The 51,953-nt window shown below is 56.0% G+C and carries 48 protein-coding genes and 1 tRNA gene; 18 read left to right on the top strand and 31 right to left on the bottom strand.

The annotated features are described in order from the left end of the window. Positions 1–190 precede the first annotated feature (190 nt). Positions 191–1,414: an AI-2E family transporter gene (locus tag NR195_RS12225; RefSeq protein WP_033756854.1), complete on the bottom strand. Its 1,224-nt coding sequence runs from the start codon at positions 1,412–1,414 to the stop codon at positions 191–193. Positions 1,415–1,765: 351 nt separating this feature from the next. Between NR195_RS12225 and NR195_RS12220 the strand changes: the two genes are divergently transcribed. Then, positions 1,766–2,095 (top strand): hypothetical protein, encoded by a 330-nt coding sequence (locus NR195_RS12220; protein WP_045140688.1) that lies wholly within the window; start codon positions 1,766–1,768, stop codon positions 2,093–2,095. Positions 2,096–2,108: 13 nt separating this feature from the next. Here the strand turns inward: NR195_RS12220 and NR195_RS12215 are convergent, their stop codons facing one another. Beyond that, a complete protein-coding gene (locus NR195_RS12215) occupies positions 2,109–5,870 on the bottom strand; it encodes an NAD(P)-binding protein (RefSeq protein ID WP_256844559.1) in 3,762 nt (1,253 codons plus the stop codon). Positions 5,871–6,470: 600 nt separating this feature from the next. Here NR195_RS12215 and NR195_RS12210 point away from each other — a divergent pair. Continuing rightward, positions 6,471–7,163, top strand: a complete 693-nt coding sequence (locus NR195_RS12210) for a DUF421 domain-containing protein (protein WP_010259010.1) — start codon at positions 6,471–6,473, stop codon at positions 7,161–7,163. On the opposite strand, the gene NR195_RS12205 is transcribed toward NR195_RS12210, so the two are convergent. Beyond that, complete coding sequence (locus NR195_RS12205) at positions 7,160–7,912, bottom strand: GNAT family N-acetyltransferase (RefSeq protein WP_010671262.1); 753 nt, start codon at positions 7,910–7,912, stop codon at positions 7,160–7,162. The genes NR195_RS12210 and NR195_RS12205 overlap by 4 nt on opposite strands. A 188-nt stretch (positions 7,913–8,100) precedes the next feature. Here NR195_RS12205 and NR195_RS12200 point away from each other — a divergent pair, with 188 nt between their 5' ends. Further along, the gene (locus tag NR195_RS12200; protein ID WP_122889111.1) at positions 8,101–8,307 is read left to right on the top strand and encodes a hypothetical protein; all 207 of its coding nucleotides are present in this window, start codon (positions 8,101–8,103) and stop codon (positions 8,305–8,307) included. Positions 8,308–8,371: 64 nt separating this feature from the next. Here NR195_RS12200 and NR195_RS12195 read toward each other — a convergent pair whose 3' ends face one another. After that, complete coding sequence (locus NR195_RS12195) at positions 8,372–9,565, bottom strand: zinc-dependent alcohol dehydrogenase (protein ID WP_045140685.1); 1,194 nt, start codon at positions 9,563–9,565, stop codon at positions 8,372–8,374. A gap of 150 nt (positions 9,566–9,715) precedes the next feature. Then, positions 9,716–10,306 carry a hypothetical protein gene (locus NR195_RS12190; protein WP_163640627.1) on the bottom strand — a complete coding sequence of 197 codons (591 nt, stop codon included), beginning with the start codon at positions 10,304–10,306 and terminating at the stop codon, positions 9,716–9,718. A gap of 364 nt (positions 10,307–10,670) precedes the next feature. Between NR195_RS12190 and NR195_RS12185 the strand changes: the two genes are divergently transcribed. From NR195_RS12185 to NR195_RS12170, 4 genes are all read left to right on the top strand, one after another. Next, positions 10,671–11,957 carry an HAAAP family serine/threonine permease gene (locus NR195_RS12185; protein WP_010671264.1) on the top strand — a complete coding sequence of 429 codons (1,287 nt, stop codon included), beginning with the start codon at positions 10,671–10,673 and terminating at the stop codon, positions 11,955–11,957. Between the two features lie 241 nt (positions 11,958–12,198). Next, positions 12,199–13,296, top strand: a complete 1,098-nt coding sequence (locus NR195_RS12180) for an ABC transporter substrate-binding protein (RefSeq protein WP_033756865.1) — start codon at positions 12,199–12,201, stop codon at positions 13,294–13,296. A gap of 278 nt (positions 13,297–13,574) precedes the next feature. Then, positions 13,575–14,039, top strand: a complete 465-nt coding sequence (locus NR195_RS12175) for an RcnB family protein (RefSeq protein ID WP_010671265.1) — start codon at positions 13,575–13,577, stop codon at positions 14,037–14,039. Between the two features lie 102 nt (positions 14,040–14,141). Continuing rightward, positions 14,142–14,978 (top strand): Cof-type HAD-IIB family hydrolase, encoded by an 837-nt coding sequence (locus NR195_RS12170; protein ID WP_256844561.1) that lies wholly within the window; start codon positions 14,142–14,144, stop codon positions 14,976–14,978. 165 nt (positions 14,979–15,143) lie between these two features. On the opposite strand, the gene NR195_RS12165 is transcribed toward NR195_RS12170, so the two are convergent. Next, a complete protein-coding gene (locus tag NR195_RS12165) occupies positions 15,144–16,292 on the bottom strand; it encodes an iron-containing alcohol dehydrogenase (RefSeq protein ID WP_256844558.1) in 1,149 nt (382 codons plus the stop codon). Between the two features lie 291 nt (positions 16,293–16,583). Here NR195_RS12165 and gntT point away from each other — a divergent pair, with 291 nt between their 5' ends. Next, complete coding sequence (gntT, locus tag NR195_RS12160) at positions 16,584–17,900, top strand: gluconate transporter (protein ID WP_010258995.1); 1,317 nt, start codon at positions 16,584–16,586, stop codon at positions 17,898–17,900. A gap of 198 nt (positions 17,901–18,098) precedes the next feature. On the opposite strand, the gene NR195_RS12155 is transcribed toward gntT, so the two are convergent. Beyond that, a complete protein-coding gene (locus tag NR195_RS12155; protein ID WP_010258994.1) occupies positions 18,099–18,344 on the bottom strand; it encodes a hypothetical protein in 246 nt (81 codons plus the stop codon). 1,297 nt (positions 18,345–19,641) lie between these two features. Here NR195_RS12155 and cspE point away from each other — a divergent pair. Together cspE and NR195_RS12145 are read left to right on the top strand one after the other, a co-directional pair. After that, complete coding sequence (gene cspE / locus NR195_RS12150) at positions 19,642–19,851, top strand: transcription antiterminator/RNA stability regulator CspE (RefSeq protein WP_006118399.1); 210 nt, start codon at positions 19,642–19,644, stop codon at positions 19,849–19,851. Between the two features lie 226 nt (positions 19,852–20,077). Further along, positions 20,078–20,509 (top strand): GNAT family N-acetyltransferase, encoded by a 432-nt coding sequence (locus NR195_RS12145; RefSeq protein WP_010258992.1) that lies wholly within the window; start codon positions 20,078–20,080, stop codon positions 20,507–20,509. Here the strand turns inward: NR195_RS12145 and NR195_RS12140 are convergent. Beyond that, a complete protein-coding gene (locus tag NR195_RS12140; RefSeq protein ID WP_033771120.1) occupies positions 20,487–21,842 on the bottom strand; it encodes a PLP-dependent aminotransferase family protein in 1,356 nt (451 codons plus the stop codon). The genes NR195_RS12145 and NR195_RS12140 overlap by 23 nt on opposite strands. Before the next feature lie 120 nt (positions 21,843–21,962). On the opposite strand from NR195_RS12140, the gene NR195_RS12135 reads away from it, so the two are divergent. From NR195_RS12135 to tatE, 6 genes are all read left to right on the top strand, one after another. Then, positions 21,963–22,931 carry an ABC transporter substrate-binding protein gene (locus tag NR195_RS12135; RefSeq protein ID WP_033756873.1) on the top strand — a complete coding sequence of 323 codons (969 nt, stop codon included), beginning with the start codon at positions 21,963–21,965 and terminating at the stop codon, positions 22,929–22,931. Next, the gene (locus NR195_RS12130) at positions 22,931–23,719 is read left to right on the top strand and encodes a deaminated glutathione amidase (protein WP_033771122.1); all 789 of its coding nucleotides are present in this window, start codon (positions 22,931–22,933) and stop codon (positions 23,717–23,719) included. The genes NR195_RS12135 and NR195_RS12130 overlap by 1 nt, the downstream gene beginning before the upstream one ends. A gap of 22 nt (positions 23,720–23,741) precedes the next feature. After that, a complete protein-coding gene (locus NR195_RS12125; protein ID WP_061704241.1) occupies positions 23,742–24,629 on the top strand; it encodes an ABC transporter substrate-binding protein in 888 nt (295 codons plus the stop codon). Further along, positions 24,626–25,570, top strand: coding sequence for an amino acid ABC transporter permease (locus NR195_RS12120; protein ID WP_187510935.1), 945 nt, complete (start codon positions 24,626–24,628; stop codon positions 25,568–25,570). The genes NR195_RS12125 and NR195_RS12120 overlap by 4 nt, the downstream gene beginning before the upstream one ends. Further along, positions 25,567–26,337 (top strand): amino acid ABC transporter ATP-binding protein, encoded by a 771-nt coding sequence (locus NR195_RS12115; RefSeq protein ID WP_010258981.1) that lies wholly within the window; start codon positions 25,567–25,569, stop codon positions 26,335–26,337. Before NR195_RS12120 ends, NR195_RS12115 begins: the two co-directional genes overlap by 4 nt. 92 nt (positions 26,338–26,429) lie before the next feature. Continuing rightward, positions 26,430–26,633 carry a twin-arginine translocase subunit TatE gene (tatE, locus tag NR195_RS12110; protein ID WP_010671272.1) on the top strand — a complete coding sequence of 68 codons (204 nt, stop codon included), beginning with the start codon at positions 26,430–26,432 and terminating at the stop codon, positions 26,631–26,633. Positions 26,634–26,746: 113 nt separating this feature from the next. Here tatE and lipA read toward each other — a convergent pair whose 3' ends face one another. The 13 genes from lipA to leuS all read right to left on the bottom strand — a co-directional run bounded on the left by lipA (position 26,747) and on the right by leuS (position 40,242). After that, entirely contained in the window at positions 26,747–27,712 is a 966-nt protein-coding gene (gene lipA, locus NR195_RS12105) for a lipoyl synthase (RefSeq protein ID WP_010258979.1), read from the bottom strand. Between the two features lie 169 nt (positions 27,713–27,881). After that, entirely contained in the window at positions 27,882–28,541 is a 660-nt protein-coding gene (gene lipB, locus NR195_RS12100; RefSeq protein ID WP_029519432.1) for a lipoyl(octanoyl) transferase LipB, read from the bottom strand. An 80-nt stretch (positions 28,542–28,621) separates the two neighbouring features. Continuing rightward, positions 28,622–28,885 carry a DUF493 family protein YbeD gene (gene ybeD / locus NR195_RS12095; RefSeq protein WP_003854030.1) on the bottom strand — a complete coding sequence of 88 codons (264 nt, stop codon included), beginning with the start codon at positions 28,883–28,885 and terminating at the stop codon, positions 28,622–28,624. Positions 28,886–28,985: 100 nt separating this feature from the next. Continuing rightward, positions 28,986–30,197 carry a D-alanyl-D-alanine carboxypeptidase DacA gene (gene dacA / locus NR195_RS12090; RefSeq protein WP_010258977.1) on the bottom strand — a complete coding sequence of 404 codons (1,212 nt, stop codon included), beginning with the start codon at positions 30,195–30,197 and terminating at the stop codon, positions 28,986–28,988. A 131-nt stretch (positions 30,198–30,328) separates the two neighbouring features. Beyond that, a complete protein-coding gene (rlpA, locus tag NR195_RS12085; RefSeq protein ID WP_256844557.1) occupies positions 30,329–31,426 on the bottom strand; it encodes an endolytic peptidoglycan transglycosylase RlpA in 1,098 nt (365 codons plus the stop codon). 10 nt (positions 31,427–31,436) lie between these two features. Beyond that, the gene (gene mrdB / locus NR195_RS12080) at positions 31,437–32,549 is read right to left on the bottom strand and encodes a peptidoglycan glycosyltransferase MrdB (protein WP_010258973.1); all 1,113 of its coding nucleotides are present in this window, start codon (positions 32,547–32,549) and stop codon (positions 31,437–31,439) included. 8 nt (positions 32,550–32,557) lie between these two features. Continuing rightward, positions 32,558–34,462 (bottom strand): peptidoglycan DD-transpeptidase MrdA, encoded by a 1,905-nt coding sequence (gene mrdA / locus NR195_RS12075; protein ID WP_010258971.1) that lies wholly within the window; start codon positions 34,460–34,462, stop codon positions 32,558–32,560. Positions 34,463–34,496: 34 nt separating this feature from the next. Beyond that, positions 34,497–34,967, bottom strand: a complete 471-nt coding sequence (gene rlmH, locus NR195_RS12070; RefSeq protein WP_010258969.1) for a 23S rRNA (pseudouridine(1915)-N(3))-methyltransferase RlmH — start codon at positions 34,965–34,967, stop codon at positions 34,497–34,499. Positions 34,968–34,970: 3 nt separating this feature from the next. Continuing rightward, on the bottom strand, positions 34,971–35,288 hold the full coding sequence (rsfS, locus tag NR195_RS12065; protein ID WP_010258968.1) for a ribosome silencing factor: 318 nt from the start codon (positions 35,286–35,288) through the stop codon (positions 34,971–34,973). Between the two features lie 92 nt (positions 35,289–35,380). Then, on the bottom strand, positions 35,381–36,025 hold the full coding sequence (nadD, locus tag NR195_RS12060; protein ID WP_256844556.1) for a nicotinate-nucleotide adenylyltransferase: 645 nt from the start codon (positions 36,023–36,025) through the stop codon (positions 35,381–35,383). Beyond that, positions 36,018–37,049 (bottom strand): DNA polymerase III subunit delta, encoded by a 1,032-nt coding sequence (gene holA / locus NR195_RS12055; RefSeq protein WP_154209650.1) that lies wholly within the window; start codon positions 37,047–37,049, stop codon positions 36,018–36,020. Before holA ends, nadD begins: the two co-directional genes overlap by 8 nt. After that, positions 37,046–37,645 (bottom strand): LPS assembly lipoprotein LptE, encoded by a 600-nt coding sequence (gene lptE, locus NR195_RS12050; protein WP_010258965.1) that lies wholly within the window; start codon positions 37,643–37,645, stop codon positions 37,046–37,048. Before lptE ends, holA begins: the two co-directional genes overlap by 4 nt. A 14-nt stretch (positions 37,646–37,659) precedes the next feature. Then, positions 37,660–40,242: a leucine--tRNA ligase gene (gene leuS / locus NR195_RS12045; RefSeq protein ID WP_256844555.1), complete on the bottom strand. Its 2,583-nt coding sequence runs from the start codon at positions 40,240–40,242 to the stop codon at positions 37,660–37,662. Between the two features lie 222 nt (positions 40,243–40,464). Here leuS and NR195_RS12040 point away from each other — a divergent pair, with 222 nt between their 5' ends. Then, entirely contained in the window at positions 40,465–40,947 is a 483-nt protein-coding gene (locus NR195_RS12040) for a zinc ribbon-containing protein (protein WP_010258963.1), read from the top strand. Between the two features lie 58 nt (positions 40,948–41,005). On the opposite strand, the gene NR195_RS12035 is transcribed toward NR195_RS12040, so the two are convergent. The 9 genes from NR195_RS12035 to miaB all read right to left on the bottom strand — a co-directional run bounded on the left by NR195_RS12035 (position 41,006) and on the right by miaB (position 50,424). Beyond that, complete coding sequence (locus tag NR195_RS12035; protein ID WP_010258962.1) at positions 41,006–41,731, bottom strand: amino acid ABC transporter ATP-binding protein; 726 nt, start codon at positions 41,729–41,731, stop codon at positions 41,006–41,008. Beyond that, the gene (gltK, locus tag NR195_RS12030; RefSeq protein ID WP_010258961.1) at positions 41,732–42,409 is read right to left on the bottom strand and encodes a glutamate/aspartate ABC transporter permease GltK; all 678 of its coding nucleotides are present in this window, start codon (positions 42,407–42,409) and stop codon (positions 41,732–41,734) included. After that, the gene (locus tag NR195_RS12025) at positions 42,409–43,149 is read right to left on the bottom strand and encodes an amino acid ABC transporter permease (protein ID WP_010258960.1); all 741 of its coding nucleotides are present in this window, start codon (positions 43,147–43,149) and stop codon (positions 42,409–42,411) included. Before NR195_RS12025 ends, gltK begins: the two co-directional genes overlap by 1 nt. Before the next feature lie 280 nt (positions 43,150–43,429). Further along, complete coding sequence (locus NR195_RS12020; RefSeq protein ID WP_010258958.1) at positions 43,430–44,326, bottom strand: amino acid ABC transporter substrate-binding protein; 897 nt, start codon at positions 44,324–44,326, stop codon at positions 43,430–43,432. A 440-nt stretch (positions 44,327–44,766) separates the two neighbouring features. Continuing rightward, positions 44,767–46,290 (bottom strand): apolipoprotein N-acyltransferase, encoded by a 1,524-nt coding sequence (gene lnt, locus NR195_RS12015; RefSeq protein ID WP_064689945.1) that lies wholly within the window; start codon positions 46,288–46,290, stop codon positions 44,767–44,769. A 4-nt stretch (positions 46,291–46,294) separates the two neighbouring features. Then, positions 46,295–47,176: a CNNM family magnesium/cobalt transport protein CorC gene (gene corC, locus NR195_RS12010; RefSeq protein ID WP_008925004.1), complete on the bottom strand. Its 882-nt coding sequence runs from the start codon at positions 47,174–47,176 to the stop codon at positions 46,295–46,297. An 82-nt stretch (positions 47,177–47,258) separates the two neighbouring features. Continuing rightward, positions 47,259–47,732 (bottom strand): rRNA maturation RNase YbeY, encoded by a 474-nt coding sequence (ybeY, locus tag NR195_RS12005; protein ID WP_256844554.1) that lies wholly within the window; start codon positions 47,730–47,732, stop codon positions 47,259–47,261. Next, complete coding sequence (locus tag NR195_RS12000; RefSeq protein WP_010258952.1) at positions 47,729–48,790, bottom strand: PhoH family protein; 1,062 nt, start codon at positions 48,788–48,790, stop codon at positions 47,729–47,731. Before NR195_RS12000 ends, ybeY begins: the two co-directional genes overlap by 4 nt. Positions 48,791–48,999: 209 nt before the next feature. Continuing rightward, positions 49,000–50,424 (bottom strand): tRNA (N6-isopentenyl adenosine(37)-C2)-methylthiotransferase MiaB, encoded by a 1,425-nt coding sequence (gene miaB / locus NR195_RS11995; protein WP_256844553.1) that lies wholly within the window; start codon positions 50,422–50,424, stop codon positions 49,000–49,002. A 172-nt stretch (positions 50,425–50,596) separates the two neighbouring features. On the opposite strand from miaB, the gene ubiF reads away from it, so the two are divergent. Further along, positions 50,597–51,769 (top strand): 3-demethoxyubiquinol 3-hydroxylase, encoded by a 1,173-nt coding sequence (ubiF, locus tag NR195_RS11990; protein ID WP_256844552.1) that lies wholly within the window; start codon positions 50,597–50,599, stop codon positions 51,767–51,769. Positions 51,770–51,876: 107 nt separating this feature from the next. On the opposite strand, the gene NR195_RS11985 is transcribed toward ubiF, so the two are convergent. After that, a tRNA-Gln gene (locus tag NR195_RS11985) sits at positions 51,877–51,951 on the bottom strand. Positions 51,952–51,953: the final 2 nt, after the last annotated feature.

Genomic DNA, 51,953 nt, shown 5'->3' with positions numbered 1-51,953 from the left:
CGCTTCCCGGCGTGGACTTCTGGCCCGCCGTCACGCCTCAGCGCTGCGGATAGCCCTTTCAGCAGCAGAGGCGCTCATGCCTTCACTCTCGTGCCCTTTTTAACAATACTCACCAGACTGCGTTATCCCCTGTCGCTTAACTGACTGGCATTACCCACCGAAAGGTGGATTTTTTTATGGCTGACGCGGATTAGGCTTTCTTTTCCGCTGTTTCTTTCTCCGAGGCGGCTAACGCAGAGACTTTCCTTTCCGTCTCTGCAGCCGCATCGGCGGAGGCCGCCGCCGCTTCAGCCGCAGCCTCTGCCGCGGTATCGGACTGTTTCTTACCTTCTTCGATAAACTCTTCGTCGATGGCTTCGATGTTTTCGCGGTTATCGCGTCCGGAGAGCAGGTTCCAGCAGGCGATAAACAGAGCGGCAATCACCGGACCGATTACAAAACCGTTGATGCCGTAAATCTCCATGCCGCCCAGCGTGGCGATCAGAATCAGATAGTCAGGCATTTTGGTGTCTTTGCCGACCAGTAGCGGACGCAGGATGTTATCAACCAGTCCGACAATCACTACGAAGAAGCCCACCAGGAACAGCCCTTTCCACAGTGCACCAGTGGCGAAGAAGAAGATCGCCGCAGGCACCCAGATAATGGCGGAACCGACTGCCGGAATAAGAGAGAGGAAGGCCATCAGTGCGCCCCACAGCAGGCTGCCGTCTATACCGGTAAACCAGAATGCCAGCCCACCGAGAATACCCTGAACAATACCGACCACCACCGTGCCTTTCACCGTCGCGCGCGCCACGGCCGCAAACTTCACCATCAGGTGATGCTTCACGTAGGTTGAGAGCGGCAGCGCTTCCAGGATCAGATGCACCAGATAGGAGCCATCTTTCAGCAGGAAGAACAGCAGATAAAGCATCACGCCAAAGCCGACGGTGAAGCTGAACGTCCCTTTACCGATGATAAAGGCGCTGCCTGCCACATACTGACCGCCCTTAAGGGCAAACGAGGAGAGCTTCTGCTGAATCTGTTCGGCGTTATCCAGGTTATTTTCAGCCAGATAATGTTTTGCCCAGCGCGGCAGATGCTGCAACAGATCGGCGAAGACCGCCGGGAACTGCGCCGAATTGGTCTGCAGTTTGTGATAGACCGCGTTGGTTTCGACCACCAGCGATGAGGCGATAATAGCCAGCGGCGTGAACACAATCAGACAGATACAGAGCAGGGTAATCAACGCGGCCAGGCCATTGCGTTCGCCCATTCGGACCCGCAGATACGTTTTCAGCGGATGGAAAATCACCGCCAGAATCGCCGCCCATAAAATCGGCGAGAAATAGGGCGAAAGCACCTCGAAAAAACCGAGGGTGGCAATAGCCAGAATCAAAATGAAAAACCCGATGTTCAATCCTTTAAAACGCATGGAAAAACCTCATCTCGAACAACTCTGATAAACCCGACGCGCGAATTTTCTGTGTCTGGCTTTGCTTATGCGGCTGCCTCGTCACTGATTATCGGTCAGGCTTTGCTTTTTAAACGCTGCTGATGACAGCATCATGCTGGCTAACTCTTTGAAAGGTCTGGCAGAAGTGATGAACGGGCAATGTGCGTTCGCTGCGTGACTTCCTATAGGTAACACGCTGCAACTGACAGCAGCGCGCTGAATCCTACATTAGCGTAGCGGTTTCGACCATTATTGGTAGGTCAGAGACTCATGATCCCGGGGGATGCTGCCGATAACAGTATTAACTGGATAAAAAACAGGCAATGAAAAATGAGTAAACAGAGCGTCTTAATCGTGCTGCTGACGCTGGTATTAACCGGCTGCGCCACCAAGCAGTATCCGCAGGCATCCGCGGTCACCCCGGAAGAGACGGCGATGCTGAATTGCAGCGCGCTGGATCAGGAGCTGGTGAAAGCGCACAGCGTGCAGAGTGATATTGAGCAGACCGGCCAGTTCGATGCACTGACCGTGCTGGGCTTTGTCGGGGATTTCGGGCTGGGCAATGGCATTGCGAAATACAATGCCAGCCAGAAGGCGGAGCGGCGACTGACGCAGTTACAGTCGCTGAAAGCCGCGAAGTGCAGCCAGCGGCTTTCGTAGCGACTGCGCCGGGTCAGCCGAGCGTCCGTTCGCTGACATGCTGCAGCCGGACATTTTCGGCGGCGCGTTTACCGGCAAGGAAGGCGTGATCCGAGTTGTAATATTCCCACTCGCTGTAGCGGCCTGACAGATGAATGTCCTGGGTCAGCAGCCACTGGCGGATCAGCGCCACGTTATCGCTGCGCGCATGGTCATAGACCACGTAGGCGTAGGGCATATCGACCTCTGAGGCACAGAGCAGCGGATCGTCCGCGGTGATCATGCCAACTCTGATGCAATCCTGACGGCAGCGCTCAATCAGCGCATCCCCCGCCAGCGGCAGCGGATTGGCCGCGTTATAGGTGATTTCGCAGGTTAAGCCGAAACCGCCCGGCGGGTTGCAGTGCGGACTCGCATTGCCCTGCACAAAGATGCGGTGAAACAGCGTATCGCCAGGATAGTAAATCCAGTGCTTTTCGGTCAGGTCAGCGCGGCCAATTCCCAGATTAACGCAACGCACCGAGACAAACTGCAGCTGCTGCGCCGCCCGTTGCACACTCTCCGGCACTTCATCGCCCATCAGTTTAATCAGCTCCGGCAGCGGCATGGTGCTGATTAATTGCTCATAACGGTAGTGGCGACCATCCGCCAGCAGCGCGACGTGCGCCTGCGGGTAGAGGCGGGTCAGGGTGGCGTCCGTTTCCAGCGTACATTTCAGGTGCGGCAAAAAGCCGGACATCAGCGCCTGGAAGCCACCGCGCAGCGGATAGCCGAAACGGGCATTGGGGCCAACCGGTTTCGCCAGCGGTTGCAGTGCGCCATCAATGATCTGCGCCAGATCGGGCAGCGGTACGCGTCCGCCCAGCCATGAAGTTTCCATGTCGGTCAGCGGCACCTTCCACAGTTTCTGGTTGTAGGGCAGGGCAAAGTGACGCGCGATGCCTTTGCCCCAGGTGCGCATAATGAAGTGCTGGAAATCCTCTTCGCCTTCCACCACGCCTGTGCTGCTGCCCTCATCGGGGATCGCGCCATCTGCGCAGCAGTCCCGCCGTGCCCGCGCCCGATCCAGTGGCACCGCGGCGGCGGCCGTTTCGCCATAACGCGCCTCGATAGCGCCCAGCACGCACTCTTTTACCACCTCGACCGGCAAGCCGTGCAGCGCGGACTGGAAGGGATAGCGGGTATAAACGCCGTCGCTGTAGACCCAGGCTTCACGCGCCTGCCAGTGCAGGTTGTCGCCCAGCAACATCTCATACAGCTGCAAGACGTACGGGTCCTGCGAGAACATAATGTGACCGGCATAGTCGAAGGTAAAACCCTGATCGTCAATCGAGCGGCACCAGCCGCCAGGCGTGGCATTTTTCTCCAGCAACACTGCGCCTTCGCCATAGTGATAACCTGCGCTCAGCCCGGTTGGCCCGGCTCCGATAATCAGGCAGGGCACGGCTTCACTCTCCAGCATCAATGGGGTTAACGGCGTGATATTCGCCTGCGCGCTGCCCTGGCTGACCGAACTTAGTGCGGGCTGACGCTGCGTCAGCGCCTGCTGGATCAGTCCATGAATCTGTTCAGCGGTGCGATCCCATGAGGTGGCATCGACCTTTGCCTGCATCCGTCCCGCCAGCGCCAGCCGTTCTGCGGCACCAATCGCCATCGCCTGTTCACAGGCGGCAATAAATTCCGCGTGGCTCTCTGCCACCGCGACTTCCTCTGCGTAATGCCGCGCAACGTCAATAATCGCGGTACTGACAATCGGCAGCTGCGCCGCCATATACTCCAGCACCTTAGTCGGTGAGATGTAGCGCGTCGAGGCATTGATGGCAAACGGCATCAGACAGACATCCCAGCCCGCCAGAAACTGCGGCAGCGCCTGATAGGGCTGCTGGCCGAGCCAGTGAATATTGTCGCGCTGCGGCAGGCTGGCGGGATCAATTTTTACCACCGGCCCGACCATAATGATCTGCCATTCGGGGTGGCTGTCCGCCAGCGCCGCAATCAGCGGCAGGTCTATGCGCTCATCCAGCACGCCGTAATAGCCAAGACGCTGTGCCGGAATTGCATCCTGCATCGGATGTCGATTGCTGCGATCGCGCGCCTGCTCAAAATGAATAGCATCGACGCTGCTGGGAAAGCAGTAAACCTGAGCATGTTTGTCACGCTTCGCTTCATAGAGGCTGGTGCCGCCGGTAAAGACCAGATCGGCGCGGGTCATCAGCGCGGATTCGCGCTGCTGCAGCTGGCGCGGTGCATTCTGAAAAGCGGAAAGCTCATCCATGCAGTCGTAAATCACCAGTGAGGGATCAAAAGGGGTCAGCAACGGCAGCGCCATCGGCGTATAGAACCAGATCAGCGGCTGTTCATCTTCCTCCAGCAGCGGCGTCAGCAGCAGCAGCAGCGAGGCGATCTGGCTGTCGTGAAAACCAGGCGCGTCGCTGTCGGTATGCGGCTGGATCACCGTGATGTTAGCGGCAGGCGAGCTCTGATGCAGACCCTGTGGCCCCGCCTGCCAGACCGGCTCTTCGACAAACAGCACGCGATAGTGCTGTGCCAGTCGTGTCAGTAGCTGCTGCGGACGCTGAAAAACAAATCCCCAGCGTAAATGGCTGAAAACAATGAGAACAGGTGGTTTCATAGGGTGCTCCTGACAGGGGTGTTTTAAGGAGTGGATGTGCTGCAAAAAGCGCTGCGCCTGACGTAATGCGTCGGCATAAGGCTGCTGTAGCTGGCGGGCATAGGGATCGGCCCCCAGCAGATCGAGATCCCACAAACCGCTGCGGGTCCAGAAAGTCGTCTCCTCCCATAAGGGACGATCGAGGATCGGATAGAGGCAGATGCCGTGCAGCTCAACGCCTGCCAGTTGCGCCTGCGCAACCTGCGCGGCGATCTCAAGGATCCAGCTTCCGCGTCCGCTGCCGACGTGGCTGGTTTCCGCCAGCAGCAGTGGCCGCTGATAACGCTGCCAGACCTGCTGCAGCATCCGATGCAGCGGCAGGCGTCGGCTGTCGCCCAGATGCCAGTAAAGCCGCCGGTTTGATCCCTGCTCCCACTGATTGTCGTGGTAGTAATTCACGCCAATCAGATCGAGATAGCGTGGGGCGCCGCCCAGTTCCGGGTTGCGCCTGCCGCTCAGCATGTCCCACGCCTGATACTGGGTGTCACACATCTCACGTGCCAGCACGTCGCTGGCCGGATCGGCGGGATCGGGCACGATATGGATCAGTGGATCACAGTGCAGCAGACGCGCTCGCGGATCGGCCAGCCAGATGGCATCACAGGCTGCCAGCGTAGCGCGCACCAGCTGCTGCTTGGCGGCATCCGCCCGATCCGCCTCAGGGATCGCCTCACAGGTGAACAGCCCAACCGAGATGCCCCAGCTGACAAAGGAGATCTCATTCATCGGAGAGTAGACCGGCGCCTGCTGATACCAGGGGGCCAGGAAGCGGGCCAGTGCGCCACAGAAGGCGGCGAAACGGCTGACAAAGTCGTGGTCAAACAGGCTGACGCCAGCGGGCCAGCCGTAGTGGCAGATTGTCCAGCTCAGCTGAATGCCCTGCTGCTCTGCGGCCTGCATCCGGGCCGCGACCGTCGAGAAGTCATAGCGGCCATCGTGCTCACATAACCGCCAGCCGACGCTTTCGCGCACTGTGCGAATGGAAAAGGGGGCCAGCGCGGCATAATCTTCTGCTGCACGCGCCTGATGCTGGTTAAGATCGTTCATCGACAGCGCAAGGCCGGCAGGATTGATATGATCGGCACCTTCGTAGCCGGCCTGCCAGAAACTGGAAAAGGGCGTCATGGCATCTCCCGAAAAAAAGCAACACGCTTCCCGCTGACGAGCCGTCGTGAAACGGGTCAGGGCGTCAGGGTATGCATTGCAGACTGATCGATCTGACCACTCTGAACGGACGGGCGATCCATGCCATAAGCCACAGACACTGAGTTGCAGGCATCAGGGCCTGTCGCGGTGTGGACGAGTGAGATAGCAGGTATAGGCCAGTGACGCTATCGGCAGAAAAAGGCTGGCTTCTCTGGATGTTGAAAGGATTTGCGGAAGCCTTACTGGAAAGTATAGGCAGTAAGGTTTGGTTCGCAATTTATTGAAGTAAAAGAAAAAAGCGCAGCGGTAAAAATTATCCAGCCAGAAACAGGAAGTTTTAGCATGCGGTTTTGCGAACGGCCCGATAAGCGTAGCGTGAATAGTGTCAGCGCCATTTTCAGCTTTGTTAACCTTTTCCTCAACATGCAGAGAGGTCAGACTCGCCCACTTTCGCGTTACAGCTTCGCTTGCCTTTTGGCGGGCTGGCGACAAGATTTACTTATCACTGGCCTGAATCAGCGGGTCATCAACGGGTGATGCGACGATGCGCGCCCCCTAAAACAGGATGTTTTACAGACTATGTTCTCATTCGACTGGCACCGTTTCTTACTTAACGATCAACCGGCCACCTTTTTGTTTGAGGTGGTGGTACGGGTCATGATCGCTTATCTGGTGGTGTTCACCTTTCTGAAAGTCTCAGGACGACGCGGCGTGCGCCAGCTGTCGCTGTTCGAACTGGTGGTGATCCTGACGCTGGGTTCCGCGTCCGGTGATGTGACATTTTACGATGATGTGCCGGTGCTGCCGGTCATTATGGTGTTTGTAGTCTTGCTGGCGCTCTACCGCTTCACGACCTGGCTGACGGCGCACAGCCCGCGCTTTTCACGGCTTATTCAGGGCGACGTGATTACCCTGATTAAAGAGGGATTGTATGTGCTGGAGAGTCTGGATCGTCTGAATATTTCCGAAGATGAGTTTTATATGGAGTTACGGCAGAGTGGTGTGGAGCATCTGGGGCAGATCCGGCTGGCGCTGGTGGAGGTCGATGGTCAGCTCAGCCTCTATTTCTACGATGACGATGAGATGCGCGCCGGGTTAAGCGTACTGCCTCCTGAGCACCGGCAGGATTACAGCACTGTGCCGGTCAGCGCGCTCTATGCCTGCACCCATTGCGGCCAGACGCAGATCATTGAGGCTGAGCAGCAGGCTGTCTGCCCGCGCTGTCAGCGACAGCGCTGGTCCGCGGCACTGACCGTGCGCCGGCTGCATTAATCGCCAGCATCCGCTCCGCGTTCAGGACTTGTCGCGTTTGCATCAGCCGGGTTAACGTCGGCGAAGCAGGCGCTGAGCGGGCGCTTTTGCTGTCCCCCGGCAGCGAAATTATCCGCACTTAGCCAGGCACTCAGGGCGCGCTGAACATCTGGCCATTCACGGTCAATAATTGATAGCCAGTCGGTATCGCGATTACGCTGTTTACGCGTCATAACCTGACGAAAACGGCCCTCAAAGCGGAACCCCAGCCGTTCTGCTGCGCGTCGTGATGCGATATTGGTTGAATCACAGCGCCACGCCACTCGGCGATAGCCGAGCGAGAAAGCCTGTTGCAGCAGCAGATAAATCGCCTCGCTGCCGATGACACTGCGCTGCATCAGCGGCGACCAGGTGACGTGACCGATTTCAACAGTGCCGTGTCCCGGCTCAATGCTGGCGAAGCAGACCACGCCGCAGGGCTGCTGATTTGGCGAGCAGACCGTGAAGGACACCAGGGCCGCATCCGCCACTTTATCCGCAATCCAGTGCTGCATCTGCGGCAGAGAGGCGGGCCGCTCTGCGCTCAGCCAGGTCCAGTCGCGATCATCCGGTGCCAGCATAAATGCCTGCAATAGCGGTTCTGCATGATCGATGCTTAGCGGCAGGAGAAGGCAGTGCTGACCCGTGAGTGGCATACAGGGTGGTCTGGTGACCGGTTGCCAGTCGGGCAGAGCCTCACCGACCGGCTGATCAAACTGATTGAGGTTCAATAGCATTCTCCTGAAAGAAAACGGACGGTTAGCCGGGAAACTTATGATGCCGGGCTGACGGACTATCCTGAACCGCGGTTAAACCCGTCGCAGCTTGTTCCCGCTTACCACATAACTTTGCCTGTTACTGACAGAAAATGAAAACCCTTCGGGCAGCATAGCGGCACCGTTACCAAAGAGGTGTGCGTATGAAAGTGAGGCTGGCCAGTGCATTACTGTTTTTGCTGTTATCGTTTGGCGCGTTTTCACAACAGGTGATCAGCGAAAGTCATCCCCATTCACGCAGTGCGCGATGGCTGGAGCAGAGCAGTCAGGTTGATACGGCGGATTCGCCGGATGAACATCTGCTGGAGAGGCGGGAGTGGCGAAGCAGCCTGCAACGCAAGCCGTTCTGAGATGAGATCCCCGGCGGAAAACAGCCGGGGAGCCAGGGTTAAGCGTTTCAGACCCATTGTGAAATTATATTGTGGCCTGTGTCGCTGCCATGCCAGGCACCAGAATCACCTTGCGGCACTCCTCTTCGCGTTTGGCGAAAATATCGTAGCCACGCGCAGCATCTTCCAGCGGCAGATGGTGGGTCACAATCTCTTCCGGCGTCAGATGACCCTGTTCGATCAGCTTCAGCAGGTCGGGCAGATAAGCGTGTACGTGGGTCTGTCCCATCTTAAAGGTCAGCCCTTTGTCAAAGGCGTCACCAAACAGGAAGCCGTGAATAAATCCGGCATAGACGCCCGGCACGCTGACGATACCGCCACGCCTTACTGCGGCAATACACTGACGCAACGCTTTACCGCTGCTGCCTTCCAGTTTGAGATTGGTGAGCACGGTTTCGGTCATGCTGCCTTTTGCCTCGAATCCTACTGCATCAATTACCGCATCCACACCGCGATTGCCGGTGCTGTGTTCGATAATCCAGCCGGCCGGGTCATCGATCTCATCGAAGTTAATCGGGATAACACCGTAGCGCTCGCGGGCAAAGTTTAAGCGGTAGTTGTTGTGGTCGATCATGTAGATCTGTTCGGCACCCTGCTGTCGGGCGCAGGCGGCACTGAGCAGGCCAACCGGTCCGGCACCGAAAATCGCCAGGCTGGAGCCGGGTTTCACCTCGGCGTTTTTCACCGCCTGCCACGCGGTGGGCAGAATGTCTGACAGGAACAGCACTTTCTCATCCGACAGTACCGACGGCACTTTAAACGGGCCGGTATTGGCTTTCGGCACCCGGACATATTCCGCCTGTCCACCAGGCACACCGCCATAGAGTTTGCTGAAACCAAACAGGGCTGCGGGCGGCGTGATGTTTTTCCGGTTCAGGATGGCACCCCGTCCGCTGTTGGTATTTTCACAGGCAGCATACTGGCTCATCAGGCAGAAAAAACAGTCGCCACAGGCGATAACAAACGGGATCACCACCCGATCGCCTTTGGCCACGGCGGTCACTGCGCTGCCTGTCTCAACCACTTCGCCCATAAACTCATGACCAAAGATATCTCCGTGCCCGGTACCGGGGATTTTGCCGCGGTAAAGGTGCAGGTCTGAACCGCAAATAGCGGTGGCGGTCACACGCAGAATAATGTCATCTGCGGCTTCCAGACCGGGATCGGGAACGTTATCGACGCTGACTTTATGGGGGCCGTGATAAGTTAATGCTTTCATCTGTTCATCTCCTGATGATTAGGGGACGGCGGCCAGACCAGAAGGCGTGGCCACGCACGGGAAAGACTCAGGAAACCTGAAATCGAAACCTGCCTGAAGTGTAGTAATCCTTTAAGGAGTAAGCAGAGCGGTGCAGCAGGCTGGTCAGTTTCAGCCGGGCTGACAGGGCGGCTGAACCTGCGTTGTGGCGACCGTTACGGCTCGGGTTTCGGGTTGCCAGAGAGCGAGGTCGGCAAACGCACGACGATAAACCGTGTCGATTTGTGCCGGAACCTGTTCGATGTAGTGCCAGGCATGCTCACGCGTTTCACCGGTGAGTTGCTGCAGATAGTGCCGCGCGTCGTCCAGCGTCGGGATCTGGCCTTCGACACCCGCCATGCGGGCAGGCAGACCGGTCCAGATCAGACCTTCTATGCCTTTGGTCTTAGCCCACTCTGCCAGTGGTCCCGCTGAGGTCGCTGTCACCGTCATCATCCCGATGCCATCGATGCGGCTGTCCGGAATGGCTTCACGGAGGCGCAATGCGCGGCAGGCGCTCTCAAGTGAGGCGGTATTCAGCCAGGCCCAGTACACCGGCACCGGGCTGGCGTTAAGGCAGATCGCGGTCGACAGCTCGCCGCCGTCAGCGATGCGCACAAACTCAATCGGTAGCTCAGGACCATCATGATGCCACTGACTGGCCACCGGCAGTGCGCCAGCTTTCCAGATTAACGATCCCCATCCGAGGCAGGCAATTTTCATTCTCTTCTCCAGTGCACCTGTCGGCGTGATCGCGACAGAATCTGTTTAAGCGTAGCCCGTTGCGCTGAACCGTTACAGGGATCACCTTTTTAGGGGCGGTAAAACTGCCACAAAGATGGCATGATCGCCGCGCAGTCACTTTGCACAACCTGACGGTTTTTTCAGCAATCCATGCGTGTTTATCTGCACGGCTTGAACTTTTATCGTCAGGTAGTGTAAAAAGTGGCGCACGCAATCGATTACCTATGCACGGGCGGGTCAGCATCACGTTGACTGATCCGGTTGCAGCTGAGGCGCAGAGTGGGGCGGACATTTGCCTGCCTGACGGCTCAGGTTACTGGCGGCTTTTAAAACGGAAGATCTGATGAAAACCACGCAAACTGGCACGCTGGGCGCGCTTGAGAGTGACGTCGATACGGGATGGCGTAAAACCGACACCATGTGGATGCTGGGTTTATACGGCACGGCGATTGGGGCGGGTGTGCTGTTCCTGCCTATCAATGCTGGCGTCGGCGGGCTGATCCCGCTGATCATCATGGCGATACTGGCGTTTCCGCTGACCTTTTTTGCGCACCGCGCCCTGACCCGATTCGTTCTCTCCGGTAAAAATCCGGCCGGGGATATCACCGAGGTGGTCGAGGAGCATTTTGGTGTTGGTGCGGGCAAGCTGATTACGCTGCTCTATTTCTTCGCTATCTACCCGATTCTGCTGATGTACAGCGTAGCGATCACCAACACGGTTGAGAGCCTGATGGTGAATCAGCTCGGCCTGGTGCCGCCACCGCGTGTGCTGCTGTCGCTGCTGCTGATTGTCGGACTGATGACCATTGTGCGTTTCGGCGAGAAGATGATTGTCAAAGCGATGAGCGTGCTGGTTTATCCCTTTGTGGCGGTGCTGATGCTGATGGCCTGCTATCTGATCCCGCACTGGCACGGCGCTGTGCTTTCGACCCTGAACGTTCAGCCCGCGGGCAGCAGCCTGTGGATGACGCTGTGGCTGGCGATTCCGGTGATGGTCTTCTCGTTTAATCACTCGCCGATTATCTCCTCATTCGCGCTGGCAAAGCGGGAAGAGTATGGCGATGCCGCAGAGAAAAAGTGTTCGCGCATTCTGGCCTGCTCGCACCTGATGATGGTGGTGACGGTGATGTTCTTTGTCTTCAGCTGCGTGCTGAGCCTGTCGCCTGAAGATTTACACGCCGCCAAGGCGCAGAACATCACCATTCTTTCCTATCTGGCGAACCATTTTAAGGTGCCGATGATCGCCTGGCTGGGACCGCTGATTGCCATTGTGGCGATCACGAAATCGTTTCTCGGTCACTATCTTGGTGCGCGCGAAGGATTTAACGGCATGGTTAATAAGGCGCTGCGCAGTCGCGGCAAAACCATCGCGCCCGCCAGACTGAATCGCCTGACCGGACTCTTTATGCTGCTGACGACCTGGCTGGTGGCAACGCTGGACCCCAATATTCTCGGCATGATTGAGACGCTTGGCGGGCCGGTCATTGCGATGATTCTGTTCCTGATGCCGATGTACGCTATCCAGAAGGTACCCGCGATGCGGAAGTACAGCGGACATATCAGCAATCTGTTTGTCGTGCTGATCGGACTGATTGCCATCTCCGCAATCTTCTATTCGCTGGTGAAGTAACACTTAGCGCAACAGGCGCATCTCAATCCCCCTGGGATGCGCCTGCCATTCTGCCCGCCCTTCGCCATTCTCTCCGTGCACCTCCACGTATTCAGCGATATCGCTCCCTGATTTAAGCCCGCTGCCGCGTTGTTAATGCCGCCTCTCAGACGCATCTGGTTAGCAATAGTTACATTTGGTACTTATCAGCATGGTAGAGTTAACGCGAATAATTATTATTCCCTAAAAGGACAGGAGAAAAATGAAAATCGGGATAGTTGCTGCCACCACACTTTTACTGTCAACCGCCTGTGCGGCTACCACCTATCCGGTCACGGTGACCGATATGGATGGTCAGAAAATTACGCTGCAAAAAGAGCCGCAGCATGTGATTTTACAGGATGGGCGTGACGTGATGGCGCTGGCATTACTGGATCGCCAGAACCCGTTTCAGCGTGTCGTTGCCTGGAACAACCTGCCGAAAAAGCAGGATACCCAGACCTGGGACCTGCTGAAGCAGCGCTGGCCGCAGGCGGCATCGATTGTTGATATGGGCTTTAACGATCAGGGGCAGGTCAATCTGGAGAGCGTGCTGGCGAAGCAGCCCGATCTGATGATTGCGCAGCTGCGCGCCAAACCGGCCCTGACGCAGTCAGGCGTGCTTGCTACCCTGAAAAATCTCCATATCCCGGTGCTGTTCCTTGATGTTGAACTTCATCCGAAAGAGAACACCCTGAAGAGCGTGAAAGTGCTGGGCACCGTTCTGAATCGCGAAGCCGAGGCGAAAGCTTACGCCGATTTTTACCAGCAGCGCTGGCAGATGCTTCAGCAGAAGATTGCGCAGGTACCGCACAAGCCAACCGTATTTATTGAACCGATTGCCGGTAACAGCGACAACTGCTGCTTTACCCACGGTCATAACGGCTGGGGCGCGCTGGTGGAAGCGGTCGGTGGCAAGAATATCGGTTCTGCACTGCTGCCCGGCAGCTCAGGATTTGTGTCGCTGGAGAAGATTATCGCCATGAAGCCGGACGTCTATATCATGACCGGCTCTAAACGCCCGAACAGTAACGTGCTGCCGTTTGGTTACGGTGCCAGTCAGACCGACGTGACCGCCACCTTTAACCGCCTGCAGAGCCGCACCGGTCTGGAGCAGATCGAACCGGTGAAACAGAAGCGGGTGTATGGCGTTTATCACCATTTCTATAATCACCCTTACAACATTATCGGCATGGAAATTCTGGCAAAAGATCTCTATCCGGAAGTGTTCCGCGATCTGGACCCGACGGCTGATTACCACCACATCGTGACGCACTTTACCGGGTTACCGGATGCGCCAGTGATCCTCAGCACGCCATAACCGCAAAAATGTCAGGGTGCGTTTCAGCATCCTGACTTTTCATCGGCCATCATCCGTCAACCAGAGCGTGATTTTCAGACAGCGCAGGTTGCCCGGTTAACCTCTGGATTGCGTCAGCAACGTTGTCATCGCATGTCCTGTGTTAAGAAAGCGCTAAGCAAGCGTAATAGTGTGTAAGTTACCGGATTTTAAGACTTTTACAGATGTCTCCCGCCACAATTATTGCCATGATGCCGATCAACGGTGCCTGAACAGCCGTTATTTTCGGAGGCAGTATCATGAAAAAAACAACATTAACGCTTATCGCTTCACTTTTGACATGCAGCACACTCTTTTCTCAGGCCTCACGGGCAGACGATCGTGATGACGCGCACCGCAAGCCTGTGCCGCATCAGAACGGTGACCATCGTGCTGACAATCGCGGTTCTGACCAGAATCAGGAGCGTGGCAACAACCGTCATGACAGCGTCAATCATCGCCCGGATCAGGACAACAACGGTCGGGGCAGAGAGGCACGTAATGACCGCGACCATTTCGCCTGGCAGGGACACGACTTCCGTCGCGGGCATCCTGTCCCGCAGGCGTACCGCGGCGACCATTACCGCGTAGCCGACTGGCATGAACGTGGTCTGCGTGAACCGCCGCGCGGTTATCACTGGGCAAACATCGACGGCAACTATGTGCTGATTGCTGCCGCAACCGGGGTAATTACCGCGCTGGTGCTGAACAGCGCCCTGAACTGATCCCCAGGGGATGGCTGCGGCCATCCCACTTTCTTTCCGTTTTGCCGCGCCAGCGGCTATCCTGACACTCCACGCTGAAAATTCCCTGTGTAAGGAGTCATGATGACGACGGTTAAGATGGTTGCGGTAGATATGGATGGCACCTTTCTGGACGATAACAAGCAGTACAATCGATCCCGCTTTCTCGACTTCTATCAGCAACTCACCGCCCGTGACATCAAATTTGTGGTGGCCAGCGGCAATCAGTATTACCAGCTCAAATCCTTCTTCCCGGAGATCGCCAGCGATATCGCCTTTGTAGCCGAAAACGGCGCATGGATTATCGATCGTGATGAGGAATTGTTTTGCGGTGCCTTTGAACGCCGCGATGTTGACGCGGTAATCGACACCCTGCAAAACGGCGACTATCCGGGTCTGCGTTACCTGCTGTGTGGCCGGGAGAGCGCCTGGTACTTCGACGGCATGGAAGAGAACTGGCTGAAGAAGATGCGCCATTACTGTCACCGGCTGAAGCCGATTCATCATCTGGATGAGGTGCAGCATGACCGGCTGTTTAAGTTCGCGCTGAATCTCTCTGATGACTATATCGAGCCACTGATGGCGGATATTGAACGTCTGCATCAGGGGCGAGTGGCAGCGACCTCAAGCGGTCACGGCTCGGTGGATTTGATCGTGCCGGGGAATCATAAAGCGCACGGTCTGGATCTGCTGGCACAACGCTGGGGGATCGCGCACGACCAGGTGCTGGCCTTTGGTGATGGCGGTAACGATCTGGAGATGCTCAGACAGTCTGGCTTCAGTTTTGCCATGGACAACGCGCCACAGCGGGTGAAACAGGCGGCACGCTATGCCGCGCCTTCTAACAACGAGCAGGGCGTGCTGCAGGTGATTGAGCAGATGCTGGCAGGTGAGGGGCCTTTTAGCGCCACGCAGGCTTAGCCGTCTGGCGCTGCGATTAAGCCAGGGCGGTTAGCCCCGTGATTCAGCCAGCCGCCTGGCTCAGAGAGCGGGTGCAACAGGATAGCGCTGAGGAGCAGCAAAGCCGGGCGAGGCTGGCAGGCCCGGTTGTGCCTGGTCAGCGAATGCGGGCAACGCGGCTCCTGATCACGCCGTGATTTGCCAAGCCTGCGCGATCATCATCTGCATCTGCTCGCGGCTGTAATTCACCAGCGAATTTTTGCTGTTGGCACGCGCCAGAATCCACTCCACCTCGTCGCGGCTCAGTGAAGGGCCATCCTGCCAGAATGGGGTGATCGCCTGCTGCTGCAGCCACTGTTTCAGAAACTGCGCCGGTGAGTCCGTGGTTTCGCTGAAGAGCTGCGGGTGCAGTTCCGCCATCAGCTTACGCTGCAGTGGCTGTTCGCTGTCGGACAACAGATCCAGGAACGGAAACAGCAGACGTCCGCACACTTCACCGTGATGGAACGGCTTTATCGCGCCCAGTTCCCCCGCAATACCGTGGATCACTCCCAGACCCGCACTGCTGAGACTGACACCGCCCAGCCACGACGCCATCATCATCGCTTCCCGTGCCGCGTCGCCAGCAGCATCCTCACGATTAAGTGCAGGCCAGGCCTGAACAAACTGACGCAGGCCGGTCAGCGCCAGCTGTCGGGTAAAGAGGTTGCCTTTGCCGGAGAGATACGCTTCGAACAGGTGGGTAAACGCATCAATACCGCAGGTTGCCAGCACCCGGTCAGGCGCACCTTTCAGCAGATCGGCATCGAGAATTGCCACCTCCGGCACAAAGACCGGGTGGCGCAGTGACGCTTTTATCTGAATGTCACGCTGGTCAGTCACTACCGCATTTTGCGTCACTTCACTGCCGGTACCGGCGGTAGTCGGGATAGCAATCAGCGGCAACGTGATGGGCTGAACCGCGGTGTCACCCACTTTTTCCAGATAGCGGGCGGTTGGCAACGGGTGTTGTACCATCGCGCTAAATGCTTTCGCCGCATCCAGTACGCTCCCGCCGCCAATCGCGACGACCCGATCGACATGACCGCGCCAGCGCGCAACCCAGCCATCAATCTCGGCGGGTGAGGCTTCATGACTGACAATTTCATAGCCAATAATATGATCGTTGAGTCCGGCTTTTAGCCGGGCATATGCGGGGCCTTGCAGAAAAGATTGTCCACAAAACAGCAGAGTAGGCTGTGACCGGGCGGCCAGCAGCGGCACCAGTTTATCCAGGCTGCCCCGGCCAAAGAGGGTTCGTTGATTACTGTACAGCTCACTCAGGTTCTCACTCACCAGCGCATCCTTTTTACATTTCGCTAAAATCTGAGTGTAACGAAAAGCAAGGCGCCGGGACTGGCAAACTTTCTGATAACGCATTGGCAAAAAGTTGATCACCTTCGCAAAACAGAAATTCACCCCCGGCGGGGTGGTGCTTTCCTGCTGATGTTACCCTTAACATGTTATCGGTAACAGCGTTTGTCGGGATGTGTAAACATCTTACAGCGCACTGTTTTGTAGCCCTCAGGGGATCATGATAATAAACCGACACTGAATGATGTTCAGTGCACAAGGTGGAGAAAAGCTATGCCATTACTCTATGTGGCGATTGGCGTCGCGTTACTGCTGCTGCTGATGATTCGCTTTAAGCTTAATGGATTTATCGCGCTGATCCTGGTGGCGCTGGCGGTCGGTGTGATGCAGGGCATGCCGGTTAATAAAGTGATTACCTCAATCAAAGCGGGCGTGGGTGGCACACTGGGCAGCCTGGCGCTGATCATGGGCTTTGGTGCCATGCTCGGTAAATTGCTGGCCGACTGCGGCGGTGCGCAGCGTATTGCCACCACCCTGATTGAAAAATTCGGCACTAAGCATATTCAGTGGGCGCTGGTGCTGACCGGTTTTATCGTCGGATTTGCGCTGTTCTATGAAGTCGGCTTTGTACTGATGCTGCCACTAGTGTTCAGCGTTGCGGCGTCGGCACGTGTGCCGCTGCTCTATGTCGGGGTGCCGATGGCGGCTGCCCTGTCAGTGACGCACGGCTTTCTTCCGCCGCATCCTGGACCGACCGCAATCGCGACGCTGTTTAACGCTGACATGGGTAAAACGCTGCTGTTTGGTACGCTGCTGGGTATTCCTACGGTGATTCTGGCGGGTCCGGTCTACGCCCGCTTCCTGAAAGGCATCGACAAACCGATTCCTGAGGGTCTCTATAACCCGAAAACCTTTACCGAGGCGGAAATGCCTGGGTTTGGCGTCAGCGTCTGGACGGCACTGGTACCTGTGGTGCTGATGGCGCTGCGTGCGGTGGCAGAGATGCTGCTGCCTAAAGGCCATGTGCTGCTGCCCTATGCGGAGTTCTTTGGCGACCCGGTGATGGCGACACTGATTGCGGTGCTGATTGCAATCTTCACCTTTGGACTGAATCGCGGTCGCACGATGGAACAGGTCATGGATACCCTGACCGACTCGATCAAAATCATCGCCATGATGTTGTTGATCATCGGCGGTGGCGGTGCCTTCAAACAGGTGCTGGTGGACAGCGGCGTGGATAAATATATTGCCAGCATGATGCATTCTACTCAGCTGTCGCCAATCTTTATGGCCTGGTCGATTGCCGCGGTGCTGCGTATTGCTCTGGGTTCTGCCACGGTAGCGGCCATTACCGCCGGGGGAATTGTGGCACCGCTGATTGTTACCAGCGGCGCCAGCCCGGAACTGATGGTCATTGCCGTAGGGTCCGGCAGCGTGATCTTCTCGCACGTTAATGACCCGGGCTTCTGGCTGTTCAAAGAGTATTTCAACCTGACGATTGGCGAAACCATCCGCTCCTGGTCGGCGCTGGAAACCATTATTTCGGTCTGTGGTCTGGTGGGTTGCCTGCTGCTCTCCTGGGCGATTTAACCTCTGGCCGCTGGCAAGCCTGCCAGCGGCTCTCTGCTTTCGCGTCTCTCCCGCTGCCTCTTTGAGCTTTGAACATCCCGTCGCGCTTGCTGCCCCTGTTGCCGGTTAAACCGGAAAGGCGGGATGTGCGGGACAGACAGCATAAAAAAGGCCGCAAGGTGCGGCCTGACAGAGAAGATTCAGTCTGAATCTGCCACGTTAATGAGGCGGTTCAAAACCGGCTTTCACCATCTGTTCCCGCAGCGCGTGTGCAATGTCACGGTTGCCACCGGTAACGGGGTAGATAACGTTATTCACCACATCATCAAGGTAGTGCTCGTCAAACTCCTGCAGAGAGAGCTGCGTGCCGCCTTCATCGTTGATGGCGAAAGTCCCTTTGATGTGGTTACCGCTGTTTTTTGCCTTGAGGCTGTAGCGGCCCATGCTGGTATTAATCGTGCTCATAAGATCTCCTCGCGACTCATTTTCAATCTCATCACTCTTGAGGCCTGCCTTGCCGCCTAAATTTTAGCCAGGAGTGTTCTGTAAAACGAAGAAAGAGAGCCGTTAAAAAGTGGTGTTGCGATCGTTATCTCAGAATTTAAATAAAGCTCAGGGTTGATGAACTTATGACCAGTTGAGCCGTAAGTGAAGCGGCAGGGCGCATTTTCCTGTCTATAATGCTTACAGGAAAAGTGTTTAATTGGTGAGGGGAAAGGAAATGAAAATTATTCTGTGGATTATTGCGATCATTTTTATCGTGGGCTTACTGACCCTGACAGGGGTGTTCAAACTGATTTTCTGATATCTGTTAACGCTTTAGCAACAGCGGGCACCTAATCAGGTGCCCGCAATGTTTTCTGGCTGGCCAACAGAGCGTCTGTAATGGGATCCATCGGCGTATTGGGCAGCAGATCCTGTGAGCCCAGAGGTTTCTTACAGTATGCGCAGCAGGCACCATGAAAGTTTCGCTGGCCCTCGCGGTAATCAGTAAAAACGAATCGGGCGCTTCCACATTGACCGCAACGTATCTTCATCACCATCCTGTGTCTCCCCCTCCTTTTACTCAGCATTAACGGATGCCTGTGCCTGACCGGTTAAGCGGACTTTATCTATTGCGCGGCAATATTATTTCGCACTGCGATAAGAAAAGTAGTTTCTTATGCTTTTGATTGTTTGTTGCCAAATGCGCATCCGGCCACTAAAAAGTATTTCATTGATCCAGATCAGTGTTTATTAGTTGTTGGCTAAAATATCCGCGAATAGCCTGCCATGACTGATGATAATGGCATAGCCGACTCATTTTTTTTGGCGAGGGAGCGGGATCTGCGCCAGTGAATTTAAGATTTATCGTACAATAAATAGCCACTGGCAGGACGCAGGCCTGAAAAAGCAGAAAAACGGGTTTAAGGTCATGGGACTTACCGTCTGGATGATAGAAAAAAAATGTCCTTTTAGCGGCGTAAACGTCATTAAGAACAGGAATATATCTTAATCAGATTTTTCTTTTTAACGTCAGTAACATAACCGCTTAAAATTAAAAAGGGTTTCGTTTCCAGCAGGTTAGCGACCGATACCCGCTCTGCGCCTGATACGCGTTGAGCGATGTTTCGCAAGTCGAAAAGCAGGAAAGTGTGATGGATGTACAGAATGTCGATATTTATCACTTTTTCATCAAATCATGCTGGACAAATCCCTCAGCAATTGCTGTACTAGACCCCGACACAGTTTAGTGTCCATTTTTCATGTAAAGGTAATATAGATGTCTAAGATCAAAGGTAACGTTAAGTGGTTTAATGAATCTAAAGGATTCGGTTTCATTACTCCTGAAGATGGCAGCAAAGATGTATTCGTACATTTCTCTGCAATCCAGAGCAACGGCTTCAAAACTCTGGCTGAAGGTCAGCGCGTAGAGTTTGAAATCACCGACGGCGCTAAAGGCCCATCTGCTGCTAACGTTATCAGTCTGTAAGTTAACAGTCAGAATTCTAAAAACCCGCCTTATGGCGGGTTTTTTTATGGCTGTAATCTGCGCTTCATCCCCCCTGTCGTACTCTCACTCTCGGCGTGTTGGCGCACAAACTGCGCGGCGGTTCACACTAAATAACCGTAACATATTTATAACAACCCGAGATGCAGCTTTTTGGCTTGCGACGCTATATAACTGTGCGACAGAACCCGGTGAGTGAGGAGGCAGGATGAACATACGTCAGGCAGAGTTGAAAGACAGTTTTGCGTTGAGTGCATTACTGAGCGAGTTAGGCTACGGCGGCACTGAAAGCTTTATTGAACAGCGCCTGGCGCAGTTATGCAGCGATCCCAGTGAAGCGCTGTTGGTGGCTGAACATGGCAGTCAGGTGCTGGGGTTTCTCTCCTTACATTTTATTCCTCAGCTGGCGCTGGCCGGTGATTTCGCCCGCATCAGCTATTTCTGCATTGCAGAAGGTGAGCGCAGTAAAGGCGTCGGCCAGCAGCTGATTCAGCATGCCGAAATGCTGGCGGCTCGTCGTGGCTGCGATCGCATGGAAGTCCATTGCCATCAGTCACGTCTCAAGGCGAACCAGTTCTACGCCCGTGAAGGCTATGTTGAATCCCCCTGTTATCTCATCAAAGATCTGCAAGCGAGTTAAATTCCCGTCCGCTGGCGATGACCAGCGCCCCGGCAATCATCTCCCGCTGTTCATCCCTGAGGCTGGCGATACTGACGCGAATAAATTGGGTTGGGCCGAGCCGACAGCGCTCGCCTGGCACGACCGCAATACCGCGGGCAGCCAGCGTGATCATGGCAAACTGCTCTGAAGTCACCGGAATATAGAGGCTTAATCCGTCGCGAAGCGGAAGATCAAGCCCACGCTGTGCCAGCGCCGCGAGCAACGCTTCACGCCGTTGCCGGTAGGTCGCGCGTGCGGTGGCGATCTGCCGTTGCGTTTCCTCATCCTCCAGCAGCCACGCCACCGCATCCTGCAGAATGCGGCTGGTCCAGCTGACGCCAAAATTTCGCCATGACTGAATGCGCCTGACCATCTCCGAGGTGGCAGAGAGCACTGCCAGCCGCAGGTCCGGTCCATAGGCTTTGGAAAACGAACGGACGTGCAGCGTGCGTTCAGGAAAGATTGAACCCAGGCTCCAGCTCGCCTCCGCGGAGAGATCGCCAATACCATCATCCTCAACGATCAGTGTGTTGCTCTGTTGCAGAACCTGCGCCATTGCCTGACGTCGCGCCGGGCTGATGCTGTTCCCGGTGGCCGAGTGGGTGCGGGGCTGATAGATCAACATTACCGGTGCCTGCTCCAGCAGAAGAGAAAGAACCTCTGGCAGCGGGCCTTGATCATCACACGCCAGCGGCAGAATCTCTGCGCCGACGTTATCCAGTATATCGAGCAGCCGGGTCGCGGTCGGATCTTCAATAATCACGCGGTCTCCCGGCGAGACCAGGGTTTGCACCAGCAGATTCATCGCGTCAAAACCGCCATCTGTCGCCAGAAACGCCTCTGCAGCATAGGGCCAGCGCGGCGCGATCGCCTGAAGCAGCGGCGCGGAAATCGCCTCACGGGTGTAGCTGTTGAGCTGCGGTGAGTGCAGGGCCGCCTGCAGCGCACGCTGCAGGTCAGGCAGCAGGGCGGGGTCGGGCGCGGCGAGGGTCAGATCGGCGCGGATGTTATCACCGTAGTTGCCGATCTTCTCAAAGCGAATCGGACGCGGCATCACCGTATTACTACTGACCCAGACACCACTGCGCCCCTTGCCCGCCAGCACTTTCTGCTTTCTGAGTTGCGCCCAGGCAGCAGAAACGGTTGCCGGGCTGACACCCAGCTGCTCCGCTATCTCCCGCACCGCAGGCATCTGCATACCTGTCGCGATCTGTCCGTCACGAATCAGCGCGGAGGCTGCCTGTGCAATGCCTTTCACTGAAGGCGATTTTATCTGGCTGCAAAACCAGTTGAGGTCGACGCTCTCTGTCATAAGAAAATACTTTGTTCAGTAACAAATTAATGATTGTTCAGGTAAGTATTCCGGATCTAGTATCAAATTCAAGCACTATTTTATGCCCCGTCCCGACGGTGCAGCGTAAACGGAGAGATCATGGCAAGGCTACTCATCAGACTGGCGGTACGCGACTGGGACTACTTCACCCCGCTGGCGCTGGGCGATATCAGACCAGAAGGTTTTGAACTGCAGATCGACCGCGTCGGCACACTTGTGAATGATCTGGCGACCAGCCCCGACTATGACGCGGGCGAAGTCTCCTTCAGCCGCTATGCTCAGGGCCGGGCCAGAGGAGACGAAACACTACTTGGCCTGCCACACTTCCTGATGCGCGGCTTCCGCCAGCGCTGCATTATCACCACCAGCAGCAGCCCCATCACCACGCCTGCGCAGCTGAAAGGTAAGAGAATCGGCGTCACCGGCTGGCAGGATTCGGGCAATACCTGGACACGCACGGTGCTGCGTGAAGCAGGCGTCGAAATCGATGATGTGTTCTGGTATGCCGGTCGTCTTACTGCCGATCATCCGATTGTCGATCGGCTGGCGGGATTTGGCCGCCCGGGCCGCATTGAACCCGCGCCTGACGAACGACCGCTGATAGAGATGCTGCAGGCGGGTGAGCTGGATGCCATCTTCACGCCATTTATGCCGGAGGGCTTTTTCCTGCCTGGTTCGGGATTACGTCAGCTGCAGACCGATTTTTATCAGGCGGAGCGGGACTACTTTAATCGTGTCGGCTATGTGCCGGGCATCCACATTCTGGCGCTTAAACCGGCACTGGCGGCGGCGCATCCGTGGCTGCCTGCGGCGTTAAGTGAGGTCATCGATCGCTCTTACCGGCTGTGGATGCAGAAAAGAGAGAAATATGCCGACACCACGCCGTGGCTGCTGGACGATTTGCGACGCACTGCGCAGGAATTGCCCGCTGACTGGAATCAGAATGGTTTTAGCGTTAACAGAAAGATGATTGCGGACTTTGGTCGCGAGCTCTATGAGCAAGGGCTGACTCACCAGGTACTGACGCCGGAAGCAATGTTTCCGGCCGCTGCGGGAGAAGAGAAATGATGAAAGTAGCACTGGGACAATTTGCGGTGAGCCGCGAATGGCAGGAGAACGCCCGTATCTGTCTGGACTTAATGCAGCGGGCGACAGAAGGTGGCGCCGATCTGCTGGTACTGCCGGAAGGGGTGCTGGCACGTGATATAGCCGACCCCGATTTAGTGCTGAAGGCGGCGCAGCCGCTGGATGGCCCTTTTCTGAGCCAGCTGCTGGCCGCCAGCAAGCAGAATGCACTGACCACCATGATGAGCATTCACGTTCCCACCGGCGAGCAAAAAGCGCTCAACGTGCTGGTAGCGATCCGTAACGGTGAGATCATCGCCGCCTATGAAAAGCTGCATCTGTACGATGCCTTTGCGATGCAGGAGTCGCAGCGGGTCAATCCCGGCCACGTCATTCCGCCGCTGATTGAGGTCGCGGGTATGAAAGTCGGATTAATGACCTGCTATGACGTGCGCTTCCCTGAGCTGGCGCGTCGGCTGGTGCTGGATGGTGCAGAGGTGCTGGTGCTGCCTGCCGCCTGGGTTAAAGGTCCGCTGAAAGAGATGCACTGGGAACTGCTGACCCGCGCCCGCGCGCTGGAAAACACCTGCTATATGGTGGCGGTGGGGGAGTGCGGCCCGCGCAATATCGGCAACAGCCTGGTGGTCGATCCGCTGGGCGTAGCGGTGGCGAATGCGGCGGAATCGCCGGCGCTGCTGTTTGCCGATCTCGATCCTGAGCGCGTCGCCTATGCCCGCCGGGTGCTGCCGGTACTGGAAAACCGGCGCTTTGCCCGTCCCGAACTCAACTGATCCGCTGAACCAGGAATCCATTATGACGAAGAGAGCAACCGCCTTAATCGTGGCGCTGGGGCTGACTGCATCCCTGGCGCAGGCTGCCGACGCTATTCCGGTGCAAAAAGTTGACCAGGCCCTGCATGACAGGCTGCCAGATGAGATCAAAAAATCGGGCAAAATGATTTCAGTGAATAACGGTTCATTTCCGCCCTATGAAATTGTGAATGGCCCGCACTCAATGGAGGGCGCGTCGGCCGAATTAACGACTGCACTGGCACAACTGCTGGGTGTGAAGATCGAGCATGCGACGGTGAGTGGTTTATCGGGCGTACTCACCGGCATCAATGCGGGTCGTTATCAGCTGGCGATTGGGCCGATTGGTGATTATCCGGACCGTCAGCAGAAAGTGGATTTCATCGATTTTGTGCAGGAGTTCGTGGTGTTCGGCGTGCAGAAGGGCAATCCGGCCAGAATCAATCAGCTGGACGACACCTGCGGCAAGCGCATTGCCGTTATGGCCGCTGGCTCTGCGGAACAGGTTATTCGTAAGCAGTCAGACCGGTGTGTGGCCGACGGGAAACCGGCCGTGACGGTGCAGGCCTTTACCGATCAGCCTTCATCAATTCTGGCGGTGCGCTCTAAACGCTCCGATGCGTTCTTCTCATCACAGGCGCCGCTGACTTACTTTGTTAATCAGGCGAAAGGGCAGCTTGAGCTAGCGGGCAAAGGGCAGAAAAACGGCTTTGGCGATATTTTCCAGGGCACGGTGGTGCCGAAAGGCTCGCCGCTGGGTCAGGTGGTGCTGGATGCCTACAAAGAGCTGTATCAGAACGGGACGTATGCGGCCATCATGAAAAAGTGGCAGCTTGAGGGCAACATGACCACCGCACCCGGACTGAATCTGGCGAAAGAGGCCAGCAAATGAGCCCGCCGCGCCATCTGCACAGCGGTGACAGAGGCGAGGCACAGCTGCGCGACGTGGCGTTCGCTCGCAACGCCCCCACTTACGGACGCTGGATCAGCTGGATTTTAGTGCTGGTGATCGGCACCAATCTATTGTGGGTGGTGGCGACCAATCCTAACTTTGAATGGCAGGTGGTGCTCAAGTGGTTTACTGAAGGATCCGTGCTTAAAGGGTTGCAGGTCACTCTGGGGCTGACAGTGGTGTCGATGGTACTCGGCACGCTGCTCGGTCTGCTGCTGGGCGTCTGGCGGCTCTCCGAGAACCGGTTGCTGCGCGGCGTTGCCGGACTCTATATCTGGTTCTTTCGTGGCACGCCGCTACTGGTACAGCTGATCTTCTGGTACAACCTTTCTACGCTGTTTCCGGCGCTGTCGCTGACGCTGCCGTGGACCGATATCACGCTGGCCAGCTGGAATACCAACGATCTGATCACCCCACTGACAGCCGCTATTGCCGGGCTGGCGCTGAATGAAGCGGCCTATATGGCGGAAATTATTCGCGCCGGTCTGCTGTCGGTGGATAACGGTCAGGTAGAGACTACCCAGGCCTTTGGCATGAGTCGTTCACGGGCGCTGCGGCGCATCATCATTCCTCAGGCGATGCGATCGATTATTCCGCCCACCGGCAACCAGCTGATCAGCATGATCAAGGCGACGTCGCTGGTCAGCGTGATCGCAATGGGCGATCTGCTCTACTCGGTGCAGGCGATCTACAACCGTACCTTCGAGATCATCCCGATGCTGATGGTGGCGGTGATCTGGTATCTGCTGATCACCTCGATCCTCAATCTGGGCCAGTCCGCCATCGAGCGTTACTACGCGCGTGGCACTCGTCGGGTGGCCAGCGCCCCCAGACGCGCCACCATCGCGGCTAACGTGCAACCCCAGCAGGAGGAGCAATGAGTCAGCGTGAACCCCTGGTCTGCGCCCGCAACGTGCAGAAGAATTACGGCGACAATCAGGTTCTGAAAGGGATCGATCTGGATGTCTGGCCCGGTGAAGTAGTGGTGATCCTCGGGCCATCTGGTTCCGGTAAATCCACGTTTCTGCGCTGCATCAATCATCTTGAAGAGATGAACGCCGGATCGATTCGGGTCGGTGATGAGCAGATCGGTTATGTACTTAAAGGGCATGTGCTGCACCGGTTGTCGCCACGCCAGATCGCCCGTCAGCGCCAGAAAATTGGCATGGTGTTTCAGCAGTTCAATCTCTACCCCCATATGACCGTGCTGCAGAACATCACTGAAGCGCCCATCGGCGTGCATAAATTCCCGCGTCAGGAGGCTATGGCCCATGCCCGATCGCTGCTGGCGACGGTGGGGTTAAGCGATAAAGCGGACGCCTGGCCACGTCACCTCTCGGGCGGACAGCAACAGCGTGTGGCGATTGCGCGGGCGCTGGCGATCAAGCCGCAGCTGATGCTGTTTGATGAGCCGACCTCCGCGCTCGATCCGGAACTGGTGGGCGAAGTGCTGGCGACCATGCGTACCCTGGCCGACCAGGGATTAACGATGATCGTGGTGACTCATGAGATTAGCTTTGCGCGGGAAGCCGCCGATCGCGTGGTTTTTATGGATGGGGGGGTGGTGGTGGAGCAGGGCACGCCTGAAGAGGTGATCGCGAATCCACAGCATCCGCGCACCCAGGCGTTCCTGAGTCGCTTCATCTGAGATCTTACTCTGTTACAGATTCCAGTTGTCGCCGCAGGCAAACTGCGCGTAAATATCAGTCACCGTGATTCGATAAAGTTGAAAGGTTAAATATGGAAGGTATCAGTATTGCCAAGCTGCTGATTATCGGTGCGCTTATCGTACTGCTTTTTGGTACCAACAAGTTGCGCTCACTGGGTGGCGATCTGGGCTCCGCAATCAAGGGCTTTAAAAAAGCCATGAAAGATGAAGATACCAGCGCAACCCGAACTGCGGCTGAAGACGTGCCGGCAGAACGCGTCGTTCATAAAGATTAATCGGTTATTTGCTGCAAATAACTGTTACTTTTTATTTCAGGCACAGATAAAAAAAACCAGACTGTTTCCAGTCTGGTTTTTTGTTTTTCGGGCTTCCTGAAGTAAAAGCGTGCTTATTTCACTTCTTCGCCTTTGGCCTGCATATCCGCGTGATAGGAAGAGCGGACAAACGGACCGCACGCGGCATGGGTAAAGCCCATCGCCATCGCTTCTTCTTTCATCTCATCGAACTCAGCCGGGCTGACGTAGCGCTGAACCGGCAGGTGGTGGCGGCTCGGCTGCAGATACTGGCCCAGCGTCAGCATGGTGACACCGTGGCGACGCAGATCGCGCATCACCTCAACGATTTCGGCATTGGTTTCGCCCAGGCCCACCATCAGACCCGATTTTGTCGGGATGTGAGGATGCGCCTCTTTGAAACGTTCAAGCAGCTTCAGTGACCACTCGTAGTTCGCGCCCGGACGCACCTGGCGGTAGACGCGCGGTACGTTTTCCAGATTGTGGTTAAACACATCCGGTGGCGTCGCGGTGAGAATCTCCAGCGCGCGATCCATACGGCCACGGAAGTCCGGCACCAGCGTTTCAATTTTGATCGTCGGATTTTTTTCGCGAATCGCGCTGATGCAGTCGGCAAAGTGCTGTGCGCCACCATCACGCAAATCATCGCGGTCAACCGAGGTGATCACCACGTAGCGGAGGCCCATATCGGCAATCGTCTGCGCCAGTTTAGCGGGTTCGTTAGCGTCAGGGGCATTGGGGCGGCCATGTGCCACATCGCAGAACGGACAACGACGGGTACAGATTGCGCCAAGGATCATAAAGGTGGCGGTGCCGTGGTTGAAGCATTCGGCGAGGTTAGGACAGGATGCCTCTTCACAGACTGAGTGCAGCCCGTTTTTACGCATCGCGGCCTTAATGCCCTGAATACGACTGGAGTCAGCTGGCAGCTTGATTTTCATCCATTCCGGCTTACGCAACATCTCCTGCCGTTCAACAGCCACGGTTTTCACCGGGATCAGCGCCATTTTGTCTGCGTCACGATATTTGACGCCGCGTTCCATCTGAATTGGTTTACTCATAAATCAGCAGGTTCCGGTCGGATTGCGATTTGAAAGCGTTCCCACTCAAACCGGGAAGGCTGCTTTCAACTTTATTTGAAAAAAGTGCAAAAATTATATCATCACATCGCCTGCGAAGCAGCCACAGTCAGCGCGGATAAGTTACATATTTGTAAATTCGCATTCTGCGTTAAGGTTTAACAGGGAGATCCCCTGAAATCCATTCAACATTTTCATAACCTGACAGCCGCGCAAACGCGCTGACCAGCGGAGAGTGTACCTGCTCCGTCGTCACCTCTGGCTGGAAATTTTTCAACTGGGTCATGCTCATGCCGGCGTAACCACAGGGATTGATGCGCAGGAAGGGCGACAAATCCATGGCAACATTCAACGCCAGACCGTGAAACGAGCAGCCTTTACGGATTCGTAATCCCAGTGAGCAGATCTTCTCTTCCCCGACGTAGACGCCAGGTGCATCAGCACGGGCGCGGGCGCTGACGCCAAACTCTGCCAGGGTGGCGATAACCGTCTCTTCCAGAATGGTCACCAGCTGGCGTACGCCGAGCTTACGGCGTTTCACATCGATCAGGACGTACATCACCTGCTGTCCTGGCCCGTGATAGGTGACCTGACCCCCACGGTCACTCTGCACCACCGGGATCTCGCCTGGCATCAGCAGATGCTCTGCTTTGCCCGCCTGACCCTGAGTAAAGACCGGAGGATGTTCAACCAGCCAGATTTCATCACGACTCTGGTCGTTGCGCTGGTCGGTATAGTGATGCATGGCGTCGGAGACAGATTGCCAGTCGCGCAGACCTGACTGGCGGACAAGAAGAGTTTCAACTGACAAAACGATAGCCCGCTAAAAGAAATAACGCTGAGGATAACGTCGGCAAACCGTCAGGCAGAGGCGCCTTGCCGACCCGTAAATTACAGTACCATCCGCACAATTTCGATGTTGCCCAGCTCTTCGTACAGGCGTTCTACCTGCTCGATGTGGGTGGCGGTGATAGTGATGTTGACGGAGTGATAGTTGCCTTTGCTGCTCGGCTTAACTTCAGGGCTGTAGTCGCCTGGCGCATGGCGTTGCACCACTTCAACCACTTGATCAACCAGCTCCGGTTGTGCCAGACCCATTACTTTGTAGGTAAATGGGGTAGGAAATTCGAGCAGCTCATTCAGTTTGGTTTTCATATTAACTCCGGTGCATAAAAAACAGGCTCCCGCCTGAGCGGGAGCAACATAATATCGTGTAATGGGGGCGAAGGGGTGATTTTTCAATCACCCGCCACGCTTAACCGAACCAGTGATGGAACATCAGCTTGATGTAATCAACGATACGGCCAAAGAAACCTCCTTCAGAGATCTCGTTCAGTACCACCAGCGGACGCTGTTCGATAGTCTTGCCATCCAGCTGGAAGTTGATGCTGCCGACCACCTGATTTTTCTTCAGTGGTGCATGCAGTTCCGTGTTGGTCAGCACATAGCTGGCTTTCAGATCTTTCATGCGGCCACGTGGGATGGTCAGGTAAGCATCTTTTTCCACGCCCAGCTGCACACGGTCGTTATCGCCGAACCAGACTGGCTCAGAGGCGAACTCTTTGCCCGCTTTCAGTGGCGCCACGGTTTCAAAGAAACGGAAGCCCCAGGTCAGCAGTTTCTTACTCTCAGTTTCACGGCCTTTGTAGGTATGACCGCCCATCACAGCAGAAATCAGGCGCATCTGGCCTTCAGTCGCAGACGCCACCAGGTTGTAACCGGCTGAGTTGGTATGACCGGTTTTGATGCCGTCCACATTCAGGTTGGTATCCCACAGCAGACCGTTACGGTTCATCTGACGGATATTATTGAAGGTGAACTCTTTCTCTTTATAGACAGCATACTCTTCCGGCACGTCACGGATCAGCGCCTGACCGATCAACGCCATATCGCGCGCGGAGCTGTACTGACCTTCCGCGTCCAGACCATGAACGGTCTGGAAGTGGGTATTCTGCAGGCCAATCGCTTTGACGTAGTTGTTCATCAGATTAACGAACGCATCCTGGCTGCCAGCGACATAGTCAGCCATTGCAACACAGGCATCGTTACCGGACTGCAGCACAATCCCACGGGTCAGCTGAGAGACCGGCACGCGGTCGCCTGGCTTCAGGAACATCAGCGAGGAGCCTTTGAACACCGGGTTGCCGGTCGCCCAGGCATCCGGGCCGACGGTGACCATATCGTCCTGATGAATTTTACCCGCTTTAACGGCCTGACCAATGACATAGCTGGTCATCATCTTGGTCAGACTGGCAGGATCGCGGCGTGCATCGGCATTTTTCTCTGCCAGCACTTTGCCTGAGTTGTAGTCGATAAGGACGTACGCTTCGGCATCAATGTCCGGCACGCCCGGAATCATGGTCTTGAGATTGACGTCATCAGCAATAGCAGCATGGCTGAGAGAGAAAGCGATCAGTGATCCCACTGTCAGGCGTTTCAGCAAACGAGATGATTTCAGCGTGTTCATGTGTAGGACTACAACATCCGTGAGTTTGAGGTTGAAAATGTCACTCATCATACCCAATGCCAGATTAACTGGCACCGGACGTGATGATTGGGTTGTTAGCAGACGTAACGTGCAGCTGTCTGACAAACGGTTCAGCGACGCGTGTTAGTAATAAATGAGGCGGCGTGGCCTTCACTGCTCAGGCGCTGTTGCAGCGCAGCCGCTTCGGCGCGGGAGGTGTAGCCGCCGAGCTGAACGCGATACACATTGTTGCCCGCGTCTTCTACCTTACCGGGCACGCCATAACGCTGGCTCAGGCTTTTCATCATCTGCTGGGCACGCGCCGGGTCATTCAGCGCACCGACCTGCACCACATATCCGTCGGCACCACCATTGCTGGCTGCAGGCGCGGCGCTGGCTGCTGCGGGAGCAGCATTGCTGACTGCCGGTGCGGAACTGGCGGGTGCGGCGGCTGGCGGTTCGTTACCTTCCAGTACGCCGGTCGCTAATGGCTGGGGTGCACCAAGAAAGCCGCTGCTCTGCACCGGCGCGCCCATGTTGTCACCGCTTTGCAGCGTACTGTTGCTGATGGCCTCAACATTTTGCGCAGGCGGCTCTGAGGGGGCTGCGCTGCCGCCGTTCATCACCGCGCCACCACTCAGGTCCGGACGGGCAGGCAGAGAGTAGCTCTGTTTTGCCACGACGGTCCCGATGGTGCCGGGGCCAGAGAGCGAACCGTCTGGGGCGACCTTGATGTAATCAACCCGCACGCGCGAATTGTTGGAGATATTCAGGCGGTCACCGGCAGCCCGCGACAGGTCGATAATGCGTCCTGGCGTGTAAGGGCCGCGATCGTTAACGCGCACCACAATCTGACGGCCATTCGCGATATTGGTCACGCGCACATAGCTCGGCAGCGGCAGAGTAGGGTGGGCCGCGGTCAGTGCATCAGGATCGTAGGCTTCGCCGGTAGCGGTGCGGTTGCCCTGCGCCTCTTCGCCGTACCAGGTGGCCAGGCCGACTTCACTGTAGTTCGACGGATCTTTGATGACGCGATAATTTTTGCCGTTCACGCTGTAATCCTGGCTGGTGCCCGGATTGATCGGCTCATAACGTGGCTCAACGCCTGGAATCTCCACCACCGGTCCATTGTAAGCCGGTTGCGGCGGCGCCGTATTTTGGGGTTCCGGCGTGGTACAGGCCGCCAGAACCAGTGATGCCAGTGCAACGCCAAGCCATTCCTTACGCATCTGCAGCCTCTTAGACACTTTTAGATAACATTTTTCGGTGAGTGTGGATCGACATCACAATGCCAAATCCCGCCATAAGCACGATAAGCGCGGAGCCGCCATAACTGACCAGCGGCAGCGGCACGCCAACTACCGGTAAGATACCACTAACCATGCCAATGTTAACGAAAACATAAACGAATAAAATCAGCATTAAACCGCCCGCCATTACCCGGCCAAAGGTGGTCTGCGCCCGTGCTGCCACCACCAATCCCCGCATGATCAGCAGCAGATAAAGGGCCAGCAGCAGCAGCACGCCAACCAGGCCTAACTCTTCGGCCAGAACCGCAAAGATAAAGTCAGTATGACGTTCCGGCAAAAACTCCAGCTGAGACTGGGTGCCCTGCAGCCAGCCTTTACCGCGCAGACCTCCTGAGCCAATAGCAATTTTCGACTGGATAATGTGATAACCCGCTCCCAGCGGATCTGTTTCCGGGTCGAGCAGCATCATCACGCGGTCACGCTGATAATCGTGCATCAGGAAAAACCACAAAATCGGGATAAAGGCGGCGACCAGCAACACGGCTACGCCAATCAGTTTCCAGCTCATACCCGAGAGGAACAGCACAAACAAGCCGGAGGCGGCAATCAGAATTGAGGTGCCGAGATCGGGCTGTGCCGCCACCAGCAGGGTGGGCAGGAAGATCAGAATCAGAGCAATGCCGGTATTTTTCAGCGTTGGCGGACAGACATCGCGATTGATAAAGCGCGCCACCATTAAAGGCACCGCTATCTTGGCAATCTCAGAGGGCTGAAAACGCACAAAGCCGAGATCGAGCCAGCGTTGAGCGCCTTTACTGATCTGCCCAAAGGCATCCACCGCCACCAGCAGAATGACGCAGACAATATAGAGATAGGGCGCCCAGCCTTCATAGACGCGCGGCGGTACCTGCGCCAGCACAATCATGATGACCAGCCCCATCGCGATCTGACCGAGTTTACGCTCCATCATGCCGGGGTCCTGACCACTGGCGCTCCAGATCACCACAGCGCTGTAGGTCAGCAGGCCGAGAATGATCAGCATAAACAGCGGATCGATGTGGATGCGCATCCAGATCGAACGTTTCTGCGGACTATCTTGCATCGACATGTTTATTCACCTTCATAACCGGGCGGCACAGGAGCGGCGTCCGGCAGGACTGTATTGTTATCACCCAACATAATGTGATCCAGAATCTGGCGCATGACGGTGCCGACAGCCGGACCGGCGCCACCGTTTTCCAGGATAATGGTCACGGCGACCCGAGGTTTGTCATAAGGGGCAAACGCGGTCATTAATTTATGGTCGCGTAATCGTTCAGCAATTTTATGGGCGTTATAGGTTTCGTTCTCTTTCAGGCCAAAGACCTGCGCCGTACCGGACTTGGCGGCGATTTTATAGGGCGCATCGGCGAAGCTCTTGTGCGCGGTGCCGTTGGGCCGGTTCGCCACGCCATACATGCCATCTTTGGCAATTTCCCAGTAGCCGGAATGGATATCACCAATCGGGGCTTCAGGCGGCTGGCGATAGGGCACCAGGGTGCGGCCTTCGCGGGTGGCGCGCAGCATATGCGGCACCTTGACGACGCCGTCGTTGATGAGAATCATCATCGCTTTGTTCATCTGCAACGGCGTGGCGGTCCAGTAACCCTGTCCGATCCCCACCGGAATAGTATCGCCCTGATACCACGGCTTTTTAAAGCGTCTCTGTTTCCAGTCGCGGGTCGGCATGTTACCGGCGCTCTCCTGCGGTAAATCGATGCCGGTACGGCTGCCGTAACCAAATTTATTCATCCACTCCGACAGCCGGTCGATACCCATGTCATAGGCAACCTGATAGAAGAAGGTGTCGGCAGACTCTTCCAGCGCTTTGGTGACGTTCAGACGTCCGTGGCCCCATTTTTTCCAGTCGCGGAAGCGTTTTTCTGAACCGGGAAGCTGCCACCAGCCGGGATCAAACAGGCTGGTATTACGGTTAATCACGCCAGCACTCAGGGCAGAGACCGCCACATAAGGTTTAACCGTCGAAGCCGGTGGATAGGCAGCCTGAATCGCACGGTTATAGAGCGGGCGGTTTTCATCTTCCAGCAGGCCGCGGTAATCCTTACTGGAAATACCGTCGACAAACATGTTGGCGTCATAGCTGGGCGTTGAGACCATGGCGAGGATTTCGCCGGTGCGCGGATCGCTGACCACGACGGCCGCGCGACTGCCCGCCAGCAGGGTCTCGACATATTGCTGCAGTTTGAGATCGATAGTCAGATAGATATCACGGCCTGCCTGAGGGGACTCCTCATGCAGCTGGCGAATGACCCGGCCACGGTTGTTGACCTCAACCTCTTCAAAGCCGGTTTTGCCGTGCAGCAAATTTTCGTAATAGGCTTCAATGCCCAGCTTACCGATGTCGTGCGTCGCGGCGTAGTTAGGCCATATGCCCTCTTTGTCGAGGCGTGCAACGTCACGATCGTTGATTTTTGAGACGTAGCCGACCACATGCGTCAGCGTGGCACCGTAAGGGTAGTAGCGGCGCTGGTAACCTTTAACTTCCACGCCGGGGAAGCGGTACTGATTGACCGCAAAGCGCGCGACCTGCACGTCATTCAGACCGGTTTTAACCGGGATAGAGGTGAACCGACGCGAGCGTTTACGCTCTTTCTGGAAGTTTTCGAGGTCGTCGTCAGTCAGCTCAAGAATCGGGCGTAAGTTTTCCAGGGTCTGTTGCAGATTATCTACTTTTTCCGGAACCAGTTCTGCCTGATAGATGGTGCGGTTCAGCGCCAGCGGCGTGCCGGTACGATCGTAAATTATGCCGCGGCTGGGGGCCACAGGCACCAGTTTGATACGGTTCTGGTTGGAGCGGGTGCTGTAATCATCAAAGCGAAGGATCTGCAGGTGGTAAAGATTAACCACCAGTACTGAAGAGAGCAGTAAGATACCGACGAAGGCGATAAAGGCCCGACGGACAAAGAGTTTCTGTTCGGCGCTGTAATCGCGAAAGGCGTTGCTTTGTAATTTCATCCGCTACTTGTCATGTCTGATGTGGGCTGATCGGTCATTCACGATGATAAGGATGATTTGTCGTTATGCTCCAGGCCCGATACAGACTTTCGGCTACCAGCACGCGCACCAGCGGATGGGGCAACGTCAATGCTGACAGTGACCAGCTCTGCTCTGCCGCCGCTTTACAGGCGGGGGCCAGGCCTTCAGGCCCGCCAATCAGCAGGCTGACATCGCGACCATCCAGCTTCCAGCGTTCAATCTGCTGTGCCAGCTGCGGGGTTTCCCACGGATGACCAGGAATATCCAGCGTGACGATGCGATTGCCTTTGCCGACCGCCGCTAACATCGCTTCACCCTCTTTTTCAAGAATGCGTTTGATATCAGCATTTTTACCGCGTTTACCTGCGGTCACTTCGGTCAGCTCAAGCGGCATATCTTTCGGGAAGCGGCGCAGATATTCCATAAAACCGGTCTGCACCCAGTCAGGCATTTTCGTGCCGACGGCAACAAGTTGCAGTTTCACCGATTAGCCCCAGAGTTTTTCCAGCTCATACAGCTGGCGACTCTCTTCCTGCATCACATGCACGATGACATCACCCAGATCGACCACGACCCAGTCTGCCGCGCTTTTACCTTCAATGCCTAATGGCATCAGGCCTGCTAAACGCGACTCCTGCTCTACGTGTTCTGCGATCGAAGTCACATGACGCGTGGAGGTGCCGGTGCAGATGATCATGAAATCGGTGATGCTGGATTTGCCCTGAACGTCGATGGTGACAATGTCCTGGCCTTTGAGATCATCAATCTTATCAATAACGAACTCTTGGAGTGCTTTACCTTGCAAAAGGTTCCCCTTGGAATCTGGTGGTAACGAGCCGGCTGTAAGCCCGGAGAGTGCAGCCAAAAAATTAAGCGGCGTAGTATAGCATGCCCGGATCAGTCGCGATATAAGCCTTCGCGGTCGATATAATCGATAACCGCAGCGGGCAACAGATCGTCGCAGGACTGATTCTGGTGGCGACGGCGGCGAATTTCAGTGGCCGAAATGTCATAGAGAGGGGTGTCCGCCAGCCAGATATGGCCTGCGGGCTGCTGATGCAGCTGCCGGATATCCTGAGCGAGGTGTTGCTCAAGCCAGCGCTGCATGTCAGGCGAGTCGAACCGGGTCGGATAGCCGGGGCGCTGGCACACCAGCAGATGGCAGAGTGACAGCAGATCCTGCCAGCGATGCCATTTTGATAAGCTCAGCAATGAATCCTGACCAATAATAAATCCCAGCGGCTGCTCTGCACCGCGCTCGGTGCGCCAGGCTTCCAGGGTGGTCACGGTCCAGGACGGCGTGTCGCGTTCCAGCTCCCGGGTATCGATCTCAAACAGCGGCAGGTCGCGGATAGCGCAGCGCAGCATAGCAACCCGCTGGGCAGCGCTGGCTTCCGGTTGCGGACGATGCGGCGGCACATTGTTGGGCAGCAGCGTCACACGCTGCAGGCCGGTCTGTTGCGCCAGCGCTTCGACCGGGCGCAGATGGCCAAAATGAATCGGATCAAAGGTGCCGCCAAACAGTGCGTGTAACTCAGACATGGGCAAAGCTCGTCGGAAAAGCACGACTGCTGAGCAGCAGCGTCAGGGTCTGTAACTGCGGCCACACCGGCTGTCCATAATCCTGCTTCAGGGTGATCTCAATCTGACTCAGCAGATGAATGGCGCGTTGCAGACGCGTGGCATCCAGTCGTTGCAGCGCGTCGGTAAACAGCGCGCGGCGGTTCTGCCAGATGCGCTGCTGATCCATCAGCGTACGCAGCGGCTGCGCTGTCTGGTGGCGTTGCAGATGCAGCAGCGTCAGCAGATCACGCTGCAGCGTACGCAGCAGTATCACCACTTCGCTCTCTTCTTTCTCCAGCTGATGCAGAATATGCAGGGCGCGGCGGCTTTTTCCCGCCAGCAGGGCATCCACCCAGTGGAAAGGAGTAAAGTGCGCGGCATCACTGACCGCCTCTTCAACCCGGGGCAGGGTCAGCTTGCCGTCGGGCCACTGCAGCGAGAGTCGCTCCAGCGCCTGCGCCAGCGCCAGCAGATTGCCTTCATAGCAGTAACACAACAGCTGCACGGCCGCGTCATCCACCGATAATTTCAGCGCCTTAGCGCGATTAACGACCCAGCGTGGCAGTTGCGCCTGTTCAGGCGTCTGACAGGGCACCAGTACCGCAGAGGCGGACAACGCTTTAAACCAGGCGCTGTTTTCCTGCGCTTTGGTCAGCTTCGCCATCCGGCAGATCAGCAGAATATCGGCGTGCAGCAACTGCGACAGCTTAACCAGCTGTTCTGACATCGCGGCGTTGGGGCCATTATCGGGGAATTGCAGCGTCATGGTCTGACGCTGAGCAAACAGACTCAGTGACTGGCAACTGACGAACAGGCTCTCCCAGTCAGTCTGTGCATCCAGCGTAAAACTAAAATGTTCTTCGAATCCCTGCGCGGTTGCGGCGACGCGAATCGCATCTGAACTTTCCTGCAGCAGCAGCGGTTCGTTACCGGCTAACAAATAACAGGCGCGCAGCCCCTCACGGAGCTGCGCGCTGAGTTGCTCAGGATAAATCCTGATCATTGCAGGCTGGTAGCAGAGGAAGTGGGCGCTTCCTGTGAACCCTGACCCGGCACCGGAATCACTGACGCCGGTAAGGTCTCTTTGCTGTTGATCTGCGCGGCGTGTACCGTCAGCAGTTTACGTACCAGCTGTTCAGCAGCACGCTGACGCATCTCCTGCGTAATCAGATCCTGCTCGGCATCTTTTGCCAGCGCAGCGTTCGGGTTATCGAAGAATGACCGATAAACCGTGGTGCTGATAGGATAGATACCTTTGCCCGGCAGCAGCACCTGCGCCGTGAGGGTCATCACCAGCTGATACTCGGCAGTGGTGCCGCTGATAAAGACCGAAGCCGTGTTACGGCCCGAGGATTCAGGCCCCAGGCGCAGCGTCGGAATATCGGTGCGATTCTGTTTGCTGTCTTCAACAATTTTGACATCGTTGATACGCAGCTGCTGACGCACAGTACGCGCCAGCGGCCCATAAGGATCGCCGGTTGAAACAATCAGGGTTTTCAGTTCGCTGGGCACCTGAGTGGTGCCGCGCGGATGAAAACCACAGCCAGCGGTGATCACCACCGCCAGCATGACAAACAGCCTGATAATCGGATGTCGCACAGTTCCTCCTGAACTTAACCTACGACCAGGTTAAGCAGTTTGCCCGGTACATAAATGACTTTACGGATAGTCACGCCGTCCAGATACTTCGCTACCAGATGCTCCTGCGCAGCGCGTGCCTGAACCTGTTCCTGTGTTGCATCGGCTGGCACGGTGATTTTACCGCGCACTTTACCGTTAACCTGAACCACTACCAGCAGCGAATCTTCAACCATAGCGGCTTCATCCGCAACCGGCCAGCTCGCTTCATCGATAGTGCCTTCGCCACCCAGCGTCTGCCACAGAACATAGCAGGCGTGCGGGGTAAACGGATAGAGCAGACGGACGATGGCCAGCAGCGCTTCCTGCATCAGGGCGCGATCCTGCTCGCTTTCCTGCGGGGCGCGTGCCAGTTTGTTCATCAGCTCCATGATCGCCGCAATGGCGGTGTTGAAAGTCTGACGACGGCCAATATCATCCGCCACTTTGGCGATGGTTTTGTGCAGATCGCGACGCAGCGATTTCTGCTCGTCATTCAGGCTCTCCACATCCAGTGGCACGGTCGCACCTTTCTGTGTATGCTCGAAGACCAGCTTCCAGACACGTTTCAGGAAGCGGTTCGCCCCTTCAACGCCCGACTCCTGCCACTCCAGCGTCATATCCGCCGGTGAAGCAAACATCATAAACAGACGCACGGTATCCGCGCCGTAACGCTCAACCATCAGCTGTGGGTCGATGCCGTTGTTTTTCGACTTCGACATTTTGCTCATGCCCGCGTAGATCACTTCGCGGCCCTGCGTGTCTGTGGCTTTAACAATGCGGCCTTTCTCATCCCGCTCAACCTCAACGTCAACCGGTGAAACCCAGTTACGCTCGCCGTTGGCACCAAGGTAGTAGAAGGCGTCAGCCAGCACCATGCCCTGGCACAGCAGACGTTTGGCTGGCTCATTGGAGTTCACCAGGCCCGCGTCACGCAGCAGCTTGTGGAAGAAGCGGAAATACATCAGGTGCATGATGGCGTGTTCAATACCGCCCACATACTGATCGACCGGCAGCCAGTAGTTTGCCGCAGCCGGATCCAGCATGCCTTCCTTGTAGCTGGCGCAGGTATAACGCGCGTAGTACCAGGAAGACTCCATGAAGGTGTCAAAGGTGTCGGTTTCACGCAGGGCTGGCTGGCCGTTTACCGTGGTTTTAGCCCACTCCGGATCCGCTTTGATTGGGCTGGTAATGCCATCCATCACCACATCTTCCGGCAGGATCACCGGCAACTGGTCTTCTGGTGCAGGCATAACGGTGCCATCTTCCAGCGTCACCATCGGGATAGGGGCACCCCAGTAGCGCTGACGGGAGACACCCCAGTCGCGCAGGCGGTAGTTCACTTTACGCACGCCCACGCCTTTTGCCGCCAGCGAATCCGCAATGGCGTTAAAACCGGTGGCGTGATCCATGCCGTTAAACTCACCTGAGTTGAACAGCGCACCTTTGTCAGTCATCGCCGCGATGCTGACATCAGGAATGGAACCATCCAGATTCAGGATGACCGGCTTAATCGGCAGATCATATTTAGTGGCAAACTCCCAGTCGCGCTGATCGTGCGCCGGAACCGCCATCACAGCGCCGGTGCCATATTCCATCAGTACGAAGTTGGCAACCCAGACCGGGATAAGCTCGCCGGTCAGCGGATGAACAACAGACAGGCCGGTCGCCATGCCTTTCTTCTCCATGGTCGCCATATCGGCTTCGGCCACTTTGGTATTGCGGCATTCAGCGATAAAGTCAGCCAGCGCCGGATTATTGACCGACGCCTGGGTCGCCAGCGGATGGCCTGCGGCAACGGCAACATAGGTTGCGCCGATAAAGGTATCCGGGCGGGTGGTGTAGACGGTGACCTTCTCTTCGCTGTCAGCCACATCGAAGGTGATTTCGACACCTTCAGAGCGGCCAATCCAGTTACGCTGCATGGTTTTGACCTGCTCAGGCCACTCTTCCAGCGTATCCAGGTCGTTCAGCAGCTCTTCCGCATAATCGGTGATTTTGATAAACCACTGCGGGATCTCTTTACGCTCAACTTTGGTGTCGCAGCGCCAGCAGCAGCCGTCAATCACCTGCTCGTTCGCCAGCACCGTCTGATCGTTCGGGCACCAGTTCACGGCAGAGGTCTTTTTATAGACCAGGCCTTTTTCATACAGTTTGGTAAAGAACCACTGTTCCCAGCGATAGTACTCTGGCTGGCAGGTTGCCAGTTCACGACTCCAGTCATAGCCAAAGCCCAGCAGTTTGAGCTGGTTTTTCATGTAGGCGATATTGTCGTAAGTCCACGGGGCCGGAGCGGTGTTGTTTTTCACCGCAGCGCCTTCCGCAGGCAGGCCGAAAGCATCCCAGCCAATCGGCTGTAGTACGTTTTTGCCGAGCATACGCTGATAACGCGCGATTACGTCGCCGATGGTGTAGTTACGAACGTGGCCCATGTGCAGGCGGCCAGAAGGATAGGGCAACATGGAGAGGCAATAGTATTTCTCTTTACCTTCCTGCTCAGTCACTTTAAACGTTTCGTTTTCATCCCAGTGCTGCTGCACACGGGATTCAATTTCTTCCGGGCGGTATTGCTCTTGCATGGCTGCCTGTGGTCCTTTATGAAAAACATTTTTCTGGCTCTAAGATCCGCATAGCATACCCATAAGGCCGCGTATCAACAACACTTCCCACTTTTGCCGGCACGATTTCTGCCGAAAGCGTCAGAGCCTTCACCCTTTTGTAATTCACTGTACAGACGACACGGCAAAAGCAACATTACGACTAAACTTAGTTCAGCGAGGGTCTGCATAAAGGAGAACAAAATGAATAAAGTGGCTCAGGAATATCGCGAGTCGTTAGCCGTATTGACTGAACGTCTCCGTCAGGGCGATCGTAACCTTGATGAGCTGATTGCCGGGCGACGAAGCCAGTTGCTGGTGCGCGATGATATGACGGAACAGGAGATTGACCAGGCGCTCAGCTCAGTGCGCCGTGATCTGGGCGAGTTTGCACGCAGCTACACCGATGTGGAAGAACCGCTGGCGGACTCACTGTTTATGCGCATCATCCGTGAGAGCGTCTGGAAAGAGCTGGCGGATATCACCGATAAAAGTCAGCTGGAGTGGCGAGAGGTCTTCCAGGATCTGCATCATCACGGGGTTTATCAGAGTGGGGAAGTGGTGGGGCTGGGCAATCTGGTCTGTGAGAAATGCCAGTTCACCCGGGCAATCTACACGCCTGAAACGCTGTCACGTTGTCCGGAATGCGGCAATGACCAGTTTCAGCGTCAGCCTTTTGAACCCTGATAGTGCGGCGTAGCTAAATGAAGCGGGCCACCCTGGGTGACCCGCCTGTTCGTCAGGTTTAGTGCAGGATTTTTGCGAGGAAATCTTTAGCGCGCTCAGACTGTGGGTTATTAAAGAAGTCATCTTTGTTGGTGTCTTCGATAATTTTCCCTTCATCCATAAAGATCACGCGATTGGCAACCTTACGGGCGAAGCCCATCTCATGGGTCACCACCATCATCGTCATCCCTTCCTGTGCCAGTTCAACCATCACATCCAGCACTTCGTTGATCATTTCCGGATCCAGCGCGGAGGTGGGTTCATCAAACAGCATCGCGATAGGGTCCATGCAGAGCGCTCGCGCAATCGCCACACGCTGCTGCTGACCGCCTGAGAGCTGGCCGGGAAACTTCTCAGCATGGGCGGAAAGACCCACACGCTTCAGCAGCTTCAGCCCTTTATCGCGGGCTGCCGCTTTGTCGCGCTTCAGCACTTTCACCTGCGCCAGAACCAGGTTGTTGATAATGCTAAGATGCGGAAACAGCTCGAAGTGCTGGAACACCATCCCGACCTGGCTGCGAAGCTGCGCAAGATTAGTCTTTTTGTTATTCACCTCGGTGCCGTTCACCGCAATCACGCCCTGCTGAATCGGCTCAAGGCCGTTCACCGTTTTGATCAGCGTTGATTTACCGGAGCCGGACGGGCCGCACACCACCACCACTTCACCGGTTTTGACGTCGGTTGAGCAGTCGGTCAGCACCTGAAAGTGACCATACCACTTAGAAACATTTTTCAGGCTAATCATTTAAACCGTCCTTTTTCTTTTTAGATAGCTGACCAACAGCGATGCGCTCAGGCTGATAACGAAGTAGACAAGACCTGCAAACAGAACCATTTCAACCTGGGTGCCATCACGCTCACCAATGGTGGATGCGGTACGGAAGAAGTCCGCCAGGCTTAAGACATAAACCAGCGAGGTATCCTGGAACAGCACGATACCCTGCGTCAGTAACAGCGGAACCATGGCGCGAAACGCCTGTGGCAGGATGATCAGTCGCATTGCCTGCCACTGCGTCATGCCCAGCGCCAGAGCCGCACTGCCCTGTCCACGCGAGATACTGATGATGCCGGCGCGAATAATTTCAGAGTAGTACGCCGCTTCGAACAGCGAAAAGGCGACCATGGCTGAAATCAGTCGGATATCCGTTTTGGGCGACAGCCCCAGCACCTGCTGCAGAAAACTCGGCACGACCAGATAGAACCACAGCAGCACCATAACCAGCGGCACCGAGCGGAACAGGTTGACGTAAATTTTAGCGAACCAGCTGATAGGCTTAAACGTCGACAGGCGCATCACCGCAAGCAGTGTGCCCCACAGGATGCCGAAGACCACGGCGGTAATCGTGATCTTAAAGGTGATCACTAAGCCATTAAGCAGATAGGGCAGGCTGGGTGTAATCGAACTCCAGTCAAACTCGTACATTACTTGCCTCCCGCATTGCCTGGCAGCCGGACTTTGCGCTCGACCAGACTCATCAACAACATAATCACCAGGTTAATCGCAACGTAGGCCAGCGTAATGGCGGTAAAGGATTCATAGGCGTGGGCAGAATAGTCGAGCAGTTTGCCCGCCTGCGCCGCCATATCGACCAGACCAATGGTGGAGGCGATAGCGGAGTTCTTCACCAGGTTCAGCATTTCCGAGGTCATCGGCGGCACAATCACGCGATACGCATTCGGCAGCAGTACATAGCGATAGGTCTGCGGCAGGGTTAAGCCCATCGCCAGACCGGCATTCTTCTGTCCACTCGGCAGTGACTGAATCGCTGCGCGCACCTGCTCGCAGACGCGGGCGGCGGTAAACAGGCCAAGACAGATCATCGAGGAGAGGAAGAACTGAATGTTGGGATCCAGCTCAGACTTAAACCACATGCCAAGCTTTTCGCCCACCAGCTCGGGCGCCACCAGATACCAGAAGAAGAACTGGACGATCAGTGGGATGTTACGAAACAGTTCGACATAGCAGGTGCCAATGGTCGACAGCAGGCGATTAGGCACGGTGCGCAGAATGCCGAAAAATGAACCCACACAGAAGGCGATAATCCAGGCGCAGCAGGAGACGGCAATTGTCACCTGAAAACCGGACCACAGCCAGCCGAGGTAGGTCGTGTTACCGAACGGGGCCTGTTCGAGGAATATGCCCCAGTTCCAATCGATACCCATAACGAGCTCCGGAAAAAAAGGGTAGCTAAGCTACCCTGAAGATTGATGAACGGCGTTTTATTTCCTGACTCAGGGGAACGACCCGTGTCAGTCTGTCTGTCCATGCCGCGGTTTCAGCAATCGAGAGGGCAGCCAGGCCGCCCTTGTTATACCCGTCGTCTTTCAGGCTGCATTTTTGTTGGCTACATTCACTCACCCGAATCACTTACCGGAGCAGGCTCATCGGGAGTCATTTTTCTGCTGCCTCAATGCAATCTGAAATCCATTGGGTATTTTTTTGTTAATTCAGTGCTTTATCATTTGGTGTTTTGAACAGCGCTTTCATGTCATCAGAGAGCTCAAAGTTCATGTTCAGGTTCTTTGGTGGAATCGGCTGTTTGAACCAGGTGTCGAACCATTTTTCTGCCTGGCCAGAGGTCTGAGCTTTAGCAATGGTTTCATCCACCAGCGCTTTGAACTGCGGATCATCTTTACGCAGCATGCAGCCATAGGCTTCTTTTGACTGTGGCGTGCCCAGAATTTCCCAGTTGTCCGGCTTTTTGGCTTTGGCGCGTTCGCCTGCCAGCAGGGCATCATCCATCATAAAGGCCACGGCACGACCGGTTTCCAGCGTACGGAAGGAGTCACCGTGATCTTTTGCGCTGATGATGCGCAGATCCAGTTTCTGTTCGTCGTTGAGTTTGTGCAGCAGCACTTCAGAGGTGGTACCTGAGGTCACCACTACGGTTTTGCCTTTCAGGTCAGCGAAATCTTTGATCGGGCCATCTTTCTTCACCAGCAGACGGGTGCCGATAACAAAAATAGTGTCTGAGAAGGCGGCCTGTTTCTGGCGCTCAAGGTTATTGGTGGTCGAGCCACACTCATAATCGTAGGTGCCGTTTTGCAGCAGCGGAATACGGTTTTGTGAGGTGATCGGGATCATTTTGACCTGCAGATCAGGCTTGTTCAGCTTTGCTTTAATCGCTTCAACGATGGCGTTTGAGTAAGCCTGTGAGTAGCCGACGACTTTTTGCTGGTTGTCATAATAAGAAAAGGGAACTGATGATTCGCGATGCCCGACCACAATGACGCCATTGTCATTGATCTTCTTCAGGGTGCCGCTGAGATCTTCCGCCTGGGCCGCTCCCGCCGCTGCGCTGATCAGCAGAAGAGATAATGCCACTTTGCGTAGTTGCATGTTCCAACTCCTTCGTATGAAAAAGGCACAGGATATAACCTGCGCTGATTATGATGTTGTGTCTGTTTTCTGCTGCGTTTCTGCTCATTCTGCGGTTTAAACGGGCGCAGAAGAGTCATTAACATAGCGGATTGTTAACGCAATGAAACAAAAAAGTTTCTTTTTTGCGAGGTGATACGCACCAAAAAAAGGCAATTTTTTCACCCTGCGCGTTAATGGTGCAGCAGCGTCAATTGTTTTGGTGCAACCCGCCCGGCATCAGCGCCTGCAATCAGCCTGTTTGCGAAAAGCAGTGAAACATTTTGCAATCATCGTGCCAGAAAGAGGTTATGGGTTAGAAAGACAGCAGAGTGTGCGGCGTGGGGAGTGAAAAAAACCGGAGAGTCACAATGAAAAAGGCGAAGCACGTGCTTCGCCTTCAGTGAGCACAGTAGGGGAGGTTATCGACGACGGCGCAGGAGTGCTATCACCGCCGCCAGCAGCGTCAGTGACCATACTGGCCAGATGCCAGCCCGCGCATACGGGGTTTCTCCCTGCGTTGGCGTAACCTTGCTGGTCAGCACATCACGGGTAAACTGCGGCAGCATGGCTTCCACATCACCACTGGCATTGACCACTGCAGTCACACCATTATTGGTGCTGCGCAATAGCGGACGTCCCAGTTCCAGCGCACGCATCCTCGCCATCTGGAAGTGCTGCCATGGGCCGATAGAGTGACCAAACCAGGCATCGTTCGAAACGGTGAGCAGGAAGTTGGTGTCAGGATGGAAGTTGGCCCGCACCTGTTCTCCCAGCACGATCTCATAACAGATGGCGCTGGTCAGGTTATAGCCCGCCACGCTGAGTTGCGGCTGGAGGTAGTTGCCACGACTGAATGCCGACATCGGCAGATCGAAGAACGGGGCCAGCGGACGCAGCAGATCGGCCAGCGGCACAAATTCGCCAAACGGCACCAGGTGATTCTTCTGGTAACGATTGCCGCTGAAGTAGTTGTACGGCGCTTTACCGCCCAGCACGATTACGGTGTTGTAATCGTGATAACGGTTCTGCTCCAGCCGGGAGTCCACAATGCCGGTGATCAGCGAACTGCCGCGCTCACGCAGTTCGTCATCCAGCGAACGCAGGAACGGCTGCTGATTACTCTCCAGATCGGTAATTGCCGATTCAGGCCAGATAATAATCGGCGCTTTGCCCATCAGCGGCTGACTCAGACCGTTGTAAATGCGCAGGGTAGTGAGCAGCTGCTGCGGATCCCACTTCATCGATTGCGGGATGTTTCCCTGCACCAGCGCCACCTCGACGGCCCGCTCGGGCATCGGCTGAACCCACTGGATGTAGCGCAACGGCCATGGCAATGCCAGCAGCAGCAGCGCTGCTCCCAGACTTCTGACGTTGCGCTGTTGCAGGGCATAAGCCAGCAGGCCAGCCACCACCATCAGCAGGAAGGTCAGCGTCTCTACGCCCGCCAGCGGGGCCAGGCCTTTTAACGGGCCATCGATCTGGCTGTAACCAAACTGCAGCCACGGAAAGCCGGTCAGCACCCAGCCGCGCAGGAACTCGGTGATTTGCCACAATGCCGGTGCCGCCAGCGCCAGGCGCCACAGCGTCGTTCGCGGCCAGATGCGATTCAGTACGCCGGCAAACAGCGCCGGGTAGATCGCCAGATAAGCCGCCAGCAGCGCCACGATAAAGACATTGACCGGGCCAGGCATGCCGCCAAAGGTGGCGACACTGACATAAACCCAGTTGATGCCACTGCCGAACAGACCTAAACCCCAGACAAACCCAATGGCGCTGGCCTGCGGGCTGGAGCGGTTAAGAGTCAGCAGCTGTAAGCCGCACAGCGAGAGCAGTGCGGCGGGCCAGAAATCGTAGGGAGAAAAGGCGAGGGTGCCAAGTGCACCCGTTATTAAAGCCAGCAGCAGGCGAACCCGCTGACGCGGGTAGAGTGAGGCTAAAGCCATAGACTTATTCGTCTTCCAGTTGAGGTTGTGGCGAATTTTCCGGAATAGTCACGTGAACCTGGATGATGCGGCGGCTGTCAGCCATCGCCACCTTGAACTGGTAACCCTCAATCTCGATGCTTTCACCGCGAGCGGGCAGATGACCGAAGCCCTGCATCACCAGACCACCGATGGTGTCGACTTCATCGTCACTGAACTGGGTGCCAAACACCTCGTTGAAATCTTCAATGGCGGTCAGTGCACGCACGGTAAAGGTGTGACGGTTGAGCTGACGGATATCACGATCTTCTTCGTCGTCATACTCATCTTCAATTTCACCGACGATCAGCTCCAGGATGTCTTCAATGGTCACCAGACCGGAGACACCGCCAAACTCATCAATGACGATCGCCATGTGGTAACGCTGGGAGCGGAACTCTTTCAGCATCCGGTCGACACGCTTACTTTCAGGCACAACCACCGCAGGACGCAGCACTTTCTCAATGCTGAAAGGCTCAGATTCGCTGCTCATAAACGGCAGCAGATCTTTCGCCATCAGAATCCCTTCCACATGATCTTTATCTTCGCTGATCACCGGGAAACGAGAATGGGCGGATTCGATAATGACATCCAGACACTCTTCGAGGCTCTGATTACGTTTCAGGGTGATCATTTGCGAGCGCGGGATCATGATGTCACGCACGCGCTGCTCCGCAATATCCAGTACCCCTTCGAGCATGTCGCGGGTGTCCTGGTCAATCAGCTCTTTGTTATTCGAGTCGCGGATCAGCTCCAGTAGCTCATCACGGCTTTTTGGTTCACCGTGAAAGAGTTGGTTGATCAACAGGGAGAAAAATCCCTTTTTACTACTGGGTGCATCGCTGTTTTGAGAATGGTCGTCGCTCATGGCGGTTTTTATAGATCTCTCTGGTGAGGAATAGGTGCTGTCAGTAGCCTGTACTGACAGCAGGATTGACTGAATTCAGGATTCAGGCGTCTTCTTTCTCCGAAATGTACGGATCAGGATACCCAAGAGCAAGCATTATCTCGGTCTCCAGCCCTTCCATCTCGTCCGCTTCGTCGTCTTCAATATGGTCGTAACCCAGCAGATGCAGCGTGCCGTGTACCACCATATGTGCCCAGTGGGCTTCAGCGCTTTTACCCTGTTCAGCGGCTTCCTGCTCAACGACCTGGCGGCAGATGATCAGATCGCCCAGCAGCGGCAGCTCAATGCCCGGCGGTGCTTCAAACGGGAAAGAGAGGACGTTGGTCGGCTTGTCTTTGCCGCGATAAGTCAGATTAAGCTCATGACTCTCCGCTTCATCAACCAGACGCACCGTAACTTCGCTTTCGGGCTGAAAAGGGGTGACAGCCGCTGACAGCCAGCGATGAAACTGGCTTTCATCAGGCAGGTGAGCGGTGTTGTCACAGGCGACCTGCAGGTCGAGAATCACCTCGCTCATTTGCTCTCCTGCGTGGCGCTCTGTGCAGCCAGTGCTTCACGTTTACGCTCTTCGGCCTGCTGGTCACGACGGGTCTGATCGGCCGCTTCCCAGGCTTCATAGGCAGTGACAATGCGGGCAACTACCGGATGGCGCACCACATCTTCGCTGTGGAAGAAGTTGAAGCTGATCTCTTCAACGTCCGCCAGCACCTCAATGGCATGACGCAGGCCTGACTTGACGTGACGCGGCAGGTCAATCTGGGTAACGTCGCCGGTAATCACCGCTTTAGAGTTAAAGCCGATACGCGTCAGGAACATCTTCATCTGCTCGATGGTGGTGTTCTGGCTCTCATCAAGAATGATAAACGCATCGTTCAGGGTACGACCACGCATGTAGGCCAGCGGGGCGACTTCAATGACGTTGCGCTCCATCAGCTTTTCCACCCGCTCGAAGCCGAGCATTTCGAACAGCGCATCGTAGAGCGGACGCAGATAAGGGTCGACTTTCTGGCTCAGATCGCCTGGCAGAAAGCCGAGCTTTTCACCCGCTTCGACGGCAGGGCGGGTCAGCATGATGCGGCGAATCTCCTGACGCTCCAGCGCATCCACTGCCGCGGCTACCGCCAGATAGGTTTTACCGGTACCCGCCGGGCCGACACCAAAGGTGATATCGTGGTCGAGCACATTAGCGATGTACTGGGCCTGGTTTGGAGTGCGCGGCTTGATCACACCGCGCTTGGTCTTGATATTGACCGCTTTACCGTACTCCGGCACACTCTCAGCGGTTTGCTCCAGTACCCGGCTCTCTTTGATCGCCAGGTGAATCTGATCAGGCTCGATATCCGGGATGTCGCCACGCACAGGCGCGGTATCGACATAGAGGGTTTTCAGAATATCTGCTGCGGCATTGACGCAAAGTGGACGTCCTGACAGCTTAAAAACGTTGTCGCGACGATTGATCTCAATGCCCAGACGACGCTCAAGCTGTTTTACATTATCGTCGAAAGGCCCACACAGGCTCATCAGACGACGGTTATCAGCCGGTTCAAGGGCGATTTCACGAGTTTCGATATTCAAACGAATCCTTTGGGTCACTCAGGGCCAGTTATGGGATGTGTCTGACGCACCGTTAAGCTTAACCGGATGCACCATAACGAAATTATTTATGCCGTAACGCCTGGGCGCAAGCTTATGGAGAGATATTTGGGCGACACTTTCAGAAAGCAAGTGGTGCAAAGTGAAATTGGCGGCAACGCGATGCGCGCTGCCGCACAGTAAAGCAGGCATCACGGCTGGAACAGACTCACGCCGATTTCATTTTCTTTACGGGTACGGGCGATCACGGACGCCGGGCTTTCCGCCATGCGCAGCCCCATCTCTTCTTCAGTACGCACCAGTTTGCCGCGCAGCGAGTTGGTGTAGACATCAACAATCTCAACATCCACAAAGCGGCCGATCATTTCAGGCGAGCCTTCGAAATTCACCACGCGGTTATTTTCGGTGCGGCCAGAGACTTCCATCACGTTCTTGCGGGAGATGCCTTCCACCAGAATACGCTGCACTGTGCCCACCATGCGGCGACTGATCGCCTGCGCCTGCTGGTTAATGCGGTCCTGCAGGATCCACAGACGCTGCTTTTTCTCCTCTTCGCTGACATCATCCGGCAGGTCAGCGGCGGGCGTGCCGGGACGGGCAGAGTAGATAAAGCTGAAGCTGACGTCGAAATTGATCTCGGCGATAAGCTTCATGGTCTGCTCGAAATCCTGCTGAGTTTCGCCGGGGAAACCAATGATGAAGTCAGAGCTGATCTCAATATCCGGGCGCGCCGCGCGCAGCTTGCGGATAATCGCCTTATACTCCAGCGCAGTATGAGCACGCTTCATCAGCGTCAGAATACGGTCTGATCCACTCTGAACCGGCAGGTGCAGGAAGCTCACCAGTTCCGGCGTATCGCGGTAGACCTCAATGATGTCATCGGTGAACTCAATCGGGTGGCTGGTGGTGAAGCGAATGCGGTCGATACCGTCGATGGCGGCGACCAGGCGCAGCAGCTCAGCGAAGGTACAGATTTCACAATCAAAGGTGGCACCACGATAGGCGTTAACGTTCTGGCCAAGCAGGTTAACTTCACGCACGCCCTGCGCCGCCAGCTGAGCGATCTCCAGCAGAATGTCATCGCTGGGACGGCTCACTTCCTCGCCACGGGTGTAAGGCACCACACAGAAAGTACAATATTTGTTGCAGCCTTCCATGATGGAGACAAAGGCAGTCGGGCCGTCTGCGCGCGGTTCCGGCAGGCGATCAAATTTCTCGATTTCCGGGAAGCTGATGTCGACCACCGGGCTTTTGGTGCCGCGCACGGTGTTGATCATCTCTGGCAGGCGGTGCAGTGTCTGCGGACCAAAAACGATATCCACGCAGGGCGCACGCTGGCGGATATGATCCCCTTCCTGCGACGCCACGCAGCCGCCCACGCCGATAATCACATCCGGGTTGCGCTCTTTGAGTTTTCTCCAGCGTCCCAGCAGGTGGAATACTTTCTCCTGCGCTTTCTCACGAATAGAACAGGTGTTAAGCAGCAGAATATCCGCCTCTTCAGGAACCTCGGTCAGCGTATAGCCGTGCGTACTGTTCAGCAGATCAGACATCTTGGATGAATCATACTCATTCATCTGACATCCCCAGGTTTTGATATGCAGTTTTTTTGTCATCGCGCTAACCATTGATTCAGTGCAGTGAAGTGCGGGGCGCGTATTGTAATGCTTTGATGCTGTTGTGACCAGCCTCAGGGCTTTTCTGCCAGCAATCCGGTTTTCCGGTACACTTTGCTTTATTCAGACCCGTGTTGCGCAGGCTGGCGGGAATAAGAGAGGGACATAAGCAATGCAGGATAATCAGTTTGATGTAGTGATTGTTGGCGGTGGCATGGTCGGTGCGGCGCTGGCCTGTGGACTGACGCAGCAACATTTTCGCGTTGCGGTGATTGAGCGTGCCGAACCCGCGCCTTTTGATGCCGACAGCGATCCCGATCTGCGAATTTCGGCGATTGGCTCATCCTCGGTGGGGTTGCTGAAGCAGCTCAACGTCTGGCCACGGATAGAGGCGATGCGCAGCGCGCCCTATCGCAGGCTGGAAACCTGGGAGTGGCAGACGGCGCAGGTGAGTTTTGATGCGGCCTCGCTGGGACTGCCTGAGCTGGGCTTTATGGTCGAGAACAGCGTGCTTCAGCGGGCGTTATGGGAGGAGATGCAGTCGCTGGGCGTGACCTGCTATTGCCCGGCCACACTGGAGAACCTGCAGCCAGAAAATGGCGGCTGGCGCATCGACCTCAACGACGGCGTTGCCTTACACACCCGCCTGGTGGTTGGGGCTGATGGCGCGAACTCTCAGGTGCGACAGATGGCCGGGATTGGTATTCATGGCTGGAGCTATGCGCAATCCTGTTTACTGATCAGCGTGACCTGCGAACATCCGGCAGGCGATGCGACCTGGCAGCACTTTACGCCTCAGGGACCGCGCGCATTTTTACCGCTGTATGGCAACCGGGCCTCGCTGGTCTGGTATGACGCGCCTGCAAGAGTCCGTCAGCTACAGGCGATGCCGATGGCCCAGCTGGAAAAAGAGATAGCCAGCCACTTCCCGGCGCGGCTGGGACGTTTTAAAGCCCATGCGGCGGGCGGCTTCCCGCTGGTGCGGCGTCACGCTTCACGGTATGTCCTGCCAGGACTGGCGCTGGTCGGTGATGCCGCGCATACCATTAATCCGCTGGCCGGGCAGGGCGTGAATCTGGGCTATCGCGATATTGATGCGTTGATTAATGTGCTGGTCAGCGCACGCGGTGCGGCGGAGGATTGGGCATCCGAGCGCGTATTGCAGCGCTATCACCGGCAACGTCGTAAAGACAATATGCTGATGCAGGGCGGCATGGATCTGTTCTATTTTGCCTTCAGCAATCAGCTGGCACCGCTGCGGTTTGCACGTAATCTCGGATTGATTGCCGCCGAACATTCCGGGGTACTGAAGCGGCAGGTATTGCGCTACGCGCTGGGGTTATAGCAGATTGCGCATGTCGGCTCGCCGCACGGCGGGCCTGCAATCAGGAAATCAGGAAGGGGAACGACAAAAACAACAAAGCCCGCAAAAGCGGGCCAGGTTGTGCAATTTGGCTGGGGTGCAGGGATTCGAACCCCGGAATGCTGGTATCAGAAACCAGTGCCTTACCGCTTGGCGACACCCCAAT

Origin of the sequence: Pantoea sp. Ft-CA_14, assembly GCF_024520875.1 — a bacterium.
Classification (GTDB): Bacteria; Pseudomonadota; Gammaproteobacteria; order Enterobacterales; family Enterobacteriaceae; genus Pantoea; species Pantoea agglomerans.
Note: the sequence above shows the minus strand (reverse complement) of the source record. Positions and strands in the feature narration are given on the sequence as shown.

What these genes read in the sequence shown, in the direction of transcription:
- NR195_RS12225 (WP_033756854.1), bottom strand. Translation starts at nt 1,414, where the DNA reads ATGCGTTTTAAAGGATTGAACATCGGGTTTTTCATTTTGATTCTGGCT.
- NR195_RS12220 (WP_045140688.1), top strand. Translation starts at nt 1,766, where the DNA reads ATGAGTAAACAGAGCGTCTTAATCGTGCTGCTGACGCTGGTATTAACC.
- NR195_RS12215 (WP_256844559.1), bottom strand. Translation starts at nt 5,870, where the DNA reads ATGACGCCCTTTTCCAGTTTCTGGCAGGCCGGCTACGAAGGTGCCGAT.
- NR195_RS12210 (WP_010259010.1), top strand. Translation starts at nt 6,471, where the DNA reads ATGTTCTCATTCGACTGGCACCGTTTCTTACTTAACGATCAACCGGCC.
- NR195_RS12200 (WP_122889111.1), top strand. Translation starts at nt 8,101, where the DNA reads ATGAAAGTGAGGCTGGCCAGTGCATTACTGTTTTTGCTGTTATCGTTT.
- NR195_RS12195 (WP_045140685.1), bottom strand. Translation starts at nt 9,565, where the DNA reads ATGAAAGCATTAACTTATCACGGCCCCCATAAAGTCAGCGTCGATAAC.
- NR195_RS12190 (WP_163640627.1), bottom strand. Translation starts at nt 10,306, where the DNA reads ATGAAAATTGCCTGCCTCGGATGGGGATCGTTAATCTGGAAAGCTGGC.
- NR195_RS12185 (WP_010671264.1), top strand. Translation starts at nt 10,671, where the DNA reads ATGAAAACCACGCAAACTGGCACGCTGGGCGCGCTTGAGAGTGACGTC.
- NR195_RS12180 (WP_033756865.1), top strand. Translation starts at nt 12,199, where the DNA reads ATGAAAATCGGGATAGTTGCTGCCACCACACTTTTACTGTCAACCGCC.
- NR195_RS12175 (WP_010671265.1), top strand. Translation starts at nt 13,575, where the DNA reads ATGAAAAAAACAACATTAACGCTTATCGCTTCACTTTTGACATGCAGC.
- NR195_RS12170 (WP_256844561.1), top strand. Translation starts at nt 14,142, where the DNA reads ATGACGACGGTTAAGATGGTTGCGGTAGATATGGATGGCACCTTTCTG.
- gntT (WP_010258995.1), top strand. Translation starts at nt 16,584, where the DNA reads ATGCCATTACTCTATGTGGCGATTGGCGTCGCGTTACTGCTGCTGCTG.
- NR195_RS12155 (WP_010258994.1), bottom strand. Translation starts at nt 18,344, where the DNA reads ATGAGCACGATTAATACCAGCATGGGCCGCTACAGCCTCAAGGCAAAA.
- cspE (WP_006118399.1), top strand. Translation starts at nt 19,642, where the DNA reads ATGTCTAAGATCAAAGGTAACGTTAAGTGGTTTAATGAATCTAAAGGA.
- NR195_RS12145 (WP_010258992.1), top strand. Translation starts at nt 20,078, where the DNA reads ATGAACATACGTCAGGCAGAGTTGAAAGACAGTTTTGCGTTGAGTGCA.
- NR195_RS12140 (WP_033771120.1), bottom strand. Translation starts at nt 21,842, where the DNA reads ATGACAGAGAGCGTCGACCTCAACTGGTTTTGCAGCCAGATAAAATCG.
- NR195_RS12135 (WP_033756873.1), top strand. Translation starts at nt 21,963, where the DNA reads ATGGCAAGGCTACTCATCAGACTGGCGGTACGCGACTGGGACTACTTC.
- NR195_RS12130 (WP_033771122.1), top strand. Translation starts at nt 22,931, where the DNA reads ATGAAAGTAGCACTGGGACAATTTGCGGTGAGCCGCGAATGGCAGGAG.
- NR195_RS12125 (WP_061704241.1), top strand. Translation starts at nt 23,742, where the DNA reads ATGACGAAGAGAGCAACCGCCTTAATCGTGGCGCTGGGGCTGACTGCA.
- NR195_RS12120 (WP_187510935.1), top strand. Translation starts at nt 24,626, where the DNA reads ATGAGCCCGCCGCGCCATCTGCACAGCGGTGACAGAGGCGAGGCACAG.
- NR195_RS12115 (WP_010258981.1), top strand. Translation starts at nt 25,567, where the DNA reads ATGAGTCAGCGTGAACCCCTGGTCTGCGCCCGCAACGTGCAGAAGAAT.
- tatE (WP_010671272.1), top strand. Translation starts at nt 26,430, where the DNA reads ATGGAAGGTATCAGTATTGCCAAGCTGCTGATTATCGGTGCGCTTATC.
- lipA (WP_010258979.1), bottom strand. Translation starts at nt 27,712, where the DNA reads ATGAGTAAACCAATTCAGATGGAACGCGGCGTCAAATATCGTGACGCA.
- ybeD (WP_003854030.1), bottom strand. Translation starts at nt 28,885, where the DNA reads ATGAAAACCAAACTGAATGAGCTGCTCGAATTTCCTACCCCATTTACC.
- dacA (WP_010258977.1), bottom strand. Translation starts at nt 30,197, where the DNA reads ATGAACACGCTGAAATCATCTCGTTTGCTGAAACGCCTGACAGTGGGA.
- rlpA (WP_256844557.1), bottom strand. Translation starts at nt 31,426, where the DNA reads ATGCGTAAGGAATGGCTTGGCGTTGCACTGGCATCACTGGTTCTGGCG.
- mrdB (WP_010258973.1), bottom strand. Translation starts at nt 32,549, where the DNA reads ATGCAAGATAGTCCGCAGAAACGTTCGATCTGGATGCGCATCCACATC.
- mrdA (WP_010258971.1), bottom strand. Translation starts at nt 34,462, where the DNA reads ATGAAATTACAAAGCAACGCCTTTCGCGATTACAGCGCCGAACAGAAA.
- nadD (WP_256844556.1), bottom strand. Translation starts at nt 36,025, where the DNA reads ATGTCTGAGTTACACGCACTGTTTGGCGGCACCTTTGATCCGATTCAT.
- holA (WP_154209650.1), bottom strand. Translation starts at nt 37,049, where the DNA reads ATGATCAGGATTTATCCTGAGCAACTCAGCGCGCAGCTCCGTGAGGGG.
- leuS (WP_256844555.1), bottom strand. Translation starts at nt 40,242, where the DNA reads ATGCAAGAGCAATACCGCCCGGAAGAAATTGAATCCCGTGTGCAGCAG.
- NR195_RS12040 (WP_010258963.1), top strand. Translation starts at nt 40,465, where the DNA reads ATGAATAAAGTGGCTCAGGAATATCGCGAGTCGTTAGCCGTATTGACT.
- NR195_RS12035 (WP_010258962.1), bottom strand. Translation starts at nt 41,731, where the DNA reads ATGATTAGCCTGAAAAATGTTTCTAAGTGGTATGGTCACTTTCAGGTG.
- gltK (WP_010258961.1), bottom strand. Translation starts at nt 42,409, where the DNA reads ATGTACGAGTTTGACTGGAGTTCGATTACACCCAGCCTGCCCTATCTG.
- NR195_RS12025 (WP_010258960.1), bottom strand. Translation starts at nt 43,149, where the DNA reads ATGGGTATCGATTGGAACTGGGGCATATTCCTCGAACAGGCCCCGTTC.
- NR195_RS12020 (WP_010258958.1), bottom strand. Translation starts at nt 44,326, where the DNA reads ATGCAACTACGCAAAGTGGCATTATCTCTTCTGCTGATCAGCGCAGCG.
- lnt (WP_064689945.1), bottom strand. Translation starts at nt 46,290, where the DNA reads ATGGCTTTAGCCTCACTCTACCCGCGTCAGCGGGTTCGCCTGCTGCTG.
- corC (WP_008925004.1), bottom strand. Translation starts at nt 47,176, where the DNA reads ATGAGCGACGACCATTCTCAAAACAGCGATGCACCCAGTAGTAAAAAG.
- ybeY (WP_256844554.1), bottom strand. Translation starts at nt 47,732, where the DNA reads ATGAGCGAGGTGATTCTCGACCTGCAGGTCGCCTGTGACAACACCGCT.
- miaB (WP_256844553.1), bottom strand. Translation starts at nt 50,424, where the DNA reads ATGACAAAAAAACTGCATATCAAAACCTGGGGATGTCAGATGAATGAG.
- ubiF (WP_256844552.1), top strand. Translation starts at nt 50,597, where the DNA reads ATGCAGGATAATCAGTTTGATGTAGTGATTGTTGGCGGTGGCATGGTC.